The organism is Allorhodopirellula solitaria (genome assembly GCF_007859855.1).
In the GTDB taxonomy this organism is placed as follows: Bacteria; Planctomycetota; Planctomycetia; order Pirellulales; family Pirellulaceae; genus Rhodopirellula; species Rhodopirellula solitaria.
The window spans coordinates 311,605-366,902 of record NZ_SJPK01000002.1; the positions used below are offsets into that span (position 1 = coordinate 311,605).

39 protein-coding genes (1 of these 39 running past the window's edge) are annotated in these 55,298 nt (G+C 58.9%); 20 read left to right on the top strand and 19 right to left on the bottom strand.

The window, feature by feature from the left end; translation table 11 throughout:
• A protein-coding gene (locus tag CA85_RS04510) for an ABC transporter ATP-binding protein (RefSeq protein ID WP_146390112.1) crosses the window boundary here: on the top strand, nucleotides 1–657 show its 3' portion. 156 nt of this gene lie to the left of the window's left edge; the window shows 657 of its 813 coding nt (coding positions 157–813); the start codon falls outside the window, past its left edge; it ends in the stop codon at nucleotides 655–657.
• Between the two features lie 265 nt (nucleotides 658–922).
• Here the strand turns inward: CA85_RS04510 and CA85_RS04515 are convergent, their stop codons facing one another.
• From CA85_RS04515 to CA85_RS04530, 4 genes are all read right to left on the bottom strand, one after another.
• Nucleotides 923–1,501: a hypothetical protein gene (locus tag CA85_RS04515; RefSeq protein ID WP_146390113.1), complete on the bottom strand. Its 579-nt coding sequence runs from the start codon at nucleotides 1,499–1,501 to the stop codon at nucleotides 923–925.
• A gap of 25 nt (nucleotides 1,502–1,526) precedes the next feature.
• A complete protein-coding gene (locus CA85_RS04520; RefSeq protein WP_146390114.1) occupies nucleotides 1,527–1,742 on the bottom strand; it encodes a hypothetical protein in 216 nt (71 codons plus the stop codon).
• Nucleotides 1,743–2,840: 1,098 nt separating this feature from the next.
• Nucleotides 2,841–4,058, bottom strand: coding sequence for a Gfo/Idh/MocA family protein (locus tag CA85_RS04525; RefSeq protein WP_146390115.1), 1,218 nt, complete (start codon nucleotides 4,056–4,058; stop codon nucleotides 2,841–2,843).
• Between the two features lie 100 nt (nucleotides 4,059–4,158).
• A complete protein-coding gene (locus CA85_RS04530; protein ID WP_146390116.1) occupies nucleotides 4,159–5,094 on the bottom strand; it encodes an NAD-dependent epimerase/dehydratase family protein in 936 nt (311 codons plus the stop codon).
• 320 nt (nucleotides 5,095–5,414) lie between these two features.
• On the opposite strand from CA85_RS04530, the gene CA85_RS04535 reads away from it, so the two are divergent.
• Complete coding sequence (locus CA85_RS04535; protein WP_186774742.1) at nucleotides 5,415–6,245, top strand: hypothetical protein; 831 nt, start codon at nucleotides 5,415–5,417, stop codon at nucleotides 6,243–6,245.
• Entirely contained in the window at nucleotides 6,242–7,276 is a 1,035-nt protein-coding gene (locus CA85_RS04540; RefSeq protein ID WP_146390118.1) for an HTTM domain-containing protein, read from the top strand. Before CA85_RS04535 ends, CA85_RS04540 begins: the two co-directional genes overlap by 4 nt.
• 164 nt (nucleotides 7,277–7,440) lie before the next feature.
• On the opposite strand, the gene CA85_RS04545 is transcribed toward CA85_RS04540, so the two are convergent.
• Nucleotides 7,441–8,904, bottom strand: a complete 1,464-nt coding sequence (locus CA85_RS04545) for a hypothetical protein (RefSeq protein WP_146390119.1) — start codon at nucleotides 8,902–8,904, stop codon at nucleotides 7,441–7,443.
• Between the two features lie 391 nt (nucleotides 8,905–9,295).
• Here CA85_RS04545 and CA85_RS04550 point away from each other — a divergent pair, with 391 nt between their 5' ends.
• The gene (locus tag CA85_RS04550; RefSeq protein WP_146390424.1) at nucleotides 9,296–12,085 is read left to right on the top strand and encodes a hypothetical protein; all 2,790 of its coding nucleotides are present in this window, start codon (nucleotides 9,296–9,298) and stop codon (nucleotides 12,083–12,085) included.
• Nucleotides 12,086–12,216: 131 nt separating this feature from the next.
• On the opposite strand, the gene CA85_RS04555 is transcribed toward CA85_RS04550, so the two are convergent.
• Nucleotides 12,217–13,323: a DUF4261 domain-containing protein gene (locus tag CA85_RS04555; protein WP_146390120.1), complete on the bottom strand. Its 1,107-nt coding sequence runs from the start codon at nucleotides 13,321–13,323 to the stop codon at nucleotides 12,217–12,219.
• A 633-nt stretch (nucleotides 13,324–13,956) separates the two neighbouring features.
• Here CA85_RS04555 and CA85_RS04560 point away from each other — a divergent pair.
• On the top strand, nucleotides 13,957–14,589 hold the full coding sequence (locus CA85_RS04560; RefSeq protein ID WP_146390121.1) for a response regulator: 633 nt from the start codon (nucleotides 13,957–13,959) through the stop codon (nucleotides 14,587–14,589).
• Between the two features lie 18 nt (nucleotides 14,590–14,607).
• A complete protein-coding gene (locus CA85_RS04565) occupies nucleotides 14,608–15,975 on the top strand; it encodes an enolase C-terminal domain-like protein (protein WP_246112501.1) in 1,368 nt (455 codons plus the stop codon).
• 89 nt (nucleotides 15,976–16,064) lie between these two features.
• Here the strand turns inward: CA85_RS04565 and CA85_RS04570 are convergent, their stop codons facing one another.
• On the bottom strand, nucleotides 16,065–18,008 hold the full coding sequence (locus tag CA85_RS04570; RefSeq protein ID WP_146390123.1) for an aconitate hydratase: 1,944 nt from the start codon (nucleotides 18,006–18,008) through the stop codon (nucleotides 16,065–16,067).
• Nucleotides 18,009–18,315: 307 nt separating this feature from the next.
• Here CA85_RS04570 and CA85_RS04575 point away from each other — a divergent pair, with 307 nt between their 5' ends.
• The 3 genes from CA85_RS04575 to CA85_RS04585 all read left to right on the top strand — a co-directional run bounded on the left by CA85_RS04575 (nucleotide 18,316) and on the right by CA85_RS04585 (nucleotide 20,935).
• The gene (locus CA85_RS04575; protein ID WP_146390124.1) at nucleotides 18,316–18,993 is read left to right on the top strand and encodes a hypothetical protein; all 678 of its coding nucleotides are present in this window, start codon (nucleotides 18,316–18,318) and stop codon (nucleotides 18,991–18,993) included.
• A 71-nt stretch (nucleotides 18,994–19,064) separates the two neighbouring features.
• The gene (locus tag CA85_RS04580; protein ID WP_146390125.1) at nucleotides 19,065–19,580 is read left to right on the top strand and encodes a carboxymuconolactone decarboxylase family protein; all 516 of its coding nucleotides are present in this window, start codon (nucleotides 19,065–19,067) and stop codon (nucleotides 19,578–19,580) included.
• A complete protein-coding gene (locus tag CA85_RS04585) occupies nucleotides 19,577–20,935 on the top strand; it encodes a dihydrolipoyl dehydrogenase family protein (protein ID WP_146390126.1) in 1,359 nt (452 codons plus the stop codon). The genes CA85_RS04580 and CA85_RS04585 overlap by 4 nt, the downstream gene beginning before the upstream one ends.
• Nucleotides 20,936–20,988: 53 nt before the next feature.
• On the opposite strand, the gene CA85_RS04590 is transcribed toward CA85_RS04585, so the two are convergent.
• Entirely contained in the window at nucleotides 20,989–21,714 is a 726-nt protein-coding gene (locus CA85_RS04590; RefSeq protein WP_146390127.1) for a CAP domain-containing protein, read from the bottom strand.
• Nucleotides 21,715–21,932: 218 nt separating this feature from the next.
• Here CA85_RS04590 and CA85_RS04595 point away from each other — a divergent pair, with 218 nt between their 5' ends.
• The 7 genes from CA85_RS04595 (at nucleotide 21,933) to CA85_RS04625 (ending at nucleotide 31,326) form a co-directional block, all read left to right on the top strand.
• Nucleotides 21,933–23,267: a Gfo/Idh/MocA family protein gene (locus CA85_RS04595; protein WP_146390128.1), complete on the top strand. Its 1,335-nt coding sequence runs from the start codon at nucleotides 21,933–21,935 to the stop codon at nucleotides 23,265–23,267.
• Nucleotides 23,268–23,453: 186 nt separating this feature from the next.
• Nucleotides 23,454–24,908, top strand: coding sequence for a BamA/OMP85 family outer membrane protein (locus tag CA85_RS04600; RefSeq protein WP_391564842.1), 1,455 nt, complete (start codon nucleotides 23,454–23,456; stop codon nucleotides 24,906–24,908).
• Nucleotides 24,905–26,494: a BamA/OMP85 family outer membrane protein gene (locus tag CA85_RS04605; RefSeq protein ID WP_186774743.1), complete on the top strand. Its 1,590-nt coding sequence runs from the start codon at nucleotides 24,905–24,907 to the stop codon at nucleotides 26,492–26,494. Before CA85_RS04600 ends, CA85_RS04605 begins: the two co-directional genes overlap by 4 nt.
• A gap of 137 nt (nucleotides 26,495–26,631) precedes the next feature.
• Nucleotides 26,632–28,590 carry a hypothetical protein gene (locus CA85_RS04610; protein WP_146390130.1) on the top strand — a complete coding sequence of 653 codons (1,959 nt, stop codon included), beginning with the start codon at nucleotides 26,632–26,634 and terminating at the stop codon, nucleotides 28,588–28,590.
• Nucleotides 28,591–28,821: 231 nt separating this feature from the next.
• Nucleotides 28,822–29,346, top strand: coding sequence for a hypothetical protein (locus CA85_RS04615; protein ID WP_146390131.1), 525 nt, complete (start codon nucleotides 28,822–28,824; stop codon nucleotides 29,344–29,346).
• A gap of 155 nt (nucleotides 29,347–29,501) precedes the next feature.
• Nucleotides 29,502–30,041: a PH domain-containing protein gene (locus CA85_RS04620; protein ID WP_246112502.1), complete on the top strand. Its 540-nt coding sequence runs from the start codon at nucleotides 29,502–29,504 to the stop codon at nucleotides 30,039–30,041.
• A 178-nt stretch (nucleotides 30,042–30,219) separates the two neighbouring features.
• Nucleotides 30,220–31,326: a lipid-binding SYLF domain-containing protein gene (locus CA85_RS04625; protein WP_186774744.1), complete on the top strand. Its 1,107-nt coding sequence runs from the start codon at nucleotides 30,220–30,222 to the stop codon at nucleotides 31,324–31,326.
• A gap of 193 nt (nucleotides 31,327–31,519) precedes the next feature.
• On the opposite strand, the gene CA85_RS04630 is transcribed toward CA85_RS04625, so the two are convergent.
• Nucleotides 31,520–31,900, bottom strand: coding sequence for a histidine kinase (locus CA85_RS04630; protein ID WP_146390134.1), 381 nt, complete (start codon nucleotides 31,898–31,900; stop codon nucleotides 31,520–31,522).
• Between the two features lie 697 nt (nucleotides 31,901–32,597).
• Between CA85_RS04630 and CA85_RS04635 the strand changes: the two genes are divergently transcribed.
• Nucleotides 32,598–33,605: a leucine-rich repeat domain-containing protein gene (locus CA85_RS04635; protein ID WP_146390135.1), complete on the top strand. Its 1,008-nt coding sequence runs from the start codon at nucleotides 32,598–32,600 to the stop codon at nucleotides 33,603–33,605.
• A gap of 354 nt (nucleotides 33,606–33,959) precedes the next feature.
• On the opposite strand, the gene CA85_RS04640 is transcribed toward CA85_RS04635, so the two are convergent.
• The 8 genes from CA85_RS04640 to CA85_RS04675 all read right to left on the bottom strand — a co-directional run bounded on the left by CA85_RS04640 (nucleotide 33,960) and on the right by CA85_RS04675 (nucleotide 42,675).
• The gene (locus CA85_RS04640) at nucleotides 33,960–35,240 is read right to left on the bottom strand and encodes a hemolysin family protein (RefSeq protein WP_146390136.1); all 1,281 of its coding nucleotides are present in this window, start codon (nucleotides 35,238–35,240) and stop codon (nucleotides 33,960–33,962) included.
• Nucleotides 35,237–35,713 (bottom strand): rRNA maturation RNase YbeY, encoded by a 477-nt coding sequence (gene ybeY, locus CA85_RS04645; protein ID WP_146390137.1) that lies wholly within the window; start codon nucleotides 35,711–35,713, stop codon nucleotides 35,237–35,239. The genes CA85_RS04640 and ybeY overlap by 4 nt, the downstream gene beginning before the upstream one ends.
• 31 nt (nucleotides 35,714–35,744) lie before the next feature.
• Nucleotides 35,745–38,174, bottom strand: coding sequence for an HD family phosphohydrolase (locus CA85_RS04650; RefSeq protein ID WP_146390138.1), 2,430 nt, complete (start codon nucleotides 38,172–38,174; stop codon nucleotides 35,745–35,747).
• A gap of 19 nt (nucleotides 38,175–38,193) precedes the next feature.
• Complete coding sequence (locus CA85_RS04655; RefSeq protein WP_146390139.1) at nucleotides 38,194–39,201, bottom strand: PhoH family protein; 1,008 nt, start codon at nucleotides 39,199–39,201, stop codon at nucleotides 38,194–38,196.
• A gap of 160 nt (nucleotides 39,202–39,361) precedes the next feature.
• Nucleotides 39,362–40,327, bottom strand: coding sequence for a phosphatidate cytidylyltransferase (locus CA85_RS04660; RefSeq protein ID WP_146390140.1), 966 nt, complete (start codon nucleotides 40,325–40,327; stop codon nucleotides 39,362–39,364).
• A complete protein-coding gene (gene tpx / locus CA85_RS04665) occupies nucleotides 40,327–40,845 on the bottom strand; it encodes a thiol peroxidase (RefSeq protein ID WP_146390141.1) in 519 nt (172 codons plus the stop codon). The genes CA85_RS04660 and tpx overlap by 1 nt, the downstream gene beginning before the upstream one ends.
• A gap of 54 nt (nucleotides 40,846–40,899) precedes the next feature.
• Nucleotides 40,900–42,345, bottom strand: a complete 1,446-nt coding sequence (locus tag CA85_RS04670; RefSeq protein ID WP_186774745.1) for a M48 family metalloprotease — start codon at nucleotides 42,343–42,345, stop codon at nucleotides 40,900–40,902.
• Between the two features lie 39 nt (nucleotides 42,346–42,384).
• Nucleotides 42,385–42,675: a transcriptional regulator gene (locus CA85_RS04675; RefSeq protein WP_146390142.1), complete on the bottom strand. Its 291-nt coding sequence runs from the start codon at nucleotides 42,673–42,675 to the stop codon at nucleotides 42,385–42,387.
• A 432-nt stretch (nucleotides 42,676–43,107) separates the two neighbouring features.
• Between CA85_RS04675 and CA85_RS04680 the strand changes: the two genes are divergently transcribed.
• Nucleotides 43,108–46,044 carry a hypothetical protein gene (locus CA85_RS04680; RefSeq protein WP_246112504.1) on the top strand — a complete coding sequence of 979 codons (2,937 nt, stop codon included), beginning with the start codon at nucleotides 43,108–43,110 and terminating at the stop codon, nucleotides 46,042–46,044.
• 464 nt (nucleotides 46,045–46,508) lie between these two features.
• Here the strand turns inward: CA85_RS04680 and CA85_RS04685 are convergent, their stop codons facing one another.
• Together CA85_RS04685 and CA85_RS04690 are read right to left on the bottom strand one after the other, a co-directional pair.
• A complete protein-coding gene (locus CA85_RS04685) occupies nucleotides 46,509–47,693 on the bottom strand; it encodes an endonuclease/exonuclease/phosphatase family protein (protein ID WP_146390143.1) in 1,185 nt (394 codons plus the stop codon).
• Between the two features lie 810 nt (nucleotides 47,694–48,503).
• Nucleotides 48,504–51,014: a carboxypeptidase-like regulatory domain-containing protein gene (locus CA85_RS04690; RefSeq protein ID WP_146390144.1), complete on the bottom strand. Its 2,511-nt coding sequence runs from the start codon at nucleotides 51,012–51,014 to the stop codon at nucleotides 48,504–48,506.
• A gap of 949 nt (nucleotides 51,015–51,963) precedes the next feature.
• Here CA85_RS04690 and CA85_RS04695 point away from each other — a divergent pair.
• Nucleotides 51,964–52,920: a hypothetical protein gene (locus CA85_RS04695; RefSeq protein ID WP_246112505.1), complete on the top strand. Its 957-nt coding sequence runs from the start codon at nucleotides 51,964–51,966 to the stop codon at nucleotides 52,918–52,920.
• Nucleotides 52,921–53,360: 440 nt separating this feature from the next.
• Nucleotides 53,361–54,398, top strand: coding sequence for a DUF1573 domain-containing protein (locus tag CA85_RS04700; protein WP_246112506.1), 1,038 nt, complete (start codon nucleotides 53,361–53,363; stop codon nucleotides 54,396–54,398).
• Nucleotides 54,399–55,298 lie beyond the last annotated feature (900 nt).

The window sequence follows — 55,298 nt, forward strand, 5'->3', positions numbered from 1 at the left end:
ACGCTGCTCAACATTGCCTGCGGATTTCTCGAGCCGACTCATGGCCAGGTTCGCATCGATGGTGTGCCTGTGGAGCGGCCAGACCGGCGGCGCGTGTTCATCTTTCAAAACACCGCCGTCTTTCCCTGGCTGTCGGTCGAGCAAAATATCGGTTTCGGGTTACGCAGTTCGACTGCGGATGAAAACGCCGCGACGGTTCAGCGGTACATCGAGATGATCGGTTTGGCGGGATTCGAAAAGGCGTACCCCCGTGAGCTTTCGGGCGGCATGAATCAACGTGTCGAAATCGCCCGCGCCCTGGCGTCAAATCCGGACGTGTTGTTCATGGACGAACCACTCGGTGCGCTGGACTACCTGACCCGGTTGAAGATGCGCGCCGATCTAATCGAGATATGGCGTCAGGAACGCAAGACGATCCTGTTCGTGACTCACGACGTGGACGAATCCGTGCAGTTGGCTGACCGGATTGTTGTCATGAGCAAGCGGCCGGCAAGCGTGAAAGCCGTGATCCCCGTCGACCTACCTCGACCACGCAGCCTCGACGACCCAGAATATTTGAGAATCCGCGATGAGATTTTTCATCTGATGGGGATCGATCATTTCGGTAGAAACGAGGACGCCCCATCAGATTCTCGAGCGCGTCCATCTGCGGAATGAACTAGAACGATCGGCTTTGGCTGTTGAGCGTTTGCGGCACGTCACTCTTTTTGGAAGACTCGCTGCAGGATCGTCGTTCGACTCTCCCAGCATCGCCGTGATCGCGAAGTGCGTCGGGTCTGGGTAGCGTTCCAGAAACGACAAGACCTCACTGCTACGAGACGGTTTCAGGTCTATCGCATCGAGTGGCATCGCTGCTCGGAATTTGATTGCCGGGCAGTCGCTAAAGAGCGAATTGTCGCGGCACGTTTGACTACCGCCCCGCCTAAGGTGCTACTTGGTCACTCTGGCGGTACTCGAATCTTTGGAGGCTGGCCGGTCCGGTGGTCTTGAGCGAACGCTGGGCTTCGTCCAGGCGAGGCGGAGTGCTGGCGACGATCACCAAGATCGCCCCGTCGTGAATCCGTTGTTCATACTCGGCGGCCGAATGGGAATTGATCTCGTAGTGATTCGCCATCGCATAAAGACCCCGCGAGTCCGCCCCGTCGGTACCGTCACGCTGTGGGTTGTCTTCTTCGCCAGCCTCCGAGACCACCGCGCCGAGGGCAGCACCACCGATGAGGGACGCCAACGGCCCCGCGACCATGATCGGGCCGATTACCGATCCGATGGCTAAAGGGGTACCGACGAGTGCACCGATTCCAGCCCCGATTTCTGCCGATGTCTTTACGTCGACGTCGTTGGGGTCGTCCGGACGCCGGTCGACTTTGTCCAGAGCCCGGGTGTGTCCTTTCCAGGCAACGGACACCGCATCGGCTTTGAAATCTGACTTTCGCAGCACTTCCATGCCGACTTCTGCTTCCTGCTGCGATTCATATTCTGCAACTAAACACGCCGCTTTCATGATTTCGTCTCTTTTGTTCGAGTTATTACTTTACGTAATACAGGTAGTACCACAGGCCGATGCCGATGGCGACGAGCAGCAAAACCACCAGGTAGCTTAAGCCGACAATTCCAAAAACGCCGCCGGGAGTCCGCTCTTCAAACGGCATGGTTTCACCTTTACCGCGTTCACTCGTCGGTATGTTTGGATCCTCATCGCGCTGTTGTGGATCCTCTTCACCCTGTTTCGTCGTTTCGACCATGGTATTGACCTTTCAATTCTCGGTTCTCAGCGTCGTGCAGCAAGCACCGTTTCGCCGTTCGCGGTCCGGGGCTCCCAGACGCTTCACGCTCGGCGTCCACGTCGGACTGCTTAAAAAACTGCCCGCGAACATCCTACGATGAGCAAATGCAGTGCCGTTCCTGGTCAGGGCCGTGGTCAACGATGCGGACACCGGCAATGTTCACGTTTCTGCAACCTCCCCCGTTGTGACCTCGAGCAGCCGGGAACTCGAAGGTCATCGCGTGCAGCCAGCGACAGAGATCGATCATTCCAAGCGGAACGGTTGTTCCAACGGGCGAAAAACCGCGATTTGTTCTCCGGACGACCACCTTGGTGGAAGAACGTTCACGTTAGTTTGTTTGGCGACGAAATGTACGTTTCATGAGGCTGGGGCCGGTCTGTTTCCGGCGACACCGTTGACCGTGCTCGAAGGTTCGAGCGGACTGCCGGTCCGGCAACTTGTTCGGCCTCCCGCCCAATCGGCCGGAGTAGCTATGTAGCCAGACGGCTCCGCCCGTCTGAGCTGAGGGGGCTTGGGGAGTGGTGAGTTCTCGCGACGGTCGGAGCCGTCGGTCGACTATGTAGCCAGACGGCTCCGCCCGTCTGAGCTGAGGGGCTTGGGGAGGGGTGGGTTCTCGCGACGGTCGGAGCCGTCGGTGGACAAAGTAGCCAGACGGCTCCGCCCGTCTGAGCTGCGGAGGCTTGGGGAGTGGTGGATTCTCGCGACGGTCGGAGCCGTCGGTCGACAATGTAGCCAGACGGCTCCGCCCGTCTGAGCTGCGGAGGCTTGGGGAGTGGTGGATTCTCGCGACGGTCGGAGCCGTCGGTCGACAATGTAGCCAGACGGCTCCGCCCGTCTGAGCTGCGGAGGCTTGGGGAGTGGTGGATTCTCGCGACGGTCGGAGCCGTCGGTCGACAATGTAGCCAGACGGCTCCGCCCGTCTGAGCTGAGGAGGCTTGGGGAGGGGTGGATTCTCGCGACGGGCGGAGCCGTCGGTCGACTATGACTCCGCCATCAATGCGGACGCTGAGGCATCGTGGCTTGATTTCAACGCGCCGCAGCACTCGGCTGCATGGCTCAGAGCTGCCGCGTTCGCTGACCGCTCTGGATTGCCGCTTGGCCGAGCAGGACAGCGTTGGTGCTGGCGATCGCCTGATCGAGCTGCCAGGGTTTCTCGCCAGCTCGCAGGCTTGCGATCAATTCATTGAATTGACGCTGCCAACCCTTGCCTCGGATCTCTTTGGCCTCACTGCGCCAGATGACTTTGCCGCTGCGGTCACGGATCGAGCCATGGGCCATGTCGCAGCTGCCGAGGGTTCCATGAAAGTACTCCCCGTGCTGTCGACCGCCACGGTGTTTTCGGTACTGAGAGATCAACGGGAAATCGGTCTCGTAGGTGTACTCGACGAGGTGGTAGGGGACATTGTCCTCGTTGACGCCGCCGAAGCCGCGAGCCGCCCGCGGTGTTTGATCGAGAACCCAGTTCACGATATCGAGGCGATGGACTTGTCGATCATCGTGGAGATCACCTCCAAACGTTCGTGCGTAGGTCAGTTCCCCCAACATGCCGCCCCGCAATCTCTCCACGCACTGGCGAGTCCGCAGCTCATGTCGCCGTTGGTGCCCAACAGCGACTGCGAGGCCTGCCGATCGAGCGCGTACCCCAGCTTGCGCGATACGCTGCACGCCGGCAGCGTCGGACGCGATCGGACATTCCATGAAGACATGTTTGCCCGCTTCAACGGCATTCTCGAAATGCAACGCGCGAAACTCGGGCGGAGTTGCCAAGATGACCAAATCCACGTCACTGGCGAGGACCCCACGCCAGCCGTCGGGACCGATAAAACGTCGCCCGGCTACTTCCACGCCATGACGTTGCCGCCCTCGGATGGTCCGGTAAGCGGTCTGCAGTTGGTTGCTTTGCGTGTCTGCCATGGCCACGAGTTCGACGCCCGAGGCGGCGCTGGCATCGTTCGTAGCGTCGCTGCCCGCTGCGATGGCTTCGACGGCGGCCGCCTTCCCGCGGGCACCGCAGCCGATCAGGCCAATTCGAATGCGGTCGCTACCGCCCGCGTGCACACCGATACGGTTCGCGCGGGGGTCGGCCACGGCCGCCTCGCCCGCGGCCACGACAGCCGATCCACCGAGGGCCACGGTGCTGCCAAGAGCCATGGTGCTGCGGGCAAAAAACTCACGACGGTTCCCAGCCGCGCGAGCGACATGGGCGGCCAAGGGCGAGCCCGCAGGCTGCGACGGGGGCTTGCGGGCGCCGGTAGAGGCTGATGGCTTGGTCAATTGACTGGCGTCGGGGTGGGGAGGCAGGCGAGGAGAGCACTATTCTATTCTACCCGAAAACAGCATGGTTGAGCAAAGAATTGTTGAGCATCGAAACGTTTCAAAGTATTTTGCTGAGCCCTTGATCGAGCGGGGTCAGCGGGCGGCCAAGAATCCTCTTCATTTTGGTGATATCGGGGCAGCGACGGGTCATGTCGCCCTCGGCCAAGGGGTCGACATGCACGATCTGCGAGCGACTGCCGACCGCCTCCACGATTCGCTGGGCCAATTCCAACACGGTGACCTCGACGTCGCTGCCGATATTGATGGTTTCACCCGCGAGTGACTCGTCGGCCAGCACCTCCTCGGTCGTGTCGAGATTGTCGTCGATATAGCAGAACGTCCGTGTTTGGGATCCGTCCCCGTAAATGGTGATGTCTTGATTCGCTCGGGCAGCCTCGATGAATTTCGGGATGACGAAATCCGTTGTCTGTTTCGGACCATACGTATTGAAGAACCGAAACACGTTGAAGGGCAATCCAAATTCTTGGTGGTAGGCCCGGAAGTACGATTCACCCAAGTTTTTGATAATGGCGTAGGGCAGTCGCGAGTTCAGTGGTGTCGTCTGTTCGTGCTGCGGCAGTTCCACCGGTTCACCATAGACCTCACTGCTGCTGGCGTAGAACACCCGCCGCACACCTGTGTTCTTCGCTAAGAGCAACACGTTGCGGATCCCATCGATGTCACGCAGTACGGCCACCGGATTGGCCAACGTCCGCTGCACACCGACCAGGGCGGCATAGTGAAACACCGCGTCAAACTGGTGGGCTGTCATGATCGGCGAGAGATCATTGAGGTCATTGACGTCGGCTTTGATGAACCGAAAGTTCGGCGTCGAAGGCGGGGGCAGTTTCTGCATGCTCCCGGTCACCAGATTATCCACCACGACAACATCGTTGCGTGGCGACGCCGCCAAGCGACAGGCTAGCGATCCGCCCACGTTGCCCGCTCCACCAGTGATCAATATTTTTCGTCGAGCGGTGGGCGTGTCAGGCATCGATAGAGGGCTCTGCAGGAGAGGGATCAGGTTGGTAGTGGATCTTACGCAAGCGGTCCGTTTCTAACTGCAACACGCAGGTCTCTCGGTGACGAGCACACGAGGGAGCGAACATGCGGTGAAATGACAGCGTTCACGAGGTCCACTGAGGAACCGTGAAGTTACCAGATGGCTGCGGCCAGTCGAATGAGGGGCATCGCAGCGATGAAGCGGAAGCGTCGATCGTGTCCAGGATCCTCTCAACCCGGCTATACATCCCGGTGCCAGCGACTATTTTGGGCACTTCGTTTTCCACCTCCTGAATCGCCTGGTGATTTCACGTGTCCCTCCCCTCTGCACCTGCGCTCTCGCGACGCCTCCGGGTGACTCTCAGCCTATTGGTTTTGATGCATTTGGCTGCTGTTTTCACGCCTCCGATGGCGTTTCAAAGCCGCGGTCCCCGCGGGTTGTCGCCCTCGGTGTCGAAACTGCTGGCGCCGTTGGCTGCCTACGGTCAGTTCCTCTATCTGGATCGCGGCTATGCGTTTTTCGCTCCCGATCCCGGTCCCAGCCACCTCATGCGAGCCGTCGTCGGAGGCGATGATGATGGCGATGGCGATGGCGACTCGAACCAGACTTCTCGCTCCGACTTGGGCGCAGGGGAGGGGGGGGCGGATGATGTGGACGTCCACTGGTATCCGGACCTGAACGAGCAGTGGCCGCGACTGCTCTACCACCGTCACTTCATGTTGGCTGAATTCCTCAATGACTCTTACCATCCCAAATTGCCTGCCAATGCAGCCCAGTGGGTTGGCCCGGATCTGCCCCTGGAGGAGCTCAAGGCATGGCGGCTCGGGCGGGAACGGTATGACAGCATCTTGGGTTCGATGACCGACCACTTGCGAGCCCAGTTCGGTGAACGAAGTGTGCGGATTGACCGGGTCGAGCACGGGTTGCCTGATTTCGTCGTCTATGCCAGTGACCCCACACCGCTCGACGACCCTTCGACTTACATCGTGATCGAAGACATCTCGATCCCCTTGGAGAGCCTGCTCGACGTCCGTCCTGAATCGCTACCACCTGGGCCGCCGCCGGGGTTGGGTTCGGATCTGTCTGTTCCTGCGGTGCAGCCGTTGGATGCGCCCGGTGTCCAGGGAGGACCTGTGCGATGAACGGCAAGTTTTCACAACGTCTCGCTGCAGAACGCGAGCGCGTCAAACGATCCGCAGCTGATTTCGTCCGGTCCTGGGACGCGTTTTGGTTTCTGCCTCGGCATGTCGAGACGCTCGCGATCCTGCGAATCTTGACAGGGGCGATGTTGCTGTACACGCACTTGGTGTTGGCAACGGACCTCGGTTCTTTCCTCGGCGTCGATGCTTGGATCAACAACGACACGTCACGGGCGCTGCACGATGGCAGGCTCGGCGAAGCCACGGCGGCCTGGTCGTACCTCTGGAGCATCGACAGTCCCGCATGGATTGCGGCCCATCACGTGCTCGTGATTTTGGCGTCGGCGTCCTTCATGGTGGGTTTCTTGACCCGGCTGAGCGGCCCGTTGGCGTGGTGGTTCCAGCTCATGATCGTGCATCGGTTGTTGGGTAGCCTGTTTGGGCTCGACCAAATTCTTACCTACTGTGTGATGTACTTAGCATTCACGCCCTGCGGCGCCGTGTTCTCGGTCGATGCCTGGTTGCGGCGGCGCGTGCTCGGCCGCAGGCGCGAACCGATTTGGAAAGGTTGGACTTGGCTACTACCTGCTGATCAACCGAGTGTGGCGATCAACATCGCGACGCGGCTACTGCAATTGCACCTCTGCGTGATCTACCTGTTCGGTGGTCTGGCCAAAGCGCGGGGCCAGATGTGGTGGGATGGTACGGCGCTGTGGTACGCCGTCGGCAACTACGAGTACCAGTCCTGGGATGCGACGTTCATTGCGGCCTACCCGGGTGTGTTTACGGCCCTGACGCACGTCACATTGTTGTGGGAGATCTTTTATTGTGCATTGGTGTGGCCCCGTTGGACGCGCCCCCTGACGCTAGCGATCGCCGTCGGTGTCCATGCTGGGATCGGCTTCGGGCTGGGCATGGCAACCTTTGGAATCATGATGATTGCCGCCAATTTCGTCTTCATTAGCCCGGAGTGGATTCGGCGATGGCGAGGACCGACGGCAGAGCGGCTCGAGGGCCCCAGCCAGACCGCCTGAAGCCAGGGCGGTACAATCGTTTGGTCTGGGAGACTCCGTAGGTGATGTCGCGCCGACCTCATAGGCATCAAATTAAGCGATACTTAAGGAGGTTTGGGCGTGCGAGCGGCACCGAGCAGCCCGCCAGGCTGTTAGCTCTGAGCGTGCTTCACGGCCGGGTTCCTCTAGCGGGAGCCGGTCGTGGTCAGCGAGTTGACGCGGGATTCAATGGTACCTTGAATCTGGGATAGTTCCCCTTCGAGAGTCTGGTTGCTGCGATACAGTCGAACCAATCGCTCTCGGGTCTCTTTGACGCGAGCGCGGAGTTTTTCGTTGTAGTCTTCGATAGCGATCCGTTCTGCTTCGGTTTGATCGAAATCCTGTTCGAGCAGCAGTTTGTCAGTTTGGTAGGATGCGAGCATGCTGACGGTCGCGTCGATTGCTCGCTGCAGGACGTCTCTTTCGAAGCCCAGGATTTTCGAGCGGTTTTGCAGGTCTGCGATTCGCAGCCGGATCCGACGCAGGACGAAGCGGTAGTCGTTGAGCGGGCGGAGGTAGTATTCGTCGACGAGTCGTGCAACGCCTTCGGCTCGCATCGCATCGGCAGCCTCTTTCTTGACGAGCAACAGGTCGCCCTTGGCGAGTCTGATTTCTCCTTCGTCTCCGACTTGCAGTCGACCGTCGGCAGCCCGGCCGCTACCGTCGAAGAAACCGCTTTCGAGAGCGCCGCGTTGGTCGGGGGAATCGACGACGATCGTGTAGGGTTCGGTGAACTCGACCTTCACCCAACGCGACAGCGGTGGATCATCGGGGCGGGCGCGTGAGCCGTCGCGAAGATACTTTTCTCGCGTCTCAGCGGAGGCTTTGGCCAAGATGCTGTTGATGAGTTGTTCGTCGACGCGTCCAAAAACATTGTCGTCATCAGCGACACTTCCTGCGGCGATGAAGGGGCGGTGGCCGTCGAGCGGCAGCATCTCGTAAACCGACCAACTGCTGGCGTTCCCGTTCTGAATCAGATCCTGCTGGTTCTGCATCAGCGGCCCGGTGGGCGACAGGGTGACTTGGTTGGGCGTGCTGCTGACGACTCGGAACTCGCCGAGATAGCCAACCGGCACGGGGACGTCGATATTGGGGCCACGGCCTTCACCGAAGCCATAAACAACCATTCCCTCAGCGATCAGGGGATCGGCTGCTGCTTCGTCGTCGGCATCTTCATCAACCGGTTCTTCACCGGGTTGCGTTTCCGGGGGTGGCTGCGTCAAGACAATGCTGGGCTGGCCCTGGAAACTGGAATTGGTCATCCGCAGACCGCGCCACCGTCGACCGGCCTCCAAGCCGATTGCCGCCAGGTTTTGCGACATCGGCAGCACGCCTTCCTCGGAGAGCGGGTTGTTGAGGTCGCCGTTGCGCAGTTCGCGTTGCTCGATCTGGGCGTTCTCTAGGCGTTCATCAAGCTGTTCCTTCTTCTCGTACCACGCCGAGCGGCTTTTCAGCGACCCCGCGACCGGGAAAACAAAGATGACGGCGAGAATGGTGGTCATGATGATCGCCACCATTTCATACCATCTCCAGTCGGCGGCGGCCTTCCAGAGCAGAAAAGCTTGGGCCAGCACCAGTACGATTAGTAGTCCGAGTAGGGCGTACGACATCGAGCAGTAGATAAGAAGTGAGGATGTGAACGGAGAATTTCCTCCGAGTTTAGTCAACAAGTCTAATCGACAGAGCGGCGCAATCGCGCGTTTTTCGCCAAGTTTTCTGACCCGAATTGCTGACGAGGCAAATGAAAGCCTGCCAACCCCTACATCTTGCCTATCAGGTACGAGGTGCGCCTGCCAGGTGGGGATGTACCGCTTTTTCAGCCTCTAGCGGTCAAGCCGGTTCCCCGGGATGTCCGAACCAACACTTGCGGGGGAACCCCGCGCGCCACCGCTGGCGAAATTGAACACTCCAACCTGACTATCTGCCATGGATGGTAACGACGTGACCGATCCAGCTCTGAAGTACGATTTTCACGCTCATCGACGATTCAATCGTCAGATCATGGGGCAGGTTGCCCCCCTGCTTGTGGTGGTGGTCTGTGGGTTGTGGGTAGGTGGCTGTTCGCGGTCGCACTACCGCGTCCAAGCCAACAAGGAAGCCAACGCGTTGATCGCGGAAAAGGCCTCGCACGTCGCTCGGCCGGTAAACACGCGGCTCGACATCGAACTCGACCCGCGCAGCCGTATGTTCAATCCCTTCGATCCTGATTTCCAGCCGATGCCGTTGGACGATCCCGCCTCGCACCGCTACATGCAGTGCGTCGACGGCCGACGTGGCTACCCGATGTGGGATGCCGCGGGCCTGACCAATACCGCTGAAAACCCGGGGTGGTGGCAATACCTACCGCTCAACGAGAACGGGGTTTTGGAGCTCAACTCTGAGAACGCGGTTCGGATCGCCATGCTGCATTCACCGGAGTACCAGGAACAGCTCGAGAGTCTCTTTCTCTCGGCGTTGGACGTCAGTAGCGAGCGTTTCCAGTTCGATACCCAGTTCTTTGGTGGTGCGAGCACGTCCTATACCACGGCCGGACCGGGACAATTTGGCGACAGCAGCAGCCGTGTTGCCGTGGGCGGATACAGTTTAGGACGCCGCGATTTTGCGATGGAGCGCGCTTTCGCGACCGGTGGTAACCTCGTGGTCGGTCTGGCTAATAACATCGTGTGGGAACTCAGTGGTCCCAATTCGCAATCGGCGGTGACGGTGCTCGATTTCGCCATGATCCAGCCGCTGTTGCGGAACGCGGGGCGGGACCGGGTGCTCGAACGTTTGACGCTCGCCGAACGAAACCTGCTGGCCAACGTCCGGTCGTTCGAGCGTTTCCGCCGGGGGTTCTACCTCAACATTGTTACCGGGCGAAACATCGACGCAGGTGTGCAGCGTAGCGGCGGTGTTTTTGGTGTCGGTCTGAGTGGATTCACGGGTCTGGGCGGCGGTTTCAGCGGCCTCGGCGGCGGTGGCGGCGGATTCAACTTCAACTCCGGTGTCCCCGATGCCGGTGGGTTCTTTGGTCTGCTCCAGGATCAGTTGCAGATCCGCAACCTCGAAGAGAATGTGGCCCGGCTCGGCGAGAATTTGCTCGTACTTGAAAACACGCTCGTGGAACTGCTCACGACCATTCCGGAAGATCCCGAGGCGATCATTCGGCAGCGATTGCAGGTCTCTCAGTCACGCTCGTCACTGCTGAGCGCGCAGAGTGCCTTGGTGACACGCCGCGTCGGCTATCAGAATTCCATCGATGGTTTTCTCACCGACCTGGGGTTGCCGCCCTACATCTGTGTCGAGATCAACGATCCCACATTGACACGGTTTGAACTGATTGATCGCGATTTGCGGATGCGTCGTGAGGAGCTCATCGCCGTTCGCTCGGAAGTCGGCAGGATCAACGTTGAGCTGTTGGACTTGGCCGAAACGGAAATCGACCCCACGACTGGGTTGCCGACATCTCGCGTGGCGTGGGACAACCAAACCAAAGCGCTCGTCGAGGAGCTGCGGCAATCATTGCAACCGATATCGCGGTTCTCGCGATCGCTCGTTCAGGAAGATTTGCCGCGGGTCCGCGAAGACCTCGCCACCCTTCAGGAACAGATTCCCGAGCGACGACGGCAGACCGAATCGCTGCTGGCGCTCTACCGCGAAGAGCAGAACACGATTTGCTCGCTACTCGGTATCGAGTCGGTCGATGAATCGATCTTCGACATTGAGCCAGTCCTCGAAACCGGCGGCGAACTCGAAGAGAACTACGCTCGCCTCTCCTCGCGCTTAGAGCTATACCAAGCCGAGATCGATGCACTGACCGATTCGATCGAGAGATTTGTCGCGGCGGGACCGGGGACAAACAACGAAGCGGAAGTCGCCGAACAGATCCGCGACCGTGTGATTCTAGCGAGCCAAGATCTGCTCGCCAAACTCGGCGATGACGTGCTCGAGTTGCAACTCGTTCAAGCCCGCGCTCGAGTCGAGAGTCTCGTCCTCCCAGAAGTGGAGATCGATCCCGGCGAAGCATTGCAGATCGCTCGTGTGAACCGACGTGACTGGGCCAATGCCCGCGCCAGCCTGGTGGATCGGTATCGCTCGATCGAATTTATCGCTGACAATCTCGAGAGCAACTTGGATGTGATTTTTTCAGGCGAGATCAACAACGATGGCAACAACCCCTTTGCGCTGCGGAGCGATTCCGGAGCACTGCGGGTGGGTTTGCAGTGGGATGCACCCATCACGCGGCTGCAGGAACGCAATACCTACCGCCAGTCCTTGATCGAATACGAGCAAGCCAAGCGGTCGTACTACGGCTACGAGGATAGTATTTGGCGACTGATGAGGTCGACGATCCGGCAACTTCGAGCCAACCGCATCAACTTTGAACTCGGACGGCAGTCGGTGCGAATCGCAGCGTCTCAGTTGGAGATCAACGAGGACATTCGCGAATTCCGCGATGCCCGAGGGCTCAGCAGCGGGCCGACGGCCGCTCGGGATACCATCACGGCTCTGAGTGCGTTGCTCGATTCACAGAATGGGTTGTTGAACCTCTACGTGAACTTCGAAGTCGTTCGCCGCGGACTGGACTTGGATCTCGGCACGATGGAGCTCACCCCCGACGGGATGTGGATCGACCCCGGCCCCATTGATCCCGACGCGATGCTGGGCTTGGTCGGTACGAGTGAGACGGGCATGATCGAATGCGGGCCAACCCCCTTCATCGATGGTGAAAACCCCTGCACGCCGCCGGCTTGCGGAGGAATCCCGATCAGACCGCAACCGACCGCAGCGATCTATGGAACCGGGATTTGACGGTGATCCCGGCAGCGTCGCCCGTCAGACGTCGACTCCCGGGAGTCGACGCTCGGGAGTAGGTGTCCAGAAGTCGTAGACGCCCAGAAGTCGCCGACGAGGAGCCTATCCGCCGACCGCGTCGCAGCCGATTAGAACGGCACCGAGCCGGGCGGATCCTCGCCGTCTTCCCAGTCGTCGGAGAGGTCGTCGATCGACCCGCCGCGTACCTCGTGATCTTCGAGGAAGCTCTCACCATCGTCATCGTCGTCGAGAAGTTCGTCAAAGTCCTCGTCGAGATCGTCGTCACCTGGATCGAGTAAATGTTCTGGGGGCGAGACCGAATCGTTGGGGATCCAGCGGATTGTGGGGCGGGGTGGGTCCGAGAGCGAAGTGCCACACTCGATTGCCGACCAGCTCAGGTCGCCCGGCCCGTCGGCGGTATCGCCCGTGCAGACATCCTCATCGCCGGCGAGCAAGTAGAGGGTGGCGTGACGCAAGAAGCTCTCGATGTCCCCGGGCTTGTACGCATCGCCGCGGCAAACCGCTTCCATGTCGGGCAGATCGAACTGGCCATTGCCGACCGTGTCCATCACGACCCAACCGTCGTCTTCGGTGAAAATTCGCACGTTTGTCCACATGTCCAAGGGCGGCAGTTCGTGGCTCCAGGCGTGGTTGAGCCCTTGGCGGAGCAAGTCGGCGTCGCGCAGGATTTCGCCACCCGGATTGAAATAGCACAGCGCCTCGGGCGACTCGAGCAGCGCGGTCACCGCCCGCGTCAGTGCTTGTAGCTCAGCCATCGCATCATAGTCGTGCGGGACCAGAGGTAGGTCATCTTCGTCGTCGTCCTCGCCCTCCTCTGTGCCCAGGATGTAACTGATCAGCAGGCGGACATGGGCGGTATGCTCTTGGACTGCCTCGGCGGCCCCCTCCCATCCCCACGACTGCGCCGCTGCCCGTTGCAGTCCCCCGGGGAACGCCAGGGGACCGTATTGGCCGAGCGACCAGGCGACGAAGCGTTCAGGCGATTCATCGGGGTCCCCCATGTCGTCGGGCCAGGGGGCATCCGCCGGGGTTACTAACAAATGACCCTCGGTTTGCGGCCGGAACTCGTACACGAGCGTCTCGGGGGCCTCGGCGTCGTCGGACTCTTGGCGGGCTGCCAATTGGAAGCTCTGCAATCTCCGCTGGATCTCTTCGCTCGACAGCGGTCGCTTCAAAAGGACACACATGCCCTGAGTGAACAATCCTTTTGCCATCACGTCACTCCTATTCGGTTGAGTTGCCAGCGATCCATGCTTCTATGCGGATGCCGAACCGATCGGTCTTCTGTCACGCCTATTTCTCGCTTTCGTATCGCTCAATCCTAAGGCACCGGCAGTGTTTTTGCGACCGAATTGCACTGAAATTCGCCGTTGAGCCCTAAGTTTTCCTGTTTTGAACGGTTCGAGGGAAGGCTCTGCCTGCTCGCTGGCGTGGTCGAAACACTCCGACAGCGGTCTATTTCGCCCAAACGGATTTTTCGCTGGAAATCCGCCGGATTTTCTGCGAACAGAATATCCCCCTATAGGTGTATACCTTATAATGATGCAAATCATTCAGGCCAGTTTCCAACCACCCGGGAGAAAATCTCGGGTATTTTTGAGGACAATGTGCAATCCGTAAGGTAGCGTTTGTCTTGAAAATTGCGGTGTTTCAACACAATGGCTCCGCGGGGGTGGATTGACATCCGAGCGACTTGCCTGCCACGAACGGTTGACTCAGTACTACCATGTTAGGGTAGAACATCTGTCGACTTGGTCGGCGTTCAGTGGAACTGTTTCGCCGTTGGTTCCGTCTACTGAGGTAGACGGGCCACCCACTCAAACCTTATCTACTTGGAAGAAGACCTCATGTCGAAACGCCTTTTAATTGTCGATGACCACGCCGTCTCGCGGTTAGGGACTCGTGCAGCGCTCAGTGAAACTGACATCGAAATTGTCGGTGAAGCTACCAAAGCGACCGAAGCTCTCGAATTCGTCAGCAACGACGTCCCTGACGCCGTTTTGCTGGACATCCGCATGGAAGGTGGCGACGGACTGAACACCCTTGGCCGACTGAAACTTGACCATCCCGACCTGCCGATCTTGCTGTTCTCGGGCTATGACAACCCCACCTACATTGCCCGCGCGGTTGCGCTCGGTGCTGCCGGTTACGTGCTCAAGTCGGCTCCGATCGAGCGATTGGTCGAAGCGCTCAATCTCTGTTTCGCTGGCGAGCAATCTTGGACTCGTGAAGAACTGCGACGCGTGACCGGTGCCTTGGCCACGCCGCGTATGAGCCAAGACATCGACGTGCCACTGACACAGCGAGAGAGCGAAGTGCTGCGACAGATGGCCCTTGGCCTGACCAATAAAGAGATCGCCAAGATGCTCGGCATCAGCTACGAAACGGTGAAAGAACACGTCCAGCACATTCTTCGCAAGCTCGGGGTCTCCGACCGCACCCAAGCCGCTGTGTGGGCCGTTCGCAAAGACCTCGTTTAGTCTAGGATGCAAGGACGCGTGACACCCTCGACAGCAGTCATTGGGATTTCGTTTCAATTGGAGACGGAATCCTACCGTTACCGGACGCCGATGAAATTCGGCGGCCGTGTCGTCAATGATGCCACTGTGCTCAACGCGACCTGTCATGCCACGCTCGCCAATGGCCAGCGTGGTGTGGGACTCGGTAGCATGACCATGGGTGTCGCGTGGGCTTGGCCTGATGCCAGCCTCGATGACGCCATGAAACTATCGGTTGTTCTGGATCTAGCCGCTAGCCTCGCTGCGGCCTGTGAATCGTTGGATGTCTCGGGGCATCCGGTGGAAATCTGCTTGGAGCTTGCCGCTCAGCGGCCGCGGATCGCCGCTGACGTGGCTCAGAAGCACTCGCTCTCGGCACCGATCCCTGAGCTCGCAGTCCTGTTGGCTGGGTCGGTAATCGAAGCGTCGCTCGTCGACGCGCAGGGCAAAGCAACCAGCCGAAGCGCCTATGATTTGCTTTCGCCGGAGCACCTCCCTAGCGACCTGGGGAAACTTCTCGGCGAGCAAGCCTATGACGGTTTGACGCTCGATCAGTTCGTCTCCTCCGCTCCGGTTGCGACGCTGCCGCTCTATCATCTCGTCGGTGCCCTGGACCCGTTGACGCTCGAAGAGGTCGCTACGCCGGTCGACGATGGGCTGCCCGAAACGCTCGACCAATGGATCGAGCGAAATGAACTAACCCACCTCAAACTCAAGCTCGCCGGTGATGATGCCGATTGGGATCTGCAGCGAATCATTCGTGTTGATGAGGTAGCCTGCCAAACCAAACGACGCGGTCGATCGACAGGCGAGCCTTATTTCTATTCTCTCGATTTCAATGAACGTTGTCCCGATGAGGACTACGTCCTCGATTTGCTCACTGAACTTCAGAAACGTTGCCCGCTCGGCTACGAGCGTGTGCAGTACATCGAGCAACCGACTGCGCGGGACCTGACGCGTCCCGATGCGGTGACGATGCACCGCGTGTGCAAGCTCAAACCAGTCGTCATCGATGAATCCCTCACCGACCTCAATAGTCTTCGCATGGCGGTCGAGCAAGGGTATTCAGGGATCGCCCTGAAAGCCTGCAAGGGACATGCGGAAGCACTGTTACTCGGCGCTGTGGCGCAGCACGAGAAACTGTTCCTCTGTGTGCAGGACCTGACCTGTGTGGGAGCTTCGTTCCTGCACTCCGCGTCGTTGGCTGCCCACATTCCCGCTGTTGCTGCTGTCGAGAGCAATGGTCGCCAATACTGCCCGGAAGGCAACGCGGCCTGGATGCCTCGCTATCGCGAACTGTTCGAGATTCGGGGCGGCGAAATTCCCACCGCGATGCTCAATGGCCCCGGGCTCGGATTCGACAAGTAGAACGCGCGGCGATGACCGGCCCTGCAAGTGGTCAGTGGTGTTGAGCTGGGCGGATCGACTGGTGAGCCTACTCGGCTCGGGATCGACGTTCACTGGTTCTCTCGCACCCAATTGATCAGTCCACCAGTTCGAATGATCTCGATTTGACGCTCCGAAAGGGTATGCTCGACGATCAAGCTTGTTTCCCGGGTGCTGTTTTCAATGATTGCTTGGGGGCCATTTCGAAGTTGCGGAATCATAGTCGAAATCTGCAGCTGGTCATCCCGGTAGATTCTGTCGTAGTCGTTCGGGTTGGCGAATGTCAGAGGCAGGATGCCAAAGTTGACGAGGTTCTGCCAATGGATCCTTGAGAAGCTGATCGCGATGACGAGGCGTAGGCCGAGGTATCGTGGTGCCAGGGCTGCATGCTCGCGACTGGAGCCCTGCCCATAATTCCGTCCCGCGACGATCGCGTGGCCACCGTGATCTCTTAGTTCGGTAGCCCGTTGGCCGTAGGTCTCGTCAACCTGCTCGAAGACGAAATCGCTGATCGCGGGGATGTTGCTTCGGAAAGGCAACACCCTCGCTCCGGCGGGCATGATTTCGTCGGTGGAGATGTTGTCGCCAACCTGGAGCGCTACGGTCACCTCGAGTTCATACGGTAGCGGTTCAAAAGCGGGGATCGACACGATGTTGGGGCCATGAACCAATTCCACCCGGGAGGAATCCTCTGGGTCGAGCGGCTCCTGCAGCATGGTGGTATTGAGAATGGGTTCAGCGGGATCGTCGATGCGCGGGTAGCTCATTACCGACTGCAGGTCTCGCGGGTCGGTGATCGCGCCGGCCAGCGCCGAGGCCGCTGCCGTTTCGGGGCTCACCAAGCAAACGCGGTCTTCACGCGTCCCCGATCGGCCCGGGAAGTTTCGCGGTACGGTCCGCAGGCTGATGCGGTCCGTGGCGGGAGCCTGCCCCATACCGATGCAGCCATTACAACCGGCTTGATGGATTCTCGCGCCTGCCTGCAGGAGGGGCTGCAGATATCCATCAGCGACGAGGTTTTGCAGAATCTGACGCGACGTCGGGTTAATGTCCAGCGACAGGCCCGATGCCACCGAGCGGTTGCGGATGATTTCCGCGACGACGGCGAAGTCACGGTAGCCGGGATTGGCCGACGACCCAACGTAAGCTTGGTAAATCGGCTCGCCGGCTACCTCGCGAACCGGTCGCACGTTGTCGGGGCTCGACGGCATCGCAATCATCGGCTCGAGGCTCGATAGATCGATTTCATCGTTCACGTCGTACCCCGCACTCTGGTCAGCGACGATGCGGCTCCAGGCATCCTCACGGCCTTGGCCACGGAGGAAAGATCGGGTGACTTCATCCGATGGAAATACCGATGTGGTCGCTCCCAATTCGGCACCCATGTTGGCAATGACGTGCCGGTCCATGGCACTCAGGTAGGCGAGCCCGTCGCCATAGTATTCTACGATTCGCCCCACGCCCCCTTTGACGCTATGCCGACGAAGCATCTCGAGAATCACATCCTTGGCACTGACCCAATCGGGCAACTGGCCACTCAGCCGAACACCCCAGATCTCGGGCATCTTGACATAGAGCGGGTAACCGCAAATCGCCATGGCGACATCGATACCGCCGGCGCCCATGGCTAGCATCCCGATCGCTCCGGCGGCGCAGCTATGGCTGTCGCTTCCCAGAAGGGTCTTCCCGGGCGCACCAAAACGTTCCTGGTGCAGCGGGTGGCTAACCCCGTTGCCGGGGCGGCTGAACCAGAGTCCGAATTTTTGGCAGGCACTTTGCAGAAACAGGTGATCGTCGGGGTTCTTGAAGTCTTCCTGTAAGAGGTTGTGGTCAACATATTGGGCCGACACCTCTGTCTGTGCCCGCTCGAGGTGCATCGCCGCGAGTTCGAGCATCACCAAGGTTCCCGTGGCATCCTGCGTCAGCGTCTGGTCGATCTTCAACCCAATCTCGCTACCAGGCTGCATTTCGCCTTCCAGCAAATGGGACGAGATCAATTTCTGTGCAACGTTCATTTTCGGTGTGTTGCCTGACATGCGGAGCCCCTCGTGTTTGACTCAGTTTGCCGTGATGCGATTGGCTCAAACACGTGGCGGAGCGAATCGAGTCACGTCGAAAACCTACAAAACGCCGCAAACATCGTGCCGCCAACTGGCCGCTGAGGCGTCCCGGTTGCAGCCATTTCGGCACGTTGATTGCACCTCTTGGATCACCGCGTCATAGGACGGTCGGGGCTGGTCGCTGTAGGCCAGCCGATGACTCGCTTCGCAGGTGCGTCGAATTCGCGTGGGCCGTCCGTTTTCCTCCTACTAGGAGCCCCTCATGCTCGTTAGCAAGACACATTGGTTGGTCGCGATTGCGGCAGCCGGCTTTGTCGCCGGACCAGCCGTCGCTCAACAAGATCGCGTTCCCACCACCAAGCCCGGCACTCAGTCCGATGCCCAGCCGAGCGGCGAACAGCCACCCGTCGAAGCAGCGGCGGAGGGAAGCGGCGATGCTGATGCCGCGGTCGATCCGAACGCTCTCGAGCCAGACAAGCTCGAGCAGCAAATGCGGATGGACCAAATGGCGATGAAGCAGACGATGAAGAACATCGAGTTGGTGTCGAAAGTGAAGTCGGAACTGATGAGCGATGAGCGGTTGGCTGCCCGGGTGGCTCGAGAGATCCTGATGCAGGAGTTGGTCCAGGACAAAGAGTATCTTGCGATGATGCGAGACGGCCTGCGAACCGAAACGGATTCCGATCCCGCCATGGAGTCTCTGGTTGAAAAGATTTCCGCTGCCAAGGCCGCCATGGTGAAGGACGAGGCGGCTATGATGTCCATGACCCGGGAGTTGATGGTTCGGCAACTGGCGGCCAACCGGATCGCCATGATGAACGGCGGCCGGCTAAACGAGCAGGCTCCCGAGAACGTCAGCGAGAGAACAGAGGCGGATTCCGACGCTGGCCAGATTAGTTCCAGTGAGGCGGAAACGGAAGCGACCGCGGCGGTCAATTAGTCCCACCCAGTCCAATCTGCTAGCTGAAGTCACCTTTCTATTTTCACGGTCTATCCACAGAGGATTCTGTCATGCCCTATGTGCCTCCACTGAAACAAGACGCTGCGCCCGAGAAGTCCCAGCCGATCCTCAAGGCGGTTGAGGAGAAATTTGGCCAAGCACTCAATTTGTTCAGCACGCTCGCTCACCAGCCCGATGTGCTCGGCGGGACGACCCAGATCAACGATGGTATCCAGAACGATCTGCCCGACGTTCTGCGGGAGTTTGCCTATTACAAGGCTTCGACCGTCAATGACTGCAAATACTGTTCGCATTACCACAAAGGCGCCGCCAAGAAAGCGGGCGCCACCCCAACGCAGCTTTCAGCAATTGATGACTTCGCAGACAGTGATGCCTTTACTGATGAGGAGAAAGCGGTGCTCTCCTACGCTGAAGAACTGACCAAGACAGCGAACGTTTCACCGGATACCGTCGCTAGGTTGAAGCTGTATCTCGACGACACGCAGTTGGTGACCTTGGCGGCGACAGTCGCTCTGGCGAACTTCACCAACCGAGTCAATCATGGTCTTGATATTGAGTTGCCATGAGTGATTCAGTATTTGATTTGATCGTGATCGGCACAGGCCCGTCGGCATCGACGATAGCTCACAAGTGCCGGTCGGGCGGAAAGCGGGTGGCGGTTGTCGAGGAGCGAGGATTCGGCGGCGTGTGCGCTCTGCGTGGTTGCAATCCCAAGAAGGTTTACACCAACGCGGCCGATCTTGTCGATCGCGTGCGGGGTGCAGCCGGGAGACTGGTCGACGACAATGGGGTGACGATCGATTGGGAGCAGCTCCTCGCTTTCAAACGCGAATTCACGCAGCCCGTTCTCGAAAAGAGCGAGGCGTCCTATCGGGACAAAGGGATTGCGACTTTTCACGGTAGCGCTTCGTTTGCCGGCCCGCGCTCGATCGCGGTCGATGGTCAGATTCTCGAGGCCGAGCGGATCTTTGTCGGTGTCGGCGCTCATCCACGCCCGCTCGAAATCCCTGGCGGGAAGCGAGCCATCCTGAGCGACGAGTTCTTCGAGCTGTCACGACTCCCCCGACGCGTCGTCTTCATCGGGGGTGGTTATATCTCGATGGAGTTTGCCTGCGTCGCCGCCCGGAGCGGTGCCGAGGTCACCGTTTTGCAGCGACCGTCCCAGGTGCTACCTCCGTTCGATCCCGACCTAGTGGACCAGTTGGTAGAGTACTCCAGGGAACGGGGCGTCAAGGTGGTCACGGGGGCGAACGTAACAGCCATCGACGGCGTCGGCGGTCAGGAGATGAACGTGATGTACGAAACCACGGGGGCCGTTCATTCCGCAGCAGCGGAACTGGTTGTCCATGGGGCTGGGCGGATTCCTAACCTCGACGACCTCGGTCTCGATGCAGGTGAGGTGGCATTCGGAGAGCATGGCATTCAGGTCGATCCATTCATGCGTAGTGTGAGCAATCCAGCCGTCTTCGCGGCCGGGGATTGTGCTGACTCGGGCAAGCCTCCGCTCACGCCCACCGCCAATGAAGAGGCTCGGATCATCGTCAAGAATCTGTTTGTGGATGAACCCACGCAACGCCCCGATTATGGTGTGATCCCGCAGGTCGCCTTTACCGTGCCCGCAATTGCCGCGATCGGCATGTCTCAAGCCGAAGCGGAAGCCGCGCATGATGTCGACGTGCGGAGTGACGACACATCGACATGGGGCAGCGTGCGAAAAACAGGTCAACGCTGTGCTGGCTACAAGGTCCTCATCGACAAGCAGTCTGACCGGATACTCGGCGCTCATCTGCTCGGGCCCGCCGCCGAAGAGACGATCAACCTGTTTGCGTTAGCGATGAAGCACAACCTGACGGCGACGGATATGAAGTCCACGCTCTTCACGTTCCCCACGTTCGCGTCCGACGTCCGGCGCATGGTTTAGCAGGATATATGCCGGTTAAGCTGCCGGCATCCACTTCCTGCGACCGTGCGAAGTTATTTCTGGATGAACTTGCCGTCGGCGATCACGACCTCGGCAGACTCGCTCACCGTCAACTCCGCGTCGACGTTCTTCAACGTTAGGGTCGCTGGAAAACACCGCGTTGCTGTCACGACGCCGCGCGGTGGCATGCTGACCTCGTCCTTGCTTGCTTGGCTTTCTAAAATCAACGTTTGCTCTTGGTCCGATTCGTTCGTGATCGTCAATTGGATGGATGCTGACTCGGGGCGGCCGAACAACACCACCGCGTAGTAGGTCGTGTCATCGGCCGTCGCGACGGCGACTCCTGTCTGCGTGATATAGTCGGCCAGCATGTTTTCACGATGGGGCGGTGAATCGATCCAGCCATCGACGAACACTTCCGTCAGGCTCTTGACGGTCACGTCGCCCGTGTTGGTTCGGTAGGCAATGTTTTCGCGGACCACGCAGTACTGATAACCGGCGGCTTTGGCTCGTTTCGCTGGCGTCCGTCCATCGGCGTGGTGGCCGTACTTGTCCTCCTTGGCCATGAACTTGGCAAACTCGGTTGCCGCCTTGGTTAGTTCCTTGTTCGGTTCAAGTGCAGGCAGCTCATGTTCTTTGCGGAAGGCGTTGGTGTCGTCAATGATCGATTGCTCGACTTTCGCAGTCATCGACGAGGATGGTGACTCCGACATTACCGTGGGGGCGAATTGACTAAGCAGTAGGAACGCGAGAGAGCATCGCATGATAGATAGGCTCATGAGTGGATCGAAAGCAATGGGAATGGAAAAGTGAACGTGCTTTGAAGTGCATGTGGCCGCCGTTATGTGCAAATGAGGTGCCGCCGGGCGCCCATCGATCACCGGCTCGGAGAATTGGCCGTCTGTTCTCGCCAGCAACGACCCCGGACGCAGTTTCAGCCCGTTACAATAGGGGCACTTGTTAATCACAATCTCTCCCTCCTGCCCATTACCCCATCATGCTCCCCTCCAAAGATCAAAATCTTTCCCGCCGTCGATTTCTGCAAGCCTCGAGTGCGACATCCGCGGCTGTTCTTTCCGCAGGCGTCTGGAGTAGCCGCGGTCACGCGGAGTCCAACTCAGCCAACGAACAGCTCAATATCGCGTGCATCGGTACCGCCAACCGTGCATTGAACGATATCAATGGTGTGACGAGCGAATCGATCGTGGCGTTGTGTGACGTCGACAGTCGCTTCCTTGATGTGCAAGCCAAACGCTTCCCTGACGCGAAAACCTACGCCGACTATCGCGAGATGCTCGACGAGAGTGAAGGCAAAGTGGATGCGGTCGTGATCGGGATTACCGACCACCACCACGCTCCGGCAACGATCCGGGCGATTGAAAAGAAGATGCACGTGTACTGTGAGAAGCCGCTGACGCACACGGTGGAGGAAGCGAGAATCGTCACCGAAGCGGCTCGCCAGGCCGGCGTGGCGACTCAGATGGGCACTCAGATACATGCCACCGACAACTACCGCCGGGTAGTGGAAATTGTCCGCAGCGGGGCGATCGGCGATGTCAATGAGGTCCACGTGTGGGTCGGCAAGGGCTGGGGCGCGAAGGACGCACCGAGTGGGAACGATCCTGCTCCGGCCTACCTCGATTGGGATCTATGGCTCGGGCCGGCTGCCGAACGACCTTACATCGACGGCCAGTATCATCCGGCCCAGTGGCGACGATGGTGGGATTTCGGCCAGGGGACGCTGGGCGACATGGCTTGTCACTACATGGATCTTCCTTTCTGGGCGCTTGGTTTGACATCACCGACACGAGTCGCCGCCGCTGGCCCTCCGGTCCATGCCGAAGCCTGTCCGCAGGGACTGAAGGTCAACTATGAATTCCCCGCCATCGAGAACCGCGGCCCGGTTCGATTGACATGGTACGACGGAAACCTAACCCCCCGCACGGTCAGTGGAATCGACGTCCCTGGTTCGGGCGTGATGTTCGTGGGTAGCGAAGGTAAAATGTTCGCCAATTACGGCAGCTACAAACTGTATCCGGAACAGAAATACGCCTCGTTCACGCCACCGCCAAAGACCATCGCCGATTCGATCGGTCACCACGCCGAGTGGATTCGAGCTTGCAAGACCGGCGAGCCCACCACGTGCAATTTCGATTATGCAGGGCCATTGACCGAATCGGTCTTGCTCGGCAATGTTGCCTTCCGCGCAGGAAAGCCCATCGAGTGGGATGCGGCGAAGTTGCAGGTGATCGGCAACGAGCAAGCCAATGGATTGGTTGGCAAAGAGTATCGTCCGGGCTGGGAAGTTCGTGCGCTCGAAACGGTGAGCTGACTTTCGCCCTTGTGGCGACGGCCTTTGCATTGGTAGGTACGAACGGCTTGAGCACATCCACCCAGCAATTTCGCTGGGCAGGAGTGCCTCGGCGAACGTAACCTCCCGTATACAAGGAACAGCTCGGCGATGTCGCATCTCGTTGCCAACGCTCCACCACCGCACCGCACATGGATTTTGGTTGCCATGCTGTGTCTCGTCAGTTCGACTGCGGTTGGACAGATGGGAGGCATGGGAGGCGGAATGGGTGGCGGCGGCGGTGCGGGCTCTGCTCCTGCGGCGCCCACCAAAGCCAAGTGGCGTGAACACATTCATTCGCAGGCCGGGATGACTCTCCGCCGCGAAACAGGCGAGTCGATCGTTGGCGCGGTCCGCATCGTCGGCAACCTGAACGTTGCCACAGCGGATATCTACCGAGAGATGCAGACTCGCAAGGGCCGCTTCTTCGATAACCAAACCGTCCTCGCCGACGTTCGCCGGCTGAATGACATGGGATCGTTCGATCGGGTTTCCTACGATGTCAAAGAGGTCGGCCCAGATTCCCCTCTCGATCCATCGGAGGCCTCGCCAGTAGTCCCTGGCGAGCAAGCCCCGCCGAGCGTCATCGTAACCTTTCATGTGCACGAGAGACCGATGGTGACCGAGGTGGTTTTCCACGGCAACCGAGGGTTGGATGACCGCGCCCTCACCGGGCGAGTGGGGATCACCCCCGGCGACCCGCTGAGTGAGTTCTCGGTCGAATCCGGCCGCCGCCGATTGCTCGATTACTATCGTGAAGAAGGCTTCAATCAAGCCTCCATCGAAGCGGGCATCGCCAAGGTGCAAGATCGCAGCGTCGCGTCGATCAATACAGACGGTCTCTCGCCCGGAACGGTCGTCTTCCGCATCAACGAAGGACCGCTCGAACGCATTGCCGATATCCAGATCGAAGGCAGTACGATCGTCACCGAAGCGAGGTTGAAGAAGATCATTCAAAGCCGCGGACCGATGCTGGGCTTTCTCAGTTACGTCGGCAACCAAGCTGACTTGAAAAAGATTGACGGTGATGTCGACCAGCTTTCCTCGTACTATCACACCCTCGGATACCTGACGGCAACCGTTGGACGCCGTTTCGATTATGACGAGAGCGGCAAATGGATGACGCTGGTTTTCGTCGTCCACGAAGGTCCACGGTTTTCCATCGGCGATATTCAAATCGTTGGTAACCAATACATCACTGAAGAGTCACTTCGAGCGAGACTCGAGCTGGAGGCCGGAGACATGTTCGATGGCACCATCCTCCGCCGCGATGTCGGCGAAGTCGTTTACGGATACGGTGAACTCGGATTCATCTACGCCGAAGTCAAACCGAAGACGATCATGCGAGACGAGAACGGAGTCGCTGATATCGTGTATGAAATCACCGAAGGTGATCGCTGGAAGATCGGTAGAATTCTCGTCAACATCGACGGTGAACCCGATCTGATGCGTGAAACCACGATGCTGAATCTCGTCGATATGCGGGAAGGTGACTACATTGACCGGCGGATGCTCGAGATGAGCCGCCGCCGGATCGAACGCAGCCAACTTCTGGAAACGAACCCAGCGGTCGCAGAAGCACCCGATATTAAAGTTGTGCCGAGAGAGGATTTGCTGCGATGATTCACGCCATGACCTCCACCCTGAAGACAAACACCGTGAAACGCACCGCTGTTCGGTTCGCCGTCGCCCTCGGCATGGCAATGCAATGCCTCGCGCCCGTCGAAACGTGGGCCCAACAACCCTACACACCGCCCTCGACGTACTCGGTCCCGCCTACGACCGTGCCGGGAACTGCGCCAAGCTACAGTGGCCAAAACTACAGTGGCCAAAATTATGGTGGCTCGCAGCCTTACAGTGGCCAGCCCAGCACCGCTCCCACTTACGGCAACCCAACCTATGGCGGGTCGGGCTATAGCAACCCCAACACCGCTACTCCCCCGAGCCTCAGCGGCCCCGGGTATGGATCCGCACCCACCGCTCAACCGCCCGTCAATCCGAACACTTATGGGGGGAATAATTATTCTCCCCCCCCGGTGGCGCAACCTGAGTACGCCGCGCCCCCTTCGTCGTTTGGTCCGGTAGCTCCCTATCCCCCCATGGTCACCGGCCCCGAGGTTCGCGAAGCGGATCTGATCATCCAAGGCTATCCGGCGCGGACCGGCCGCGTGATGTTTGGTGGTGCCGTCAATAGTAGTGCAGGTGTGACGGGGCAAGTCACTGTCGATGAACGCAACTTCGATATCTGCCGCTGGCCCACCTCCTTTCAAGACCTGTTCAGCGGCACAGCATTTCGCGGTGCAGGCCAAACGTTCCGTCTCGAAGCCGTTCCCGGTAGCGAATTTCAACGCTATACCGCGCAGTTCGCCGATCCCAATCTGCTCGGATATCTGCCGATCAGCATGTCCGTTAGCGGGTTCTACTACGATCGCCGCTTCCAGAACTGGGACGAAGGCCGACTCGGAGGGAAGCTCTCCTTCGGTTACCGCGTCACCCCCGACCTTTCGCTCTCGGCGGGCATGACCGGCCAGAACGTGAACATTTCGAACGCGACCGACCCGACGCTGCCGCAACTGGCCGAAGTGCTCGGCGACAATACTGTCTACAGTGGCTTGGTATCGTTGATCCACGACACTCGAAACAGTCCCCTCATTCCGAGCGAGGGTCACTACATTAGCGCCAGCTACGAGCAAGCTTTCGGTGATTTCGATTACGGCAAATTCGAAGGGGAGTACCGCAAGTTCTGGAAAATTCGCGAACGCGCTGATGGGTCAGGGCAACAGATCTTGAAGTTCATCTCGCAAGTCGGCTTCAGTGGCAAAGACACGCCGATCTTCGACAACTTCTTTGCCGGGGGCTATGCGACGCTGCGAGGTTTTGATTTCCGTGGAGCCTCCCCCACGGTCCCGAGTGCCAACGGGCTCGTCCAGGTTGGCGGTCGCTTCCAGTGGCTCAACACGCTCGAGTATATGTTCCCGCTGACGGCCGACGATGCGTTCCGCGGCGTGACTTTTGTTGACTTCGGTACCGTCGAGCAAGACATCGAGATCCACGAGGATAACTTCCGTGTCGCTCCTGGTTTCGGACTCCGGGTGGCCATCCCGATGCTCGGACCAGCGCCGCTGGCGTTTGATTTCGCGTTCCCCGTCATGTCGTCGCAGTACGATGACGAACAGATGTTTAGCTTCTACATGAGTGCAGCTCGCTAGGAACCCTTCTAGAAAGGGGCAGAAACTTTTCAGCGGGATGGTACAATAGGGTTCCCAAGTGAATTTTTGTCCTCCCGTCATGCTCGGCTCCGCTCATGTTGGTAACCCAGTGCCCCCGTTGTCACGAATCTGTTTCCGTGCCCGACGCACTTCTGGCTCGTGATGGCGAGTCTCCCGATCCGTTGACCAAGGCACAGTGCCCTTGGTGCCAGGAAACACTTGACAGCAGCGAACTGCGGGCGGCTGTCCCCCCCGCACTGGTCCCGGTCGGCGAGCAAGCCGTGCTGAGCTCAGTCGCCGCGACAGGCGACGGTTGGGGAGAGGTCGATTCGGCGGTGACGCCGCGGTCCGGCCTTGATCTTCATTCCCACGCGGTAACGGAGGATTCGCAAGCCAATTCGGAGCTCTCGACGGAAGATCACGCGGCGCACAGCCACCCGTTTGAAAGCGATGCCTCCGAGCTGCATTCGGCCGATATCGATGACATCCCCGATGATGGGCCCGCAGAACTCCAGCTCCAACAGCCCGTCTATCCCCAATCGGATTCTGCAGCGACTCCCGAGCGGGTGATCAAGATCAGTGTCCCCGGGAAGTCCCGCTCGGGCGACGGCAAGCACTCTGCGATGATGGATGTCGATCCAACGCACAGTCGCCGCCGCAGAAGAAAGAGCTCGCCATGGAAGTCGATGGTTGGTGTGGTATTGGGCGGGCTGCTGGCCCTGCCGATTGTGGGCACGATCCTGCACTACGCCACAGGACAGCATGTTCCTTATCTCAGTGATATTCTGCCCGGCGGTGGTGCGACGCAGCAGCAGACCCGCGCGAATCTGCCGATGCCGGTGCAACCGCGTGTCCCCGACTCAGCACCGGCCGCTCCCCAAAATAACGAGCCCTCGAGACAAGAGATCGCAGCCCCAGCGGATCCTAGCGACCTGGTCGACCCCGCCGACTCGGCACTTCAAGAGATCACCGGCGGCCCCGCGAACCCAGCTACGCAGCTCGCAGACACCATGAACGGCGATGCACCGGAGAACTCCAGTGCATCGCCCAGTGGATTGCCCGGTGCATCGCCTAGTGGCAGTCTGGGCGGGATGAGTGTCCCCGAATCGGAGTTGCCTGAATCCAGCATGCCAGAAGCCGTGCCAGATCTCAGTAAGCCAGCGACGAGCAATGCCGCCGGTGCGGTTGCCGAGAATGCGCCGACCGATTCTGGTGCGTCCGACGCGTCAACGAGTCCGAATGATGCGGCTGCCGGTGAACTGCCTGGCAATACACGAGCTGGTACCGGAAGGGCCGGCAGTGCTCCGCCTGCGAGTGAGTCGCCCGCTACCAATGTCTTCGACAACTCCTTGGCCGATTCAGCGGTACCCGAAACAAATCCCGCCGGTCCGATGATCCCGGAAGCTCCGGCGCCGCAGGATGACCTGCCCATCGATGCGTCGTCGGCCGATGCCGCGATGAACGACACTCCCGTCGACGACTTGGCTCTCGGGGGGGGGCTGCCTCCAAGTACTGGCTTCGATGCGTCTGGAGCCGCCGATGACAACACCGGTGCCGGTGACCTGTTTGCCGACACCTCGGAGAATCCATTCCCACCCCGTGCCGTTGCTGAGGTCTCCCCTGAGGACGCGCTCGATGTCGATGCCGAAGTAGCGGAGTTGACCCGTTCACTTGACGAAATTCGTGAAATGGACGCTGCGGCTCCCGGACGGGCCGAACAGTTGGATCAGCTTTACGAGTCTTTTTCTGAACTCGCTGGCCGGGTTCCCAGTGATTCTGCAGCGAAGCTCAGCCCCTTGTTGGATGAGATCTCTTCAAACACCAGTGTTGCGGCCGCGTTCGCGAAAGCCACACCGATCTGGATTGGCCGTACGGCGACCGATCGCGGGAGTGAGGGTGCCGTCGTTGTGGGGATCATGTCGAGCAGCGGTTCCAAGTCAAGCATGACTCTTGTCGATGGCCAAAAGGTTCCCGTCACCCTGCCTGCCGACGCCCCGGATGCCCCATCCGGGATTCACGTCGGGGTCGGCCGCCTCCAGGGCAGTGGCTCCAACGCATCTATCACGCTTGATTTGCTCGAAATCATCAAGCGTTAGAGTGTGAGAGGACGCGGGAGCAGTCTCTCTCGAATTTTGTGAATGCTGCTGTAAAGCGTCAGGCGCCTCGACGAGTGTTCGGGGAGCGACCGTGGAGTCCTGCTAGGGTATTCGCCGGTAAGAACCCCGTAGGCCGCCGTGGCAGCGATTCGCTTCCCGCGATGGCACAGGATCTGCACTAAGGCTGTGGAACAATCATGTTTCAGCCTCTCTTTTCTGTGCGGACCTCCCATGAAATCGTCGCATTCCAATGCCAATCGACACGGCAACGCTGAGGTGTCCTACACCTCAGCGTTTACGAAGTTTGTCTATGCTGTCTTTATCCTCAATGTATTGGGGGGACTGCTGCTGCTGGTGGGATTGCTCGCGGGGTGGTTCAGCGTCGATGGCGACCGGATGTCTGATGGAACCTATCGGCTCGGCCTGGTCTTCGACTCGGAGGAAGTGGGCGAGGATATCGGTGAGACAATGAATGCCGCCAGCAACTTGACCGAGACCGCTAAGTCGGCATCGTCGCTGGAGACCCACGATGGCGTCATCAAACAAATCGATCTAGAGACTCAGCAACTGATTCTCGTCAGTGAAGGCGCCGACGTGCTGGCTCACGTGACCGACGCGACCGAATTTGACGGAGACGGCCTGGCAAACCTCACTGATCTCACTGTTGGCGACGAGGTAAGACTGACCGTCCAGCAGAAAAACGATAGGCTATTCGTGGTGAAGGTGAAAGAGGAAGTCGACGAGGCAGTGCAGTAGTCCCCATTTTTCCCGAACTCCATTTCGCTTGAGAGAGGCCCAGATTCGTGCAAGTATTAGCTTCCAAATGCCCTTACTGTGGGCACTCTGTCGAGACGACAGTCGACCACCTTGAGGAGCGAATTGTTTGTCCAGCGTGTGACAAACCCTTCGAAATGGAGATCCCTCGGGTCAGTGTCACGTCTGTGCGGGAGACTGGCGACGAGACGGATCCATCAGTCCACGGTCTCGCTGAGGCCCAGGGCGAACAAACACTGCTCAAGATCCACCCAGTCGTGTTTCGCCGCCGGCCTTTGGGAACGCTTTGCATTCTCATCGTCTGGGGTGCCGCCGGGTATCTGTTCGTTCGCTCACTCGGTGCTGACGAAGGAAATTCTTTCGGTTGGATCGCCTTGGCGGCGGTGGTGGCATCGCTGCTCGTTGTCGCATATTGGTACATACTCAGCGTCGCGACCACGCTGACCATTACCGACAACCGGACTATTTTTCGCGAGGGGATCATCAGCCGAGACACCTCCGAGGTTCAGCACGATGACGTGCGTAACATTCAGATTGAACAAACGTTTTCGCAGCGTCTGGTTGGTGTTGGCGACATCGGAATTTCCAGTTCCGGGCAAGATGACCTGGAAATCGTTGCTGTCGCGATGCCCGATCCCGCTGGCGCGGTCGATCTGATCCGGGAGAACCAAGAGTGACGCCGCGATGCGAAGACAGACCTCCCTGCCGTGCACTCATCCTCGTGGTGACGAGCGATATTGAGGTTTTCAGATTGACTCAAAATCTGCGATGCTACGGACGGCGGGATTCGCTATAGTTCACAAGAATTCGCCCACTCGACCTGCCAGCCCGATTTGCCAAGAACCCGGTGTCGCTATGTCTCGCCCATTTTTGCTCGCTTCTGTATTTTTTATTTCGTCTGCATCTTTCCTGCCGGCAGTGCCCGCTCAGCAACCACCGGCGCCGCTGGTTCCACAGCCCGTTCTGTCGAGCGGCCCGACTTCCACCGAAGCTGGCGTGGTCAATGAAGCGGCGGTCGTTCTGCAGGAATTAACGTCCAAGACGACGACAACGGGAATCCCCAAGGACTTGCTGGCATCTGCGGAAGCGATCGCCATCGTGCCGCACTTCATCCGTGGTGCCTTCGTGGTAGGCTTCAGTGGCGGTCACGGGGTACTCGTCCAACGCGATGCAAATCGGCAGTGGCAGGCTCCTGAGTTCATCAAAATGTTCGGTGGCAGTTTTGGATGGCAGGCCGGCGTGCAGGCGACGGATCTCGTCCTTGTTTTTCGCTCGGCGCGGAGCCTTCAGAACATTCAGCAGGGAAAAGTCACCCTCGGCGTTGACGCCTCCGCAGCCGCGGGGCCGGTCGGCCGGACGGCGGGCGCAGCTACCGACGCCGCGTTAAAAGCGGAAATATTGACCTATTCTCGAGCTCGCGGCCTCTACGCCGGAGTTTCTCTCGGCGGCAGTAGCCTGCAGCTCGATATACCGGCGACCCAGCGGTACTACCAGATCACCCCGTCCAGCCCAGGGGTTGTTCCGCCCTCGGCAATCGCGTTAGTCAACGAACTGAACGCTGTATCGACGACAGTTGCTGGCGGGTCGGTTGAGTCGCTGCGTCCCGCTGACGCTGGCAATCCAGCAGTCACTGCGAGCCCACTCGAAGGGGAAGCCCTCGAGCAGCGCTCCCGTACGATCAGTCAAATTGCAGCGTCGATCGCCGCGTTGCAGAAAAAAGTGGACGCTCAGTGGCAGGAATACCTGGTTCTTCCCGCGTCCTGGAAAGTGCCGTCGTCGGTTACCCCCGAAGAAATTCAAGCGGTCGTGGTTCGCTACGAACGCGTCGCATCGAACCCTCAGTTCTCGGCGTTGAGCAGCCAACCTGAATTCGTCGAAACGCTGAGGCTCCTCAGGCAGCTCGCCGTCGACACGGCAGCCGAGCAGCGTTTAAACCTGCCGCCCCCGCCCGCCCAATTCTAATTCCAGCGAGAACATCGTAGTGGTCGAGGCGACGAGCTAAGGACTACCCACGAATCTTCGTACGCCGAAGGCGTTTTGGAAAATAGCCGGTGGTTTGAGCGCAAGCGAACACCACCGGAAAAGACGCGAGATCTTTCCCGCGGATCCGCTTCTCCGCACCGCGTACTGGCCGGCACTCTTTTCGGCTCGACAGTCAGAACAGTGAGCTCAACGCCTCGTTGAACTGACCCCGGGTCAACACGGTTGGAATTTCGTGTTTGCGAGCGTCACGGATTCGTTCTACCTGGACGTGGGGTGCATAGGCAATCACAGTTGCTTGCGGATAATGAGTCTGGCAGAGTGCCATCAAGCCATCGACGATTTTGCTCCGTGTGGACAGATCGACAATGACGTGACTGACCGGAGGCGGCAGATCCGTTGGCAGATTGCCTCCCAATCGGAAAGAGCGGCCTGCCGCCGTGGCCGCAGCCTGGACGCGTGAGGCGAAGATCAGATCCCCAGACAAGAAAACAACCAATCCCGATGACGAGGGCAGCGAGTCGGTTTGGGGATCGTTGGCGTCGGTCGAACTCATCGTGGCGGGTTCTGGTGTAGGAGAAATCATTAGTTCTACGCCGATACGTTCAGGCCGGCTAGGCCCAAGCAACTCTCCGCGACCGCCAAACGCCCTCATGCCGGACACCAAGCCCGCTCGCCACCGCCCTGGTATCCTGAAACTCGCAGTCGTGTGCGGTGAACCGACGCTCGCACTCGTGATCGAAACCAAGTTGGGTGGTTGCGCGAGCGTTCGACCGTGAACGGTCGGACGAGCGGTAGTATAATGAAACGCAGTGCTGGCTAGTGGTCTGTCACAGTTAAAAGTTAGGGTTGATCGTAGTGGGCGAGGCGACGAGCTGGTCATTACCCACAAAACCAGATCCCCTGTCAGCTTGTCTGACAGGAATCACCGTTTTGTGATTAGATCAAGATGGAGCATTCACCCCGCTCCCATGCGGGCTTGCCCCGCATGACAGCAAAGTTTATCGACTTGGTTTCCTGTCAGACAAGCTGACAGGGGAACGTGTGTCGATACCGCGGTTTTCTAATTTCAAAACGTCGCTTCCCGTGTGACAAGCACACGGGGGAGCAAACTAATGGGTAATCAACAGGAGGCGACGAGTCCTTGGATTTGACGCCAGTTCAGGACTCGTCGCCTCGTCCACTACCCTAAGAATAAGTCGTGACAGACCACTAGAGTCCGGTGTTGTTATCCGTTCGGACCCGACGTGCCCATGAAACGCAAGATTCGATTCACGATCCGGGGCACGCTCTTGCTCACGGCGCTGATCGCGATTCTGCTAGCGGTTTTCGCGAACAGGCTTCGTGCGCGGCAAACTGCTCTGCGTACGGTTGCAGAGGTCGGGGGAATCTACTCCGCATCGGGGACTTCTGAGCCGAAGTGGATACAGCGTTTCTTCGACGATGACGATTATTTTCGCAACATCCGGACACTCCATCTCGGACCGAGTACCGGGAATTCCGACGCGAACCGTCCTGCCGGTGACGCGGAACTCATGGCGGTGATCCGTTCGCTTCCTGATCCGAGCAGCCTGGTCCGCCTCAATCTGTACGCGAGTATGGTTAGCGACAGGGGGCTTGCCTGCCTGGAGGCCTTGCCGAATCTCGAGTCCCTCGAACTTAACAAGACCTTGGTGACCGACGCCGGCTTGCAACGAATTGCCCCGTGCACGCAACTGCGGACCCTCGATCTTGCCAACACATCGATTGGTGACCGGGGACTGCCTTCGTTGGCATGGCTTCATCGATTGGAGAGCCTGGATCTTGGCTCCACGTCTGTCACCGAAACTGGGCTAAGACATCTGATCCGACTCCCGGCACTCAATCGACTCGATCTCGCCGGGATACCGTTTCTCGGCGGCGGGCTCATCTACCTGAAAGACCTCCCCAACCTGGAAACGCTGATCCTGGACGATACCGTGTTTGGCAGTAAGGGAGGCGCGGCTTACTGTTTGCCACGGTACGCCAGTGAGTTTCTGAGCCTACGTGAGCTTTCGCTTGAGGACACGCCAATCACGGACTCGGATTTGCAGTACATGCAGCAGTTTCCTGTACTCGAGAAACTGATCTTGGACGGTACTGCCGTAACCGACGACGGGCTTTTGCATTTCCAGAAAATGACCAACCTGAAAGTGGTTTCGCTTAAAAGCACACGGGTCACAAGCGAAGCCGCGACCAAACTGCAAGGCATGCTTCCTGCGTGCACAATCTTCACGGAGTAGCCGGCGAGCCATCTCGACGCTGGTTTCTTGCCCAGATGCAGATGAGAGAGAGCAAACTGGAGCAGCGTTCCGTCCCGAGATGGAGGTTGTGCAGTCCACGCGCCGGAACAGTGCGGAAGCTGTGTCTCGTTCCTTCCCTGCCACACGGAACACGGGCCGAGCTTCGTATCAGGAGGGTGACGCCGTTGCAGACCCTTGCAATGGATCCAATAGAAAACTGCAGGACCTCGATGATTGGGGACACGTTCGCTACTCGTGTTCTGCTATTGGCCGATCGCGTGGTACCCGAGGTCTCAAGGTCTTCGGCTAATGGGTGTTGGTCTGTTGGAGATGTCGGGCTCTGGTCGAGGAGAGCTAATTGACTGCAGCGCCGCGGCGTAGCTGCATGGATTCAATCTTGCGATTGCTCGCTCGCATGATTTCGATTTCCAAGTTGCCCAGGGTGAGTTGACTGCCGGGGTCGGGAATCGCTCCGGTGTTGTAGAGCACCCAGCCAGCGATGGTCTCATAGTCCTCGCTCTCGGGGATGTCCCAGTGCACCAGTTCGTTGAGATCATCGATCATCACGCGGCCGTCGACTTCAATCGTGTCATCATCAATCACGCGGATCTCGAATTCTTCTTCTTCATCGGATTCGTCGACGATCTCACCGACGATTTCCTCGAGTGCGTCTTCAATGGTCACGACTCCCGCAGTCTGCCCAAATTCATCGACGACGATTGCCATGTGCGATCGATTGTGCAGAAATTCGCGTAGAAGGGATTCCACGCTGCGATCCTTGGGAACGGACCACGGTCGACGACACAGTTCACGGATTGGTTGTTCAGGCAAGGAGTCCGAGACTAAGAATGGGAGCAGATCTTTCACAAACAGAATTCCGACAACGTTATCGATCGTGTCTTCGTAGACCGGGTAACGCGTCCGGGCACTGTCGATGATCTTGGTGAACGCGTCCTGCCAGGAACAGGCTGCCTCGATGGCTTCGACATCTCCCCGCGGCGTCATGATATGGCCGACGGTGTCCTCGTGCAGTTCCATCACACCTTGGATCATCTCCCGCACTCCCGGCCCAAAGTAGCCTTCCCGGGTGCCCGCAGCGACGATCGTGCGGATCTCGTCCTCGAGTTGCTCTTCGTCTTCGTCGTCCGTCTCTACTTTTCCCGCCAGTCGCCGGGTCATGATTTCGAGTACCTCGCCGGGGGCCTGCAAGGGCCGCATGGCGATCGACAGCGTGAACCAGAACGGCCAGGTGTAATACAGCAGCGGCGCCGACGTGAAGCGCGTGACCGCTGCCGGTAGCCAGAGATGCGTCAACATCATCAATAGTCCTGCGATGATGCCCCAGATGACCAGTGTCTGTACATCTTCGCCGTAATAGTCGACCACGGTGATGGTCCCGAACATCAGAAACATCACGGTCCCGATCATGCGCAGGTAGTCGCTGCCGCCGATGGCCGCATCCTGGTGATCGAGTACCGATCCGAAGCGGTCACGGTTCTTCTTGACGCGGCAATAGACCTCGAAGGATCGGCCCGCGAACCCATCGATCAATTCGACACCGAGGCCACCAATGCTGCCCAGTAGAAAACCAAAAATCGCCCAGGCCGCTGCGACCCAGAGGGGGAGTTGAGTCATGCAGACAAAGAATCGGAGCGAGGAGTGAGAAGAGTCATGGCCTGAGTTTCCGCCTCTCGCATTGCCGAGCGGTCAGCGTCACCACGATCGTCAAAACCGACCAGGTGCAGCGTTCCATGGATGACGTATAGCAGTAACTCTTGAGCGACCGACCAGCCCGCATCGGTCGCTTGTGAGACTGCAGTGTCCAGGCTGACGACGAGTTCACCTTCCACCTTCGGCGGCGACAAGGCGTAGGGGAAACTGATCACGTCGGTCGGGTAGTCATGTTGCAGAAACTCACGGTTGATCTGGTGAATCACCGCGTCCGTCGTGATTCGCACGCCGAGGTGGCAATCGTTGCAGTCCCCCACCGACGCGGCCGCGATCACGGCTGCCTCGATTGCTTGCCGGTCGAGCGGATACTCTGTGGTGGAGTGATGCTGCACGCGTTGGCGCACCGACGCATCGATTCGAATCTCGATTTCACTCATGCCAAACTAGATAAATACCGAGTCGTGGTCATCATGCGGATTGTTGCCCAGGATACTTGACGCGGGCGTGGTAGATTGCCGTCAGCGATTTTACCAAGCTCTGGCGTACGCGATGGAGTTGCGAGAACGTCAATCCACATTCATCAAACTGCCCATCGGCGACTTTCTTTTGCGCGATCGCCTCGACGAGGTTGGAGATGCGGGCCGGGGTTGGATCAACCAGCGTGCGGGAAGCACTTTCGACCGTGTCGGCGAGCATCAACACGGCGGCTTCGAGCGTTTGAGGCTTCGGCCCTGGGTAGCGGAAATCCTTATCGCTGACCGACTCGCGATTCGGGTCCTCTTCACTCCGCCTGGCCGCCTCGCGATAGAAGTACTCGACCAGCGTCGTTCCGTGGTGTTGCAGAATGAAGTCAATGATCGGTTCGGGGAGGTGGTGGTTGCGAGCGAGGTCGGCTCCATCCTTCACATGGGCGATGATGACGAGTGTGCTCATCGCCGGTTGCAACGAGTCGTGTTGGTTGATGCCTGCGCTCTGGTTCTCGATAAAGTATTCCGGTTTGAACATCTTGCCAATGTCGTGGAAATAGGCTCCCACGCGGACGAGCAAGCCGTTGGCACCGATCGCATCGGCAGCCGACTCGGCGATCGAAGCCACATTGATCGAGTGGTTGTAGGTCCCCGGGGCTCGTTGGGCTAATCGCCTCAGCAGCGGGTGGCTGGCGTCGCTGAGCTCGAGCAGTGACAGATCGGTTTGTACGCCGAAGGCTTTTTCTACCAATGGGAGCAGCCCTGTCATGGCCAGCGCCGAGACGACAATGCACAGTCCTGCCCAGCCCGCTTCACTGACCAGTCCGGTCAGGACCAAGCGGAGCGGGCCGCCGAGGAACAACGCTTCTTGACCCTCGCCAGGGCTGCCCGATGCCAGTGTCTGTCCAGCGACAATGCCCACGCCGATCGTCGTCAACATCGTGATCACCGCAGACAAAATGGCTACGGTGATCAAGTGAGTGCGGCTGTGAATGCGGCCGGTCAGTAACGTACACGAGGTGCAAGCGGCCATCATCACCACAAAGTTCGATAGATCCGCGCCGAGCAGCAGCGTCAAACTAAGGCTCGCTGCGGTCATCAACAGCAACGCAAAGTCACGCCCATAAACAACCGCAGCCGTGATCGATGCGAGCACCAGCGGCACGAGCTCGGCACGCCAATCGTCACGCGATGCGTAGTAACTCAGCACAATCGTGACGACCGCCAGGGCCAGCAATTTAGTGAGCTTTCTCGAATCCGTCAGGATCGTGCGGTCGTCGACAAACCAAATGTACGATCCACACAGGAGGTACAGAGCAACGATCATCCCGATGTACGCGAGCACCCGGGCGATCTGGTCATAGAGCGGCATGTTCTCGACGAGCGTTGACCACTCACTTCGCAAATGGGCCAGCTCGCGAGTCGAGAGTGGTTTGTTGGCGTCGGCCAATTTGGATTGACCCGAGTAAAACGTCATCTGAACGGTTTCGACAGCGTCCGCTGCCTTCTCGCGGGCCTCCTGGCTGAGCTCGTCGTCGTAGGCGAGCGTCTCGTAGTCGGGCAGCTCGTTGCGGAACCAGTTGCCGATCATTGTCGCCGCGATCTGGCCTTCATCGGCCTTACCTTCTTCGCTCGGGAATCGCCGACGGAACTCGTCTTTGAGTTTCGTGTTGAGTTCTCTGGCGGATTCTGCAATCCGGACTTTGCTCAGCTCCACCGGCACGGCGTTATCCGGTTTGCCGCCTTCTTCAAAGACGCGGATCATTCGCTGCGAGCCTTGCTCGGGCGAATGCTGAGGCGCTTGCAAAACGCCGTTCGCGTACAGGTCCTTGGTGGAAATATCGAGCGCTGCGTCGAGCTCCTTCAGTTCCGGGTCTTTGCTAAAGACTCTCTTGAGCAACGCGAATCGTTCGGCGGGCGTCTGCGTATTCGAATCGTCTTGCCCTGCCGGGGCTTGATCGGGCGAAGTGGTCCCCGGTGGTGGCGGGTCGGCTCCTTCACGCAATTCATTCAATGCCGCTTGCTCTTTGTCGCCGAGTTGCTCGTACGAGGAGGCACCCAGGATCGAGAACAATTGGTTGCGGAGCCCCTCGCGGAGTTGGTCGATGCCGTCGGGATTGTTGCGGTAGAGCGTCAATACCTCGCGTCGCTTCCGTTCACGCTGGTCGTCCGTCGCCACGCGGTCGGGGACTTGAAAGGTAATGCGGGTGAGCATATCCCGGGCGGGAATCGCACCGAGCCGGTAGGCAAAAGCAGGCTGCCAGGTACGGCACAGCAGTATCAACGCGGCCGCCGCGACGATTGCGAGGCCATAGCGGATCGCAAGATTGCTCTTATTGCTCTTGGTCCACCACGTCGCCCACTTCGGCTTGGGGATGCCGAGTGATTCAATGCGTTCTTTGCCCGCGCGCTGGGTCTTGGCAGTGCTCATGATAGTCTTTCCACTCCGCTCATGGCTGGTGGTCAGCGGCATCCTCGAAGTTCAACACCTCGCCGAGCTCCTCACGTCGCTGAGACGCTTCGTACGCCTCAACGATCGCCTGGACTAAGCGGTGACGAACGATATCGTTGGCACCCAAGCGGATCACGCCGATGCCTTCAATCTTATCGAGCCGGTACAAGGCGTCTCGCAGTCCACTCCGCACACCTCGCGGCAGGTCCAGCTGAGTCGTGTCGCCACTGACGACCATCTTGCTGCGCTCGCCCATGCGGGTGAGGAACATCTTCATCTGAGCGACGGTCGTGTTCTGCGCTTCGTCGAGAATGATGAAGGCGTCGTTGAGGGTCCGGCCACGCATGTAGGCCAGCGGAATGATTTCGATGAGATCCTGTTCCATCAACCCACGAGCTTGGTCGTAGTCGACCATCTCGCCCAATGCGTCCATCAAGGGACGGAGGTAGGGATTGAGTTTGGCTCGTAGATCCCCAGGGAGAAATCCCAGGCTCTCCCCAGCTTCCACGGCCGGCCGAACCAAGACAATCTTACGTACATGGCCAGCCTTGTATGCTTCGACAGCGGTCGCGACGGCGAGATAGGTTTTTCCGCAGCCCGCCGGGCCAGTGGCAAATGTGAGGTCATGCGAACGGATCGCATCAACGTATTTGGCTTGCCCCGGTGTCCGCGGGATGATCTTGCGGCCGGCGTGTTGGATATTGATCGCGTCGCTGCTCGGCCGGGCGGGTTGCCCCTTTTCTAGCGTCGCGCCTTCTTCGGTGGCCGCCGTTTCGATGTCACCGAGCGACAGTCCGTTCTTTTTGCGAGCGATCACGCGGAGACGCTCAAGAGAACGAACTGCAGCGGTCACTTTCGTTTCCTCACCAGCAACGCGTACGCGCCCATCGCGATGCGTGATGTCGACGCCAAAAAGACGCCGCAATTTGCGGACGTGTTGATCGCGGGGGCCGAACAGCATCAACACTTCATCGGGGCCCGCCGTCGAAAGGGTAGCTTCGTGCATGACGGGCTTCACAGAACAATGAGAGGAAGATGGAAAGGAGTGATCGCAATGGCCTCGCAGAGCATATCAATGGGCAGCGAGGATTCTAACTGCCACGGAACCGCTTCGTCGAATCGTCTCGCGGGGAATACCGCATTTTAACCCATCGCGGGCGGCACCGTCATGCCACTGCCGCGAAACACAGGAAACCCGGTAAAGACGCAAAAATCAGACTGTCCGTCACATCCCACACGCCGCCCATCCCTGGCAGCAGATGTCCTGAATCCTTCGCACCGCAGGCTCGTTTGACCAGCGATTGTGCCAAATCACCAACCATGCCGGATATTCCCAGCAACGGGCCGAGCAGCAGGGCAAAGGACAATGGTGGCACGTCGACAGAACAGATCGCGGGAAACAGGAACGCCAGACAAGCAGCGGCGACCACGGTCGCCATGATCAAACCACCGACGGCGCCTTCGATCGTCTTGCCAGGGCTGAGCCGCGGAATCAACTTGTGTCGCCCGATCGCTTTCCCGGTGAAATAGGCACCCGCATCAGTGCACTTCGTCGTCGCGATCATCGTCAATAGAGCCGCCAGGCCCCAGTTGTGGAGGCTGCTCGCTGCGGCGGAATCCGGAGGGCCACTGTCACCGAGTGTTCGCAATGCGAGCAGCAAACTCATCGGCAGGCCCACGTAGGCGGCAATGAACAGGCTACCCGTCAGACGCCGGAGGACACCAGCAGGGTCCGAGGCGATGCTGTAATCCTTGATCTCGTCGAAAAAGAAGAGCATCGTCGCGAACACACCCGCCACCGTGGTCCAACCCATCAGCCCAATGGGGCAATCGGCAGGGTAGGGCGACACGGTCTCCGGCATAGCTGCCGAGAGTGTGTTCCAGATCAAGACGACTGCGGGAGCCGCACTGATGATGGCCGTGCCCAACAGGGTGACCCCGCGGTGCATCGGGAAGCCCGCGCGCAGCAACAGGCCGCACATATCCCACGCGGTGCCGAGGGCGAAAAACAGCAGCAATGGCAAAAGGTACAAGCCTGCTGCACCAGCGACTGAAAATCGGGCATCGACGTACAATAGCGCGGCGATGATGCCAATCAAGAGCGCGCTGGTGCGGAGACGGTCGCTTAGCATTAGCCGACGAGGTCGGTCAGTGCCTGCAACGCTTTGCCGTAGTCCGGTTCTTCAGTGACTTCGGGAACGACTTGCTTGTAGACAACTTTGCCGTCGGCATCGAGCACGATGACAACGCGGCTGAGCAGTTTCAGCTCTTCGATCTCAACGCCATAGGCTTCGCCGAACTCGTGCGTTTGATAATCGCTCGCCGTGCGCATCGAAACGTCTTCGGCGCCACAAAAACGTGCTTGCGCGAACGGCAGATCGCGGCTCACCGTGACAGCGTTGATTTTGTCGCCGAGTTCGCCGAGTTTCTCGTTGAACGTCTTCGTTTGCGTCGCACAAGTCGGCGTGTCCAGGCTGGGCACGATGGACAGAATCGAGGGTTTGCCCTTGAGGTCTGCCAGCGAGAGCGCCTTCAACCCTTCATGGGCATAGTGCAGTTGGAAATCCGGTGCGGCTTGGCCGACCAACAGGTCACTGCCTGCCAGCGTCATCGGGTTGCCTTTGAATGTGATCACTCCGCTCTGACTCATCAGAATACACTCTCGTTGGGTGGTAACAAAATCATGGATGAGCGAATCGCTCGCTCAGACAGCTAGAGTATGGCTGTCCGAAGCGAAATCGGGAAGCGGGCGGGAGATTCTCCGCAAACGCTCCACTCGAGTCGCCAGGCTGGGGTGCAACCAACTGAATTTTCGCGAGGAGGGATGGTCCGCAGTGACCCGAATCAAGGCGTCGGCCAGCAATTCCGCAGCCATTTCCACTGTCATCTCAGCCGCTTCGCGTGGCTCGGCCCTGGATTCAGACTCCGCTGCGGCGTCTCGAGACCCACTCGCATCGTCTGCCTCAACACTTCCTCCTGCACTACTGCCTGCTGCACCGCTGCCTACAGAATTGCCGCCGCAGGCCTGCACCGCCAACCGGCAGGCGACCAGGTCGGCATCGAGTTCGGAGAGATGGCTGACGATGCCCAGCACTACGATCGTCGTGATCAGCCCCAGCACGCCGCCGACGCCCGTACTCCATGCGTCACCGAGCAGCCCGGACTCGACCAGCAAAGCACTCGACTCACTCGAGACCCACCACGCCGGGAGAATCGCGGCCATCCGAATCGGCAAGTGAAAACGCCGTACGTGGGCGATCTCGTGCATGATGACCATTAACCGCCCTCCCCGCGGCAATTCATCGAGCAATCGGTCCGACAACAGCAGCAATCGGCCGGGACGAATGAACCCTGCCACCATGGCATTAAGCATTCTCTGGCCGGTGTCCCAGCGGGCGACCTGCATTCCCAATATCGGGTGCGTCGAAACCCCGCAACGCCGCAACCAGGTCTCGATCTCAACGAGTTCCGCCCCGCCAATGGGCCGCGTCTTGGCAATCCAACGCACCAACCACGGCAGCGCCGCGATGAGGGCCGAGCCTCCCATCGCAATCAACACCCACATCAGTCCATCGGAATGATTGGCTGACCATGTGGAGGTCTCCAGATATCGCACTTTGATCAACTCAGCAACATCCCCGAAGGTGAGGAAGACCAAGGTCGGGACGATCATCCACGCGGGGCCGCCCCGCATCGCTCGCACCATCGAGCCGCGATAACCGCCGAGGGTGCGGGGCTGAGTTCCCACGATCGCCGCGAAACAATGCTCCGCGGACCAGGTCGAAACCAGCAGCAGCAGGCCCGGGGCGAGCAACCCCACGGCTTGCAATGTCGTGCTGTACTCCAGCACGGGTTGCACTCGCAGCCACGCTGCCAGCGAAAAGCCAAAATGGCAGAGCAGAGTGAGCGGAATCGCAAGCCAACGGAACGTTTCCATCAGCACACGCATGCCGTCGGTTTCCTCAGCGAAGGAGTCCGGCCTGCGAAGGACCCGGCTGCCTTTCCAAATCGCGCTGAGGTGGGCTAAAACGACCCATCCCCCCACCAACAGCAGACTGGCGAGCACCACTCGCGAAGATGACTGCGCTGCCGATGGCGCAGCGCCGCTCAAGAGCGAAACGAAAACCAACAGAAAGGTGTAAAGCGTCACAGACTCTCTTGCTGTTTCGATTTTGTCGGTGAAGGAGCCTTACAAACGGCCGTCGCGTTCGAGCGTTTCCTTGTAGCTGTCACGTTCTCGCCGCGTTGCCTCGAGATCGAAAATCAGATACTTCATGTCCAATCGTAGTTGTGACAAGGCTTCCTGGACAAGGTTCAAGATCCGCCGGCGGCGGGTGCTGCACTCGACCACGCGAGCCAAGGCCGGTGAGACAGCATCCCGGTAATGCGGGGGCAACGCTTCAATCGCAGCGGCCATTTCTCGTAATTCCAGTGGTGTTTCTTCACTGAGTTGAGCGGAGCTGGCGGCAGTCTTGGTCATGGTGAGTTCTTTTCTTTGGAAAGGGAACGCCGAATCAGCGGCGGTCGTCGTATTGGGTTCGGATGAGAGCTTTCCTTTGCATTCCTAACGCCACATCAATGTGACACGCTTCCGATTTTCCTATTCTGGGTTGGGTGGTCGGGCTGCCGTGAGCGAGACAACCGCGGCCGTGCGGTGGCCTCTCCAACCCTCGGCCTCTCCGGGCGCCGGATTACTCTGGACAAATGCCAGCGAAATCTGGTACTCAGAGCGTCCTAGGTCTTATTTTAATTGAAAATTGATCGTCGGCGCGAAAATACGATACTTCGAGGTTGGATCCCCGTTCGCCTTGGAGGGGAACGGGATCGTGGACTCTTTTGGGTGTGATCGATCGCGCGGTTGAACCTGCTGTGAATGGATTGTTCCGCCCATTCGGGTTGCGGTCAACTTTCAATGACTCTGTCTAAGCATTTGGCGGACTTTGCCGAGATGGCTGTGCCGGGTAGGAAAACTGTTCAGTCGAGTCAACGACGCTGCTCGGCAGCGTCGCTGCGGACGCTCGTCGCTGCGGTCTCGGTTTTTATTTTTTCAACCAGTGCACCGGGACAGTTAATCGACCCGCTCGATGCCTACCCGCCACGCTGGTCGCTCGATGAAAACGATTGCGACGCGAGGGTCAGTGAGCACGGGCACGCCAGCGACGCGGGTGCCGACGGGGGGCGGTGCGAAACGATCACAATCTTGACCGGCCTTGGCACCAAAGCCGTGTTGGTTTACCCAATCGAACCCGTTCGCCCAATCGATGCACTCGCCGCCTCGATCTCCGTCAAGGGGCTCGCCAAAGGCGTTCGCATCGGATTTCGGGTGCGCTTTCCGTATCTGCTCGATCCGCAAACGAAACGTCCCGAGGCGCTGTTGATCTATGGCTCGTCATACGAACGTATCGGTGAGTTCCAACGACTCGGCGTCAGCGATATCGACGGCGACCTCAAACTCAAACGCGTCACCCTGCGGCAAAAGTATGGCATTCGAGCGGATGTCTCCTCTCCCTACGTCGATGCTGTTGTCATCAACGCCTACGGCGGCGCGGGCAACCACACCCTGCGGCTCGATGCGCTGCAGATCGACGCGATGGTGCCGCTCGTCGATGAGTTGGCCTTGGCCTCGCGGGTGGCCGCGGAGAACCAGCCCGACGCCGGTTCCTCGATCCTCGAGTCCGGTGGACATGGTGCGCGCCGGCAAACGCTCACCCCCACGTCCAAAGACTCTGTCGGCTCGATGCCCGCGTTTCCCAGCGGACGTGTGACACGAATTCTCCAGCACAATAGCGAACCGCTCGCTTGGGTCCGCTCACTCGGCTTCGATGCGGTGTGGTTGTCCGAGCCCCCGGACTCTTCGATTCTCACGGAAGCGATCGCGGCGAGAATGCAGATCTACGCTCCCGCCCCCTCGTCGCCCGACCCGAGCCTGGCGCCACTACTCGAACCGGTCGCCGGTTGGATCGTGGGTGGTTCTCGAGCGCTGGATTCGGAGCACGTCGATGAGCATGCCGAAACGGCCGCATGGCTGCGCGATCTGCCCGCCCGCTGGCAGCGTCCGCTCGTCGGCAGTCCGGTGGAATCGTTTCGCCAGTACGCGGCCATGCTCGATAGCGTCGTACTCGATGCCCCGCCGCGAATTCGCAATCTTTCCAGTGTAGCAACCAAATCGCTTCGTCAGGAACAGCTCACGCGTTGTTCGAACCGGTCGATGGCGGTGGGGGTGTTTGGCATGGCCAATCACGCCGCCTCTCTTCAGGATGATGCCATCGCGGCCCGGATCGGGACGCCCGAGCGGGATGCCTTTCAGTGGCACGGGATGTGGCGGCAGATCGCCGATGCGATCGGTGACCGACCTGATGCGATTCTGATCCGGTCGTCGGAGTCTCTCTCCTCGGGCACACCGCGGCAGCAAAGTCGTGCCATGTCGTTCTCCTTTGTCAATCGCTTCGTGGCAGCCCTGGAGCCTTGGATTAGCGGCGCCGAAGCATCACGCACCGGCGAACTGATCCACGACGCGAGAACCGGGCAACCGATCTACGTGGCGCACCGTTTGGTTTCTGGCCCCACCACGCTGCTAGTGATGACGACTGCGCTGGGACGCGGCGACGCCGCCATGGCAGGCGACGGCAAAACGATCGAGATTCATTTGCCACCGGCCGATGAGGGGAAACTCATTTGGCGACTAACGGATTTCTCTGCCGAGCGTTTAACACCCGTCACCGATACCAACGGAACGCGGCTGAGTATCGTCTCACCGGATGTCGTGGAGGTGATCGCGATCAGCGACGAGGTCGCCGAAGCAGGGCGAATCGCCAGTTCGGCGAAACGATTCGCCCGACAAGCGGCACTCGATCGGTGGCAGTTGGCTGCCGAAGCGATTCGCCAAAGCGAACGAAACTGGAGCAGCGCAGTCGCGTCGCGAGTCACTGACCGATCGGCACCCACGGACCTCTTGCAAGTTGCAGCGACGTCCCTCGAGAGCGCCGAACGCTTGGTCCGTAGCGGGCAGCCGGAATCGTCTCTGCGAATGTCCAGGCGCGCCGATGCCTGGGGGGCCAAGAGTAACTGGATGCTCTACAACGCCTTGGTCGATGGTATTCACGCAGGTGCCCCCGCGGTGACCAGTGGCGATGGTCCCTCGGAGGCTCGGGCGGGCCGGCATATCAGCAGCCCACCGTTGATTGCAGGCGATTACGAAACCCAAATCGCTTGGTCTCCCCTGCTCAAAACCCCCGTCAACGATCTCGCAACGGTCGCCCCGTCGGTGGTCAATCAAAGAGGAACACGTTCGCGCTGGAGTAGAAACTATCTGGCGGGCGGTGACTTCGAACGCAGCGGCGCGGTCTCTGGCGACGATGTCCTGACTCGTGAGGGCTGGACGCTTGGGCGCCGGCATGCTGGCTGGGCGGAGGTCGAAGCGACACAGATCGAGCGTGGCGCCTTCTCGGGCAAGGGCGCTCTGAGGATGCGAGTTACACCGCGAGGCAGTGACCCTCTGCCCGGCGGCTACGAAGGCACCTGTTCGATGATTCGCAGCCCCGCGGTGCGGATTCAAGACTCCGGCGTCGTGCGGATCGATGTGATGGTGCGAACGCTGGGGTTCACCAACCCTCACCAAGGACTACTGGTCTACGATTCGGTGGGTGGCCAAGAGATGGGCGTGCTCGTCCGCGATCAACCTCAATGGACCCCCGTGACACTGTTCCGCCAAGTCGGCTCGGACGCCGTGGTCCATGTGATGATGGAAGTCATCGGCGGGGGCGAGGCGATCATCGACAACACCCAAGTCCGCACTTGGGAGAGCGTCGCCAATCCGGCAGCCAACCTGCGGCCCATCAGCGAACCGTAGCGAGCCAGCAGCGCAACCGTAGTGGACGAGGCGACGAGTCCTCTCAGCAACCGTGATGGACGAGGCGACGAGTCCTCTCAGCAACCGTAGTGGACGAGGCGACGAGCTGGTCATTACCCACAAGAATCCCGTTAGGGATTGAAGAGAATAGCCGTAGGACAGCGCAGCGCCACCTGCGGTCCTTCGTTGAAGATGGAGCGTCGACCCCGAAGTGGGTTGCAGAATTCGTCGAGCATAACCTTCAACCCCATTCGGGGTTGGCCCTTGCGTCTCGCGTCTTTTCCGGTGGTGTTCGCTTGCGCTCAAACCACCGGCTATTTTCTAAAACGCCTTCGGCGTACGAAGACTTGTGGGTAATCAGACAGGAGGCGACGGGTCCATTTTTCCGGGACTCGTCGCCTCGTCCACTACGATGCATTTTTGGGGCCACTGATTGTTGACGGGTTGCCCAGGCAAGACGAGGCTTACCAATTCCGGGGAGCTTCGTAGACGCTGAACTCGGCCCAGATCGGATTGTGGTCACTGATTTTGATTGCAGCGGCCTGATCGATCCCAAAGAAGTGTTCCATACTGAGCACCCCGCTGCGATGCAGAAACTCCGTTGTCACCCGCGAGTCGATCAGGATGTGATCGTAACACTTGCTCTGACGCGTATTGGTCGGGACATCTCCGATCAGCGAGACCATTCCGGGCATGCTACCAAGTTCTCGCAGTCCCTCGACGTCGACGTTGAGGTCACCGAGCAGAATGAAGTCGTCTTCATTATTGGTCTGGTACTCATAGTTGCGCACACTTTGGAAAACATCATCGAGAACGTTCAATTCGTTCTCCGGCGTGTCACCGCGGACTTCGTCAGGGTCGGTATGGACGTTGATCATGGTGAACCGGAACGGTAGACGCGAATCGACAGGCGCGACCCGTGTCTGGAAACTCGCCACCATGGGTTGGCGGTGCATTCGGTCGTCCCGGTCGTCGACGAGGAAGTCCGAGTCAGGGACAATGTCGACGCGATTCTGGTCCCAGAAATAGCTGTAGCATTCCTTCTGCGAGGTGCGCCCGACGGGAGGACCGTGGATGGCGCGATACCGACCTCCCTGACGCGTGATCTCTTCGAGCAGCCGCTCGATCGGTACCATCGGGTCACCGCGTATCTCTTGGACCGCCACCACGTCGAATAGCAGGAAGAGGGTCGCGAGCTGCTGCATGACCTCCGGTTTGCTCGATTTGCTCTGGCCGAACACCTGGATATTGAAACTGGCGACCCGCAGCGAACTCTGGGATTTGCCCGTGGATCCCTGCGTCGGCGAGGCCTGAGGCGCAGCGGTCGCTGCCGTCATCGCTGGGGGCGCCGATTGTCGAGCCGTCAAACGTTCAGGAGCACGTCGGGGAGAGGTGAAGCCCGTTGGCTGGAGGGGTGGGTTGGAGGCGTCGACCGATGCAGCGATGGGGTCGTCATAGACAGGCGCGACGCTACCACGGATTTGGTCCAACACCGACAGATCGACTTGGCCCGTCAAGGCGCTGCTGATTGCCACGACCACACCGGAAATCGTTAATCCAGGTGTGAACCAGCGTAGCAGAGGCACGCCCGATTTTTTTCGAGACTTCTGCTTTTTGCCTGTCAGTATCGACCACAACCACTTAATCACGTTGGCTTCCTTGCCCGAATGTGGCCGCCGGTGCTCATCGTCCAATCGATGAAACAGGCTGTGCGGCGACAGAACGACTCATCCTGAGTCGCGTCTATCGCTCACCATGAATGGAAACAGCGGTCCACGCGTATCGCACGACTAGCCAATTCGATCAGCTAGTGGCAAGGGCAATCCAGAAATGCTCCCAAACCGAGGCCGTCGGCGAGTATTTAAGTGAGCGTCAATGCGCGACTTACTTCACCCGCTCAGCCACACACCACTGCCTTCGCATGTTCCTTGGCAAGCGCGCATAGTACGTCCGCAAATCCGCCCGATTCGGATAGATAGTCGCCCGACCGCTCTGCCGGTCGGTCTCAGCCGATGTGCGTTTCGCACGAGGCTTCGATAGAGACGAGTGGCGGCATTGGCTAAACGCGCATAGTACGCCCGCAAAACCGCCCGATTCGGTTAGATAGTCGTCCGACCGCTCTGCCGGTCGGTCTCAGCCGATGTGCGTTTCGCACGAGGCTTCGATAGAGACGAGCGGCGGCATTGGCTAAACGCGCATAGTACGCCAGCAAAACCGCCCGCTTCGGTTAGATAGTCGCCCGACCGCTCTGCCGGTCGGTCTCAGCCGATATGCGTTTCGCACGAGGCTTCGATAGAGACGAGCGGCGGCATTGGCTAAACGCGCATAGTACGCCAGCAAAACCGCTCGATTCGGTTAGATAGTCGTCCGACCGCTCTGCCGGTCGGTCTCAGCCGATGTGCGTTTCGCACGAGGCTTCGATAGATCAAACGCAAACTGCATACCTCTCGACCCGGACTTCAGTCTTCCAACTGAATCCCACCTAGATCCAAAGCTTCGTCCGCTCGTGAATTCTCCATCGGTGGAATGGAAAATTTGTAGCCACGAATCGAACCGTTTTGTCCCTGTCCCAAACGAGCGGTCAATTCATAATCGCCCGCAGGCATGTCGTCGATCCGAAACGAGCCGTTTCTGGCGACTGTGGCACGATACCGAATCAACACATTTCGTTGATTTTGATAGCGTTGGTGACTGGCGAGGTAGTTTAACCCTGGGGGCGTCCGCAACCACGCTTCCCATTTCCCTGGTTGTTGCATCAGTGCTTGACGATCGACGGGCGGGATGGGAGAGACGAGTTGCTGCTTGACGTCAATCATCGCGAGACTCCACGCGATCGTGTCGCGATTGCCGACAGGAGCCAGCAGCTGGCCCGTCACGGGGCGCCCCACGCCACCGATATCCACTGTCAAGTCTTCACCTGGCGCCGCGGTAAACGGCACCTGTTGCGACGACGTCACTTCGGTCGCTCCGTCGTCGACCATCATGATGATCTCGCGTCCGACAGATCCCCGTCCATCAAATACTTTGGCGTGTCGATATCTCCCGTGCTCATCCGTGGTAGCGGTCGCGTCCGCATAGACCCGTCCTGCGTCTCCCTGTACTGGGCGAAACGTCCCACCCGAAATGCTCAACCTCACGTTTGCTGCCGGTTTTGCACCCACGCGAAACTGCCCTTCGATCGATGCCCAGGGATTCAAACGAATCGTTCCATCCGTCTTGATCGATTCGGAAAAGACGAATGCGTGGCCCTGGTCGTGAATGATCACGAGATGAAATGGTTGATCCCGCGCCGGCAAGCTGAAGTTTCCCACAGCATCGGCGTCGAGTCGTTTCGTGTACGTGGAGGAATCCCTGATCTCACCATCCCTGATGACGATTTGAGCGTGCTCGTCAGCGACGGCGATTCGGGCATGACTCGCTGGCTCACCGTGTGCGTCAACAATCTGTCCGGTGATGCTGGTCGCTTTCTGCAACTTCAAATCGTAGGTCACCTCGCCTTCATTGGATGCAAACTCGCGAGACTGGGCCACGCGATATCCTTCCGCTTCGATACGAACGAGATGTTGGTCTCCCGACCGATTGAACTCGACGCGGTAGTTCGAGGTTTTTGCTGTGTAGGCTTCGCGTTCGTACCAGTCGAATCCGATTCTCGGGTCGTCATTGCGGCGCCCCGGCGTGACCCGGTAGCGCGTAACCGGTTCGCCGGATTCAGCATCGAGAACGCGGCCCGTGATGACCAACAGAGGAGGTGGCCGGAAGACATGCTCTTCATCGCCGGCGACGATCACTTGTTTCACCAACTGCATTCCACCGCGCCGGCAGATATCGGCTTGGAATGCATCGAGCGGTGCTTCGTTCCATTCCCAAATTCCATTCTCGTCCGTATAGCAGTGGACGTGGTCGAACTCGAAGTAGTCAACGTGACCTCGCCAACGCTGCAGGAAGATCCTGGCTTTAGCCAGCCCCTTGCCGTCGGCATCGACAACTCGCAATTTGACATGCCCGCCGGGCGGCAATACGAAGTCAACAGGATCCATCTCGGGGCGGATTCGAACCTCTTTCATCTCCAGGGCCCGGCCTTTGGCGAACACAACGACGCGGGTCAGATTCTCTTCACAGCCCGTGAGTTGATACCGGCCATATTCATCTGTCTTGGCTTCACGGATTTCGTTTAAAAACTTGGTGCGGACGGTGGCATTTTCGATTGGGTTGCCCTCGGGATCACGAACGATTCCCGCCAGCGTGTATCCTTGGGTTAGGGTGAGCTTGCCCATGGAGGGTTGATCCGAGGTTGATTCAAATTCGCCGCGAGACAAATTTCCCCGCTGCGCTTGGTAGTCGTCATGATTGACCGTCACGTACACGTCTGCTTTGGATACCGGCACATGCCCATATTGCCAGCGTCCGTCTTCGTCTGTCTTGATGGAGGTGCCCACACCCAGGGAGTTCAAATCGCCCGGTCGCTTGCGAAAACGAATAGACGGACGAACCTCGGCACCCACCACTGGTCGCCCGCCCGCATCGAGGACGACACCTCCGACCGTCCAGGCCGGTTCGATGGACGCAGTGAACGATGCAGGTAGAGAGTCTTGATCCTGGTCGAACTCGGCCCAGTAGGGTGCGAAGCCTTTCGCCTTGATTGAAAACGAAAGATTCTGAGCCAACGGCTCCGCTTCGATGCGGAGAACGCCATGGGAGTCCGCGGTCAAATTAGTCCCATAAGCATTGACTTTTTTAAACTCACCGATAACGACTTGGTCGCGTTCTAGCTTGGGGCGACATCTCACTTCGACTGCGGCATTGGGGACCGGGCGGCCTTCGAAGTCGACAACTCGCAACTCAAAGGATTGTTTGGAGGTTGTGGCGTCTGGGCTCGTTTCACCTCCCTCGGACGACTTCAGCGTGACCAACGAGATTGCCAGCAGCCCAGCGATCAGGAAACCGAATATGGGGGAGATGCGTGATGTCATGCCAGAAATCCTTCAAGGTAAGTCCAAGCCCGCCATTGAATGCAGCTTCCAATGGCATCCCGCCAGGATAGCACGCCCCGAATGGGTTGTCGCCCGACCGCTCCGCTGTTCGGTCTCAGCCGATGTGCGCTTCACACGAAGCGTCCGCTCCTGATTGGCGAGGTACGTCAATTTTACTGTTGCAGCTTTTCTTGCGGCGTTCTCGAGCCGCCAACGGGTAACGCTGTGAAGCATCTTTCAGTGATTTTCAGATGTATGCAGGCGTCCCCCCCGCACACGTCAAAAGCTCCTTCTCGCTAGAGAAAGCGGCTCATCCGACGGAAGCGTGCGCGGAGCACAGGGGAAGGTTTTTCTAGGCATGGCTCTCGTATCCAATAACCTTACAAAAATGCGTCCCTGAGGAACGAATGTTCGCCCGGGACCGGCAACACCATTGGCGTACCGCTTTTGCAGGGAAACGCTGGCGACCGAGATATCCCTTGCCAAGCCAGCACCTTTGCAGAGCTCGGCTCCGTTCCTTCCGGCAGTGCCAGTCTAACATTGATAATCACATCCCACAAATCAATCCTTGGATACGGGAGCCATGCCTTGAAAACCTCGGGCGCACCCTTCCGTCGGATGAGCCAAAAAAATTGCTTCACAGCGTTGCTCGATGGGGCGGCCCTCTACACCGTGATTCCAAAAGGCAACGAGTTGGCTGAGTCCGCTGAAATCACGTAGAATCCAGGTGCCCGAAACAAGGGACTCAAGCTCTACGAGCACGCTGGTATGGGGAGGGATGATCCCGTCGCCCGTCACTTCCTGCGTCAGCTGGGTGGCAGTGGTGCGGCCATCCCTCGGTGAGTTTGCGCTTCCCGAAGGCTCCTTTTTGCATCACTGGATGCAGGAGCCTATGTCTTCAAAAAAACGCATCCTGGATGATTGCTACTCAATTTTGAAAAGAACGCCCTTGCTAATTCGAGAATTACCGCGTCTCGTCAACCTGCGATCTGTCGCGATCTTGCTGGTTTGGCTGACGGCTTTGCCTGTCACGGTAGCCGAGGATGTGCTGGTTATTGACAACGGCGTCGTACGCGTCGGAATCGATCGTGACAAAGGCGCGGCCATCACCTGGCTATCCACAGCGTCGTACCCGAAGAACATGGTCAATCTGGCCGATCCCGGACGCTTGATCCAGCAGTCGTATTATGCCGGATCCAGCCTCGATCGCAGGTCCGACGGGCAGAGTGATGCTTGGAGTCCCTGGCCCTGGAATCCCATTCAAGGTGGCGGTGTTGGCTCGTGGGCTCACGCTTCGAAGTTTGAGCGTGACGCCGACACACTGTTCTCAGAGACCACTCCTCAACTATGGGACATGCCCAACGAGGAAGCGAAATCGGTGATGCGGCAATGGACAACTTTTGAACCGTCGCTTCCCAATACGATCGTCGTGCGATGTGAGTTTGTTTCCCTGCGTGACAAGAACGATCGCTGGGGGCCGGCAGTCATGCGGCATCAAGAGGTCCCGGCCTGCTACTTCACTCGCAACTTCGTGCACGTGAGAAGTTATCTCGGCAATGGAAAGTGGCGAGAGGAATCACACACTCCAGGACCGCCTTGGCAACAGGCGGAACCGCCGCAAAAGGCAATGGCATTGTTTGATGCCAGCGGTCAGGGCGTCGCTCTGTTCTGTCCAGCTTCAACGCAGCGATGGAACTTCGGCTCTCATGGTGAAGGTCTCAGCGACGATCCCGAGGCTGGCCCTTGCATGCACGTCGCCTCGATCGATCTTGTTAAACTCGGCCCAGAATCAACCTATTCGTATCGCTACTGGATGGTTTTGGGGGATGAACAGAGTATCGCGGAAAGCTTGGATGTGCTCGGGAAGGCCTACTCGCAGGAACGTGCTGAGTTAACGCAGCCGTGATGAAGTCAAACTGTTCCCGAGCATCGCTAGCACACCGCTGACCAACGGATACTCTCAAAAATTTCGTCGAGAGATGTTGAAGGCTATCTAGCCACGCTAGCTCAAACACGGCCAGTGGCAAACTTCAACGCATCATGGTCAGCAAAAGAGTCCACTGGGGCGAAAACTCCGTTCCCAAATTGGGCGCAGAGAGTCACTGCTTCCTAAGTCGCCGATTCGCATCCCCCGCGGCGTCAGAATGCGACACGGGATGCCGCTTGCGAGGCCTGTGCGACTTGAACGATTAGCGAAAAGGAATAACCTGCGAGTTTTGCGTGATTTCGCTCAGTTTGACTTGCCTCTCTGATTATGACCGGTAGGATTGCTCGGACGTTGCCACCATTGACGACGCACACTACACCATTTCTTTGCCTAGTTTACCCAGTCTCACGGAGAGGCCTGTGATATCGCGATTTTCGAACCTATTGCAGAGCGTGGGAATGTTCGGCGGCATTGCTATCACCAGCCTCGTTGTCCTCGGCCCTAGCATCGCGACAGCGGAGTGGACGGACGAGGCGTTTCCGGTCAAATCGCATGATTTCGGGACCGTTGCAGTCGCATCGAAAACCGAGTTTACGTTTCCGATCGTCAACACGACGGGCAGCGAGATGCATATTCGCGAGGTACGTGCCAGCTGCGGATGCACGACTCCGATCCTCGACTCGCACTACATCCCGGCTGGTGGGAAGGGAGCCTTGGTGGCGCGATTGAACACGCCGACTTTCCGTGGCAAGAAGGGAGCGACTCTCACCGTCGTGATCGACAAGCCTGTTTACAGTGAGGTCCAGCTCAAGGTTGCTGGTTACATCCGCAGTGACATGGTTTTTCATCCCGGTAGCGTTGATTTGGGTAGCGTGAATCAAGGCGAACCGAAATCCGGAAGCACTCAGATTTTTTACGCTGGTCGCCAGGATTGGCGAGTTGTCGACGTTCGCGCCAACGAGCCTTGGTTGATTTCAACCTTCGAACAGACTCAGCGTGGTGGTGGCAAAGCTACCTACGAGCTTACGGTCCAGGTCCGCGAGGACGCGCCAGCAGGCTTCTTTCAGAACGAAGTCATTGTGCACACGAACGATCGCAGTATGCCGCGAGTACCTCTGCATGTTTCAGGCAACGTGGTCACCGCCCTGACGATCTCGCCGCAATCGATCGCACTGGGCAACGTGAAACCCGGTCAAGAATTGACACAACGACTCGTGATCAAAGGCCGTGAGCCTTTCGGCGTCGAGTCAATTCAGTGCGAGGGTTGGGACGTTCAGTTCTCAGCGAATAGCGGCAACAAAAAGGTTCACCTGATCAAGGTGACTCTCAAGCCAACATCCGCTCAGGGAACGCAGCGGGCTCCACTGATCATCACGACCACGGGCGACGAAGCGATGAGCGCGAAGGCAATCGTCACTGCGGTGGTCATGCAGGACCAAGTGGCGGCGACGAAGTAAACACTGCCACGCTCATTCGTACTCCCCGGGGCCGTCCATTGGATCGCAGATCTGCTTCATCCAGCTTGCGTAAGCCCCAATGTGGTCGGCGTGGGAAATTTTGTGGGTAAAGGATTACATCACTTGAAAACTCGTTCGTCTGGTGTCGCTGCTGACGAGCGAATGCCGTTTGTTCGGACATGATTCGATTGTGATGTTGAGGATTGGTCACAGCTGATCACTATCGAAAACCGACCCCTCACCCCCGCCCCCTTTCCACCACGCTTCGCGGGGGGCGAGGGGAGACTCGATCGTTTTGCGCTGCAGGAATAAAAATGCAATACAGAAACAGGGCGCCAATACCAGCCTTTTAACAGCCCAGTGCAATCCTGGACCGCTAAATCCTCGGTATTGGGGCGAAAACCTGGTTCATCCGACGGAAGCGTGCGCAGAGCACAGCGGAAGGTTTTTTGAGTACTGTCATATCCAGAACGAAAATTTGCAGTGCGCGCGTACGCTCAGCGGCACCACCAATAGGGTAGCTTTTTCGACACTCAAAGTCCACTGTTTGTCGGCCAGCCAGCACGGCTCGGTTAGCTTTGGTGGTTCAGTCTCGCCACCCTGGTAGATATCCGAAGCTCTGAGAGCCCCACACTGTCTCATCCGGCGTTTGAACCGCTAACAGAGCATCTCACTCAAGCACGGGCTTGCTCAGCAGAGCTACGCTCCACCGATACCCTCGGCATGCGACGACGTTGTTAGTGTGCTTGGCAGCACGACAATTCAGCCTAAGACTTCAGAGCTTCGGACGGTTTCGATTCTACAGTGTTTTCCTGGTTCACTCCAAGACGAATTAGTAAGCCGATCAGCAAGTCGCCGATCGATTGAGGGCCTCGACGCTTCTTGCCAGCGAGAAGCTGC

Coding starts and splice junctions, on each gene's coding strand:
- CA85_RS04515 (WP_146390113.1), bottom strand. CDS start 1,501: ATGAAAGCGGCGTGTTTAGTTGCAGAATATGAATCGCAGCAGGAAGCA.
- CA85_RS04520 (WP_146390114.1), bottom strand. CDS start 1,742: ATGGTCGAAACGACGAAACAGGGTGAAGAGGATCCACAACAGCGCGAT.
- CA85_RS04530 (WP_146390116.1), bottom strand. CDS start 5,094: ATGCCTGACACGCCCACCGCTCGACGAAAAATATTGATCACTGGTGGA.
- CA85_RS04540 (WP_146390118.1), top strand. CDS start 6,242: ATGAACGGCAAGTTTTCACAACGTCTCGCTGCAGAACGCGAGCGCGTC.
- CA85_RS04545 (WP_146390119.1), bottom strand. CDS start 8,904: ATGTCGTACGCCCTACTCGGACTACTAATCGTACTGGTGCTGGCCCAA.
- CA85_RS04550 (WP_146390424.1), top strand. CDS start 9,296: ATGGGGCAGGTTGCCCCCCTGCTTGTGGTGGTGGTCTGTGGGTTGTGG.
- CA85_RS04555 (WP_146390120.1), bottom strand. CDS start 13,323: ATGGCAAAAGGATTGTTCACTCAGGGCATGTGTGTCCTTTTGAAGCGA.
- CA85_RS04560 (WP_146390121.1), top strand. CDS start 13,957: ATGTCGAAACGCCTTTTAATTGTCGATGACCACGCCGTCTCGCGGTTA.
- CA85_RS04570 (WP_146390123.1), bottom strand. CDS start 18,008: ATGAACGTTGCACAGAAATTGATCTCGTCCCATTTGCTGGAAGGCGAA.
- CA85_RS04575 (WP_146390124.1), top strand. CDS start 18,316: ATGCTCGTTAGCAAGACACATTGGTTGGTCGCGATTGCGGCAGCCGGC.
- CA85_RS04580 (WP_146390125.1), top strand. CDS start 19,065: ATGCCCTATGTGCCTCCACTGAAACAAGACGCTGCGCCCGAGAAGTCC.
- CA85_RS04585 (WP_146390126.1), top strand. CDS start 19,577: ATGAGTGATTCAGTATTTGATTTGATCGTGATCGGCACAGGCCCGTCG.
- CA85_RS04590 (WP_146390127.1), bottom strand. CDS start 21,714: ATGAGCCTATCTATCATGCGATGCTCTCTCGCGTTCCTACTGCTTAGT.
- CA85_RS04595 (WP_146390128.1), top strand. CDS start 21,933: ATGCTCCCCTCCAAAGATCAAAATCTTTCCCGCCGTCGATTTCTGCAA.
- CA85_RS04600 (WP_391564842.1), top strand. CDS start 23,454: ATGCTGTGTCTCGTCAGTTCGACTGCGGTTGGACAGATGGGAGGCATG.
- CA85_RS04605 (WP_186774743.1), top strand. CDS start 24,905: ATGATTCACGCCATGACCTCCACCCTGAAGACAAACACCGTGAAACGC.
- CA85_RS04615 (WP_146390131.1), top strand. CDS start 28,822: ATGAAATCGTCGCATTCCAATGCCAATCGACACGGCAACGCTGAGGTG.
- CA85_RS04620 (WP_246112502.1), top strand. CDS start 29,502: ATGGAGATCCCTCGGGTCAGTGTCACGTCTGTGCGGGAGACTGGCGAC.
- CA85_RS04625 (WP_186774744.1), top strand. CDS start 30,220: ATGTCTCGCCCATTTTTGCTCGCTTCTGTATTTTTTATTTCGTCTGCA.
- CA85_RS04630 (WP_146390134.1), bottom strand. CDS start 31,900: ATGAGTTCGACCGACGCCAACGATCCCCAAACCGACTCGCTGCCCTCG.
- CA85_RS04635 (WP_146390135.1), top strand. CDS start 32,598: ATGAAACGCAAGATTCGATTCACGATCCGGGGCACGCTCTTGCTCACG.
- CA85_RS04640 (WP_146390136.1), bottom strand. CDS start 35,240: ATGACTCAACTCCCCCTCTGGGTCGCAGCGGCCTGGGCGATTTTTGGT.
- ybeY (WP_146390137.1), bottom strand. CDS start 35,713: ATGAGTGAAATCGAGATTCGAATCGATGCGTCGGTGCGCCAACGCGTG.
- CA85_RS04650 (WP_146390138.1), bottom strand. CDS start 38,174: ATGAGCACTGCCAAGACCCAGCGCGCGGGCAAAGAACGCATTGAATCA.
- CA85_RS04655 (WP_146390139.1), bottom strand. CDS start 39,201: ATGCACGAAGCTACCCTTTCGACGGCGGGCCCCGATGAAGTGTTGATG.
- CA85_RS04660 (WP_146390140.1), bottom strand. CDS start 40,327: ATGCTAAGCGACCGTCTCCGCACCAGCGCGCTCTTGATTGGCATCATC.
- tpx (WP_146390141.1), bottom strand. CDS start 40,845: ATGAGTCAGAGCGGAGTGATCACATTCAAAGGCAACCCGATGACGCTG.
- CA85_RS04675 (WP_146390142.1), bottom strand. CDS start 42,675: ATGACCAAGACTGCCGCCAGCTCCGCTCAACTCAGTGAAGAAACACCA.
- CA85_RS04680 (WP_246112504.1), top strand. CDS start 43,108: ATGACTCTGTCTAAGCATTTGGCGGACTTTGCCGAGATGGCTGTGCCG.
- CA85_RS04690 (WP_146390144.1), bottom strand. CDS start 51,014: ATGACATCACGCATCTCCCCCATATTCGGTTTCCTGATCGCTGGGCTG.